The following is a 57671-nucleotide window of genomic DNA, read 5'->3' on the forward strand; positions in this document are numbered from 1 at the left end:
CGCGGGGCCTACTGGTACCGACCCGTACCCACTACGGTACGGAGCAGGAAGCGAAGAAAGGCGTTCCGTTGTACGAAGGCGTTGTTCAGGACCTCATCGACGAACTGGGCAGGCTGCCCGGCGTCGGTCCCAAGAGCGCGCAGCGGATCGCCTTCCACGTCCTGCAGGCCGAGCCCACCGACGTACGCCGTCTCGCCCATGCCCTCCTGGAGGTCAAGGACAAGGTCCGGTTCTGCGCCGTGTGCGGCAATGTCGCCCAGCAGGAGGAGTGCGGGATCTGCCGCGATCCGCGCCGCGACCGGAGCGTCATCTGCGTGGTCGAGGAGCCCAAGGATGTCGTGGCGATCGAGCGGACGCGTGAGTTCCGGGGCCGGTACCACGTCCTGGGCGGGGCGATCAGCCCCATCGAGGGCGTCGGCCCGGACGATCTGCGCATCCGTGAGCTGCTGGCCCGGCTCGCGGACGGCTCCATCACGGAGCTGATCCTCGCGACCGATCCCAACCTGGAGGGCGAGGCCACCGCGACGTACCTGGCGCGGATGGTCAAGCCGATGGGCCTCAGGGTGACCCGGCTGGCCAGCGGCCTGCCGGTCGGCGGCGACCTGGAGTACGCCGACGAGGTCACGCTGGGCCGCGCGTTCGAGGGGAGGCGGCTGCTGGATGTCTGAGACCGAGGCCGCCGCTCGCCCCCGGCCCTTCCCCGTACCGCCGTCCGCTTCACCGTCTGTGACCGTGCCCACGGGAGGTCCCCTCGATGTCTGACGCCACGCTGAACTCCGTCACGCAGGACCCGGGCGACTTCGCCGTCCAGATCGCGGACCAGATCAAGACGTTCATCGTCGCGGTCACCGAGGTCTCCAAGGTCGAGGAGCCGGAAGAGGCCGTCCCGGTGCTGCTGCTCCAGGTCTCGCAGCTCCTCCTCGCGGGCGGCCGCCTCGGCGCGTACGAGGACGTCCTCCCCGACGAGCGGTACGAGCCGGACCTCGGCGCCGAGCCGGACGCGGACGGGCTGCGGGAGCGGTTCGCGGCCCTCCTGGAGCCGATCGACGTCTACTCCGAGGTCTTCGACCCGTACGAGCCCCGCAAGGCCCCGGTCCCGCACCGCATCTCCGACGATCTCGCCGACCTGGTCACCGACCTCGGCCACGGGCTCGCGCACTACGAGGCGGACCGCACGGCCGAGGCGCTGTGGTGGTGGCAGTTCTCGTACTTCTCCAACTGGGGCTCCACCGCCTCCGCCACCCTGCGCGCCCTCCAGTCCCTGGTCGCCCATATCCGCCTCGGCCAGCCCCTGGAGGAGCTGGACGGGCTGGACACCGACCAGGACCCTGGTGAGGACGACCTCGCCGAGGAGGCGGGGCGCGTGATGCTCCAGGAGATCGCGGGGCCGCTGGGGCTGCGGCCGGTGAAGTAGCCGCCCCCGAGCCGGCGGGGCAGCCGCCCGGAACCAAAGCCTCCGTTCGCTTTCTCAGCCGGTCCCACGGTGAGTGCAGCCGTGGGGCCGGCTGCGTCGTGCGGTGCGGCCGTGCACGGGCCCGGCGCCTGGCCGAGAAGGGGTGGCTCGTGACACGTATCGGACACCGGCGCGTTCACCGCTCGGCGGCAGGCGTTGTCCCCGCGGCCGACAGGAGTTGGCCGGAATGCTTCATCGGCCGACGGGATCCCCGCGACGGGCCGCTGTTCACCGCTGTCACTCCGGATCGGCCGAGGTGACCGATGTCCGGCCGCACGTGCACGGCGGCTGAAACATACTGGTTAACAATGCGCTGGCAAGCATGCGTTTTTGGCCGTGATGCTGGTCAATACCGGCCATTGGCTCGGCCTGAACCCTTTCCTGGTTGCGTTGGTCCGCGCGCCCACTCGACAGTGATGCGAGAGGTGCGCGGTTGCTTTCCAAGTCTGCATGCGGGGCATCGAAGCATGACGATTCGTCAGGGCGGTCCGAAAGTGGCAAGTAGCGAACGGAATCTCTGGTTCCGGAAATTCGGCACCGATACACGGGAGGCCGCGCGCGCCGGTGCGCCGTTCGAGCTGATCTGTTTTCCGCACGCCGGGGGCGCCGCCTCGTACTGGCGGGGGCTGGCCGTGGAGCTCGCCCATGACGCGGACGTCCTGGCCGTCCAGTACCCGGGCCGGCAGGACCGCTACCGGGAGCCCGCCGTGGCGGACCTGCACCGGCTGGCCGACCTGATCGCCGAGGTGCTGGGCGGCTCCGGCGGCCGGCCCCGGGTGCTGCTCGGGCACAGCATGGGCGCCTCCCTGGCGTACGAGGTGGCCGCACGGCTCTCCCGTACCCCGGGCGGCGGCCCCGACCTGCTCATCGTCTCCGCCCGGCGGGCCCCGAGCGCGCCCGAACCGGGCTGGGGCTGGGTCGGGGACGACACGGCCCTCCTCGGGAGGGTGCGGGCGCTCGGCGGAACCGACGCCGCCTTCCTCGACGACCCCGAGCTGCGGGAGCTGGTCCTGCCCGCGCTGCGCGGCGACTACGGGGCCCTGGCCTCCTACCGGGGCACGCCGGGAAGGCCGCTGTCCTGTCCGGTGCTGGCCCTCGCGGCCGACAGCGACCCGGAGGCACCCGTCCGGGAGGTCGAGGCGTGGCAGGGCCACACCTCGGGCGACTTCCGCCTGCGGGTGTTCGAAGGCGGCCACTTCTACCTGGGCAGCCGGGTGGAGGAACTCGCCGACCTGATCCGCGGCAGCGTCACGGCCACCAGCGGCTGACCACCGCGCCCGGCGTTCACCGTCGCGGTATCCGGGGGTAACGGAATACAAACACGACCCGGATGTCACGAATCCGCCGAGCGAACGTCTTGTGTTCGTAATACGGGCTTGTTCTCGGCGAGCCCGCTGGTCGAATTCTGCGGTTCCCGACGATCCGCAGAGCGACGTCGAATGCCGAATGTCGAATTACGGGGGATATACATGCTGTTCCGGATGCTGGGCCCGCTGGAAGTGGATGGAGGGGGCGTGCCCGTGGGACTGGGAGGGACGCGGCAGCGCGCCACCCTGGGGTTCCTGATGATGCACGCCAACCGGGTGGTCGCCAGCAGTCAGCTGATCGACGCGCTGTGGCCGGCCGGCCGGGCGCCGCAGTCGGCGCGCAAGATCCTCCAGAACTCCGTCTGGCGGCTGCGCAGAGCCCTGCCGCTGGGCGACGGGGAGTTCACGGGGGTGCGGCTCCAGAGCCAGGCGCCCGGCTACATGCTCTGTGCCGAGCCCGAGCAGATCGACCTCTACCACTTCCGGCGGCTGGCCCAGTGCGGTCACGCGGAGCTGGCGGCGGGGGCGCCCCGGGCCGCGGCCGTCCTGCTGCGTGAGGCGCTGGCCCTGTGGCGGGGGCCGGTCCTGGCCGACCTGGTCGAGACCGGTATCGACTGGCCCGAGCTGGCCTCCGTGCAGAACGCGCGGCTCGACGCCCTGGAGGACTTCTTCGAGGCGGAGCTGGCGTGCGGACACCACCACCGCGTCCTGGCCGAGCTGGAGAAGACCGTCGCCACCGAGGTGCTGCGGGAGCGGCTGCTGGGCCAGCTCATGCTCGCGCTCTACCGGTCCGGGCGGCAGACGGACGCGCTCGACGTCTACTCCGGTGCGCGCGCCGCGATGGCCGAGCGGCTCGGCCTCGAACCCGGGCACGCCCTTCAGGCGTTGCAGCAGGCGGTCCTGACGCACGATCCGGCGCTGATACCCGTCGGCATACGGGAGCAGATAGAGGTACGGATGACAGGCGCCCCTCGGGAACCCGCGCGGGCGGCTGCGGCTGCGGCTTCGGCCCGGCCCGTCGCGCCGCCGCCGCCCGCCGAGATTGCCGCCGGTCCGCCGCCGGAGGCGGAGCGCCGTGTGCGGTCGGAGACGCGGCCCGAGCGGGTGGCGGACGAGGCGGCCTCCCGGCCGGTGCCGCGGACCATGGTCGCCGAGCGCAAGGAGGTCAGCGTCCTGATCGCCCGGGTCCAGCTGATGCCCGACGCGGCGGGCGTCGACCCCCAGCGGATGGACGAGGCGGTGGAGCAGGTGGCCGCGACCATCCGGGGCGAGGTCGAATGCCTCGGCGGTACGGTCGCGGCGTCCATCGGGCCGATCTCCCTGGTGCTGTTCGGGGTCCCCGAGGCCGCCGACGACGACGCGGAGCGGGCCGTCCACGCGGCGCTGACCATCCGGGACCAGCTGACCCGGATCGCCGACCCCGGGGAGCCGGACGGCGGCTGCACCCGCGGGGTGTCGGTGCAGGTCGCGGTGGCCACGGGGGAGGCGCTCGTGCGCTACCAGCCGGACCGCAGCGGCGTACCGCCCACGGTCAACGGGGCGTTGCTGGACGAGTGCCACACCCTGCTCTCCGACACCCGGGCCGGTGAGATCCGGGTCTGCGACAACACGCGCCGGTCGACCGGGTTCGCCGTCACCTACCAGCACGGCTCCCCGTCCTCCGGGTGGACGGTCGGCGGGTTCCGCCAGGAGTACACCGCCCTGCACGCCGTACCGGTGATCGACCGCGAGTACGACCTCGATGTGCTGCGCGGGCTGCTCCAGCGCAGCCGGCACCAGGCGACGCCGCACCTGGTGACCGTGCTGGGTGAGCCGGGCGTCGGCAAGACGCGGTTCGTCATGGAGTTCGAGCGGCGGGTCGCGGCCAACGCGGACGCGGTACGGCTGGTGGTGGGGCGGGTCCGGCCCGGCGGCGGCGCGCATCCCCTGGAGGCCCTGCACGACCTCCTGCTGGCCTGCTGCGGAATCCTCCAGGGGGACAGGGTCGAGACGATGACGGCCAAACTCACCGCCACCGTAAGGCGGTTGAAAGCGTCGGAGGGGGACTGCCGCTGGATGCTGTCCTGCCTGGCCCCGCTCGTCGACCCGGCCGCGGCGCAGGCCCCGCCGGACGAAATGCTCACGGCCTCACGGGAGTTCCTGGGGGCGGTGGCGGCGAGCACACCGCTCGTGCTGGTCTTCGAGGACCTGCACTGGGCCGATCAGGCGCTGGTGGACTTCGTCGAGAACCTGACGGCCTCCCAGGCGGGGCTGCCGATCTTCGTGATCGTCACCGCCGGGCCGGAACTGCTCAAGAGACGGCCGGAGTGGGGGGAGGGCAGTCTGAACCGGCTCACCATCACCCTGGAGCCGATCTCCGACGCCGCCATCGACCGGCTGCTGGAGTTCCTGATGTCCACGACCGAGGGCGGGGCGAAGAACTCCGTCGGCGGGCTCCTGGAGGCCCTGCTGGAGAGCGGCGGCCGGGAACCGGACGCCCGGCGCCACCAGTTACGCCGGATCCTGGCGTCCGGGTCGGCGTCCCTGCGCTACGAGCGGTGCTCCGGCGGCGGCGGCCTGTCGGCCGCCGCCCCGGAGTGCACCCCGCGGCTGTCAGGACACGCGTACGGGTAGCCGCTTCGGGGTGATCAGCTGCCACGGGTTCTCGAACTCCACCGGCTCGCTCGCGTCCACCGCGATGTCCGCGTAGCGGTCCATCAGGATGTCCAGCGCGATCCGGCCCTCCAGGCGGGCCAACGGGGCACCGAGGCAGAAGTGGATGCCCTGGCCGAAGACCAGGCTGCTGCCGGTGTGCCGGTGAATGTCGAACCGGTCGGGGTCGGGGAAGCGGGAGGCGTCCCGGTTCCCCGCGCCGATCCACGGCGTCACCAGCTCGCCGGCGGCGATCTTGTGGCCGCCGATCTCGGTCTCGGCCGTGACGACCCGGGCCAGCCGCGGGAACGGCGGGCGCAGGCGCAGCACCTCCTCGGCGGCGTTGCGCAGCAGGGAGCGGTCGGCGCGAACGGCCTCGCCCGACTCCGGGTGGCGGTCGAAGAGCAGCACCGCGTTGGCGATCAGCGCCATGGTGGTGGCGTGGCCGGCGAACATGGTCAGGCCGGTGATGCCGACGATCTCGCCGTCCTCCAGCTGCTTGCCGTCGACCTCGGCGTTGGCGAGCTTGCTGATCACGTCGTCGGTGGGCTGCTTGCGCCGGCGCCGTACCTGGTCCATCAGGTAGGCGTTCATGTCCCGTACGGCGGGGGCCACTTCGTCGCGCAGCTGGTCCGGCGGCACGGTGGCGGCGTCCACCGTGCCCAGCGCCTCGCCCCAGACCCGGAAGAGCGGTTCGTCCTCCATCGGCAGCCCGAGCAGCTCGCAGATGACGGTGATCGGCAGCGCGTACGCGACCGAGTCGATCAGGTCGAACCGGTCCTTGCCGTCGACGGCGTCGAGCAGGGTGTGGGTGATCCGCTCGATCATCGGGGTCAGCCCGGCGACGGCGCGGGGCGTGAACCCGGAGTTGATCAGCGAGCGCAGCTGGCGGTGGCGGGGCGGGTCGGTGGTGACCAGGTTGCCCATGTCGAAGAAGTCGAGGTCGGGCTGCGGGGGGTTGAAGGCGCGGGCGGTGTCGGAGGAGAAGGTGGTGGTGTCGGCCAGGATCCGGGCGATGTCGTCGTAGCCGAAGACCTGCCAGCCCTTCTCCTCGTCCCGGTACACCGGGGTGGTGTCGAGCTTCGTGCGGAACCAGGAGAACAGCTCCTCGGTCGGGTCCTGCGCTGTGGCGTCCGAGATGATGGTCATGATCCTGCGTCTTCACCTTCGTCGTACGGAATGGGCGGACGGGGCCGCGAGGGATGACCGGGCACCCTCTGGCACCCGGGGCCGCCCTCGCGGACGGCCCCGGGGCCGGGTCGGTCAGAGCCCCCGGAGAGGGCGGTAGGCCCGGCGGTCGACCGGGGGTGCGCCGAGGGAGTTGCGGACCGCTGCGGGCAGCGGGCCGGTCAGGGTGGGGGAGCCGGCGATGCGCAGGCCGGACTCGATCGCCCCGTCCATGTAGCCGCTCCAGCCGTCGGCGATGTCGGCGCCGGCGAACTTCACCTTGCCGTGCGGCTGCTGGATCTGGCGGTGGAGCCGCGTCAGCTGGAAGGGCTGGCGGAACGCCCCGACGCCGAGGGCGAACTCGTCGGCGTGCCAGTCGGTCGCGGTGTAGTTGAGCAGCTGGGCTTCGGGGATGATCTGGCGGACGGCGTTCTCGACCTGCCGGCGCTGGTTGACGTCGAAGGTGTCCTTCACGCTGAACGCGACGGCGTGGTCGCCCTCGTTGAGGCGGCCCATGATGCAGATCGGGTAGCCCTCGGGTGCCTCCGCGACGAAGGTGTCCGCGGGGCGCCTCAGCTCCAGCCAGAGCTTCTTCTCGTGCGGGACGCCGATGCCCGCCGTGGAGGCCGCCTTGTGGGCCTTCGGCAGCGGCGGGCTGAACTGGATCGTCTTCCACACGTTGACCGGGACGGCCATGATGACCTCGGGCGCGGAGAACTGCTCGCCGGAGCGGGTGGTGACCTGGACCCGGCCGTTGCTCTGGACGACCGACTTCACGGGGGAGTTGAGGCGCAGCGTGGGCGCCGCGTCCTTGAGGATGGCCCGGAGCAGCGCGATCGTGCCGTCCTTCGGGCGGTAGGTGTTCACCCCGTGGAAGCCGTCGAAGTTCCAGCCGGAGAGGGCCCACCACTGGGAGAGGTGGGTGAACGCCCCGCGGGTGGACGACCCGCCGTAGAGCGAGGTGGTGCTGGTGAGCCGGATCTCGTCCTCCGGCGCGTAGTCGAGCTGGTCGAGCCGGTCCCGCAGGGAGAAGCGGTCGAGCGGCTTCACCAGGTCCTCGCGGGCGAAGGGCTCGTACGGGCGGGGGAAGTGGTCCCGGGACCCGTCGAAGAAGGGGGTGAACAGCTCGTTCTGGCGCGTGTACGCCTCGACCGGGTCGTACTCCTGGAAGCCGGTGAGGGTGGGGAGGATGGCCCGCTCCACGCCGGAGTCGGCGACGATCGGTATTCGGTAGCGGACCAGTTCCCGCCAGATGTGCGGCTGGAGCTGGTCGACCCAGGTGCCGCCGCGCTCGATCTGGCTGCCGCGCCAGGTGTCGGTCCAGGTCCGGCCGCCGATGCGGTCGCGCGCCTCAAGGAGGAGGACGCGCTTGCCCTTCTTGCGCAGCTCCCGGGCGGCGGTGACGCCGGCCAGGCCTGCTCCCACGATGATGACGTCGAAATCGCGCCGGATGGCGCTCGGCGTCGCATGTGCCACGGAGACGCTCGCCGCGGAGGCGAGTGTGGCGGCTCCGGCCACCTTCAGCAGGGTGCGCCGGGTCGGGCGCGTGGTGCCACGACCGGTTTCGGCCGCGTTGACGGTGGTGGATATCGGACCGCGGTCCGTGGGTGTTCTCACGTTTCTCCTCGGTGTTTCGCCGGGCTCGCGCAAGGCAATGCCGTGTCCGGAAAGCGCGGGCTCAACGTAGCCGAGAGGCATCGATTTTCAGTCACATGTGGGTAATTCCCGTGGTCCAGGTTTGGTCACCGGAACGGTGATCGGGCGGAGCTCCTGTGGGGAGGGAAATGTGAGATTCCTGTTCCCGCCGATCCTGTTCCTGCCGTTTCAGCGGGAACGCAGAACGGGGCACGGCCGAGAATCGGCCGTGCCCCGGAGGGAAATCTCGCCAGAAGCGTCAGGCGGAGGGCTTGCGGAACTGCTCGATCAGTGCGGCGTAGCTGCTGCCGGCGTGGCCCTCGGCCGCCGCGCGGTCGGCCAGCGCCTTGAAGAAGCGGGGCAGCTCGGCGTTGACGCCGAGGGTCTCGCTCTCTTCGGCGAGGTGCTCCATGGCCTCCTGGTGGACGGTCACGGTGGCGTCGCCGGCCGGGTAGGAGCCGTCGTCGATCTGGGGCGCGTACGCGGTCACGTACTCGGTGACCACGTTGATCATCGTGTTGGCCAGCGGGGCGAAGGTGGTGGCCTTCACCTTGGCGGTGCCGAGCAGGGCGGCGCCGTGCAGGAAGCCGTTGAGGATGCCCCACATGATGCCGAGCAGCGACAGGTCGTACAGCGCCGACAGGCCGTGGTCCTCGTCGAGGTAGATGGTGCCCACCGGGCCCAGCTTCTTCAGCGCGTCCTCGTGCTGCTCGTAGAGCGCCTTCGGACCGCTGTAGAGGAGGACGGCCGCGTCGGTGGCGATGTCCGGCGGGATCGCCATGATCGCGCCGTCGAGGTACAGGCCGTCGCGTCGCGCCGCCCACTCGGCCGTCTCACGGGCCTGCGAGGAGGTGCCCGTGGTGAGGTTCACCAGGACCCGGCCCTTGAGGGACTCCTCCAGCGGGTCGAGCAGCTCGTGCACGGCGGCGTAGTCCGAGACGCAGACGATCACCAGCGGGCTGGCCTTGACGGCGCCCTCGACCGAGTCGGCGAGCGTGGCGCCGGAGGCGACCAGCTCATCGGCCTTGGAGGCCGTGCGGTTCCACACCGTGGTGGGGTGACCCCCCTTGATGAATGCGGCGGCCAATGCCTGGCCCATCAGGCCCAGTCCGATGACCGACACCGGTGATTGGGCTGCATTGGTGTTCGACATTGTGTGCTCCCGTCAATTTCCTGGTCTGCATCGCGACGATGTCCGACCTGTTGCTCCTGCACCATCGCATTGCCTCGGCGAGGCGGACAGTGGCAGAACTGACTGATGTCGCAAAATTCCTGCCGTACACTCGCGGCATGAATCCTGGCTCTGTTGCGCTGGCCTTGATCAACGACACGAATATGCAGGCATGCGAGGTCTATGAGACGGCCATCGCCTACGCGGTGTTCGGCGATGCCCACCTGGATCTCCACGACCCCTGGTACGACCTGCGGTTATGCGCGGTGAACGAGAAGCCCGGCGCCGATGCGAAGGGATTCTCCGTACGCACCCCCTACGGCCTGGACGAACTGGTCGCCGCCGACACGGTGATCGTGCCCTCGGTCCCGGACGCCGTGGTCTCCCACGGCGAGCCGCTCCCGGCCGCGTTCATCGAAGCCCTCCGCGAGGCGGCCGCCCGCGGGGCGCGGGTGGTCTCCCTGTGCACAGGGGCCTTCGCGCTTGCCGAGGCAGGACTCCTCGACGGCCGCCGGGCCACCGCGCACTGGACCAACACGGCTGATCTGGCCAAGCGTTACCCGAAGGCCGAGGTCGACGGCTCGGTGCTGTACGTCGACGAGGGCCAGGTGCTGACCAGCGCCGGCATGAGCGCCGGGCTCGACCTGTGCCTGCACCTCGTCCGCCGCGACCTGGGCGCCCATGTGGCCAACCAGCTGGCCCGCCGCCTGGTGGTCTCCGGTCACCGGCCGGGCGGCCAGGCGCAGTTCGTGGACCTGTCCGTGCCCGCCACCGAGGACGACAGCCTCGGGCCGGTGATGGACTGGGCCGCGCACCACCTCGACCAGGCCCTCACCGTGGACGGCATGGCGCAGCGGGCCGGGATGAGCACCCGGACGTTCTTCCGCCGGCTCCAGGCCGCCACCGGGATGACGCCGTTGAAGTGGCTCCTCAACCAGCGCCTCTCCCGGGCCCAGGCCCTGCTGGAGACCACCGACCTGCCGATCGAGCGGATCAGCGAGCACAGCGGTCTCGGCACCGCGGCCAACATGCGGCGGCACTTCACCCTCCACGTCGGGGTCACCCCCACCGACTACCGGCAGTCCTTCGGGGCGATCCCCCCGGCCCGCCGCGGCGCCTGAGACCGGGGCGGGACCCGGGCGCCCGAGGCCGGTGTCCGGGGTCCGCGACGGGCGCCGGACACCGGCCTCTAGGCCTGCGCGGCCGCCTCTTCGGCGGTGTGCGGGCCGCTGGCGCCGTACGGGTTGTCCACCACGTAGCGCCAGTGGCCGTTCTCGTCCCGCTGGAGCACGTCCACGGCGGTGCCCTCCAGGTGCTCGGGCTTGCCCTCCTTGGTGGTGGTCTCCATGGACCACTGGACGATCAGCATGGCGGTGTCGCCGGTCACCAGGGTCTGGAGCACCGTCGCCTCGACGGAGGGCTTCCGGGACATGAAGTCGGTGACGTAGTCGCGGCGGGCCTGCCCGGTCAGCGGGAAGCCCGGCTCCCACACGCCGACCGCGTGATCGGCGTACATGGAGTTGATGGCGTCCGCGTCACCGGCGTTGAAGGCCTGGCCGAACAACTCCTGGTGCTGCTCGATGTCGCCGGTCAGGAAGCTGGTGTTCTGGGATGCGCTGGCCATGGTGAACCGCTCCGTTTCTCTTCGTTCGGATTCGTTCGGATGGACTTCGCCGTGTGCCGCAGCCCGCAGAACGCGGCGGCCGGACTGACGCTACGGGCTGCCCGACACGGCCCGGCAACCGCCGGATCTCCGCCCCCGGCCACCCGTGTGACCTGCGGTGCAGAGCCGCCGGTTACCGCGCGGAGAGCGCACGGTGACCGGCGGCCCGGCCGCTGTCGGACGGTCAGCCGGTGGTGCCCGCCGCGGGGGTCCACTCGGTCTCGGCGGCGTACTGGGAGAAGTCGCGCGGCTCGCGGCCGAGCGCCCGCTGCACCCCGTCGGAGAGGTGGGCCGCACCGCCGTCCCGTACGACGTCGAGGAGCGTGTTGAGGAAGTCCGCGAAGCCGCGCGGGTAGCCCCGCTCGACGAGGTGGAGCGCGTACTCCTCGCGGGTCACCGCCACCCGGCGGATCTCGCGCCCGGCCGCCTTGGAGATCTCCTCGGCGCACTCCCCGAAGGTCATCAGCCGGGGGCCGGAGAGCGCGTAGATCTCCCCGTCGTGGCCCTCCTCGGTCAGGGCCGCCACCGCGACGGCCGCGATGTCCTCGGCGTCCACGAAGGGCTCAAGGCCCTTCCAGTCCGGCAGCAGCAGCTCGCCGCGCGCGACCTCGTCGCGGAAGAGGCCGTCCTCGCTGAAGTTCTGCGCGAACCACGTCGGGCGCAGGATGGTCCAGGCGACACCCGACTCGCGCACCACGCGCTCGGCGGTGAACACCGCGTCCTCCTGCGGAGACTCCTCCAGGGTCCGGGCGGAGAGCATGACCAGGCGCGTCACCCCAGCGCCCACCGCCAGGGCGACGAAGTCGGCGAGCAGCGCGGCCGCGTCCGCGCCCTGCTCGTCCACCACGTAGACCGCCTCGACGCCCGCGACGGCGTCCGCCCAGGTGGACCGGTCATGCCAGTCGAAGCGCTGGCCGCCGGAGCGGGAGGCGACCTTGACCGCCCGTCCCTTCTCGGTGAGTTGGCGGGCCACGCGGCGGCCCGTCTTGCCGGTGCCGCCCAGTACGAGAACGGGTGCTTCGCTCATCTCAGCTGTCCTTAACGTGAAGTGGTGCGACGTGAAGTGGTGCGGTCATCGGTCGGTCTGCGACGCCAGAGCGGCGCGTACGGCTTCCTGGATCTCCGGGGCCGCGAGCGCGGACGGCGGGTCGACGAGGAACACGACCCGTGCGTACGCCGTCAGGAGCGAGTGGTCCCGCGTCGCCGCCGTGAGGAGATCGGCCACGTAACCCTGCTCAGCCTGCCACTCCTCCGTACGTTCGCCCTCGACTCCGGGGAATGCCAGGTCGGCGCCGGTCGTCATCTCCCAGACGTCGTCCACCGCCCGGGCGGCGAGATCGGCGAAGTAGGCGCGCGGGTCCGGCGCCTGAGTGCCCGTCACATGATCGCGCAGGACGGTCGCCCCGAGCGCGGCCACGGTCATGCCCTGCCCGTAGACCGGGTTGAAGCTGCACACCGCGTCGCCGAGGACGAGCAGCCCGTCCGGCAGCGCGGGCAGCCGCTCGTAGCGCCGGCGCAGGTTGGCCGGGAAGCGGTAGGCGACGGGGTCGCCCAGCGGCTGGTGGTCGCGGACCGCGTCGTAGATGTCCGTCCCCGACAGCGACTTGAGGAAGTCCAGGAACCCGGCGGAGGTGCTGGGCGGGTAGTCCCCCAGATAGCCGTAGGCCGTCACCACCGTACGGTCCCCGTCGATCTTCGCGCAGATCGCGCCGCGCGGCAGCTCCGGGGAGGCCACCACGTCGATGGAGATCTCGTCCGGCATCACGGCGTCCGGCAGCCGGTAGTACTGCGTCGCGTAGCCGACGGAGATGGCCATCTGCTCCTCGGGCACCTCCGCGTAGCCCAGCTCCTTGAGCCAGGCCGGGGTGCGCGAGCGCCGGCCGCCGGCGTCGACCACCAGATCGGCGGAGAGGGTACGGTCCGTGCCATCCTCGGTGACGCTCACCCCGACGACCGCCTTGCTGTCCCCCTTCCCGCTCTCGGCCGTCAGCAGGCCGGTGACGTCGTGCCGCTCCAGGAAGCGCACGTTCGGCAGGCTCCGCACCCGGGCCCGGACCCGCTGCTCCAGGAAGGGCCGGCTCATCGACAGCAGCAGCATGTCCGAATGAAGTTTCGGCATCCGGTGGCCGTCCATGATCCAGCGGACGTTGCCGGTGACGTCACCGGTGATGGCGCCCGCGGTGACCAGCTCATCGGTGAAGCCGGGGAACAGCTCCTCCAGGATGTGCCGGCCCCGGGCCAGCAGGGCGTGCACATGGCGCCCCTGCGGTACGCCCCGCCTCGTCTCCGCCGATCCGTCCGGGCCGGTCAGGTCCTCCAGGCCGTCGCGCTCCACCACCAGGACTTCGGTGTAGGAGTCGGCCAGGACACGGGCGGCCAGCAGACCGGCCATGCTCGCCCCCAGCACGACGGCGCGGTTGTGGTCAGCTATGCCCACGGTGGTCACTGCTCCTCGGGTAGGTCGGGCCGACGGATTCGGCCGCGTACGGCTCAGGCACCGGACGCCGGGAAGTAGCCGGCGTCCACGAAGAAGTCGACGTACTTCGCGAACAGTTCGCGGTCGACCGGCGGGCAGGAGACCCCGCTGCCCGCGAGGGCCGCCTCCGTCGCGGAGACGTCCATCGGCGGGTACGTCTCGCTCCCGTCACCGGCCATCGCGCCGTCGAAGGCGTGCAGCAGCGGGGTGAGCGCGTTCCCGGGATCGGAGCGCACCAGCTCCCGCCACGCGTCCCAGCTCACCTCGGGCAGCTCGTACCCGGCCGCCCTCAGGTGGCCGACGAACTCCGCGAAGGGCTGGGTCTGTTCGTTGTAGAGGTGGTACGTCCCGCCCGCGGCGGCCGGGTCGGCGGCGAGGGTCGTGATCGTCCCGCTGACGTAGTCCACCGGCACCATGTGGAACGACCCGGCGAGCCGGTCGGGCACCGCGCCCGCCTGGAGCAGCCCCTTCAGGCTCAGCCAGACGAAGTCCCGGGTCTGGCAGGCGCCGCTGTGCCGGTCGCCGCAGACCACGTCCACCCGGTACACCGACACCGGCATCCCCCGGTCCCGGGCCACCTCGATGACCTGCTCGGCCACCCACTTGCTCTGGAGGTAGCCGTTCCACAGGGAGGCGGCGGGGCCGGTCGGGTCGCCGGGCTTGGCGGGCACCGGCCGGGTGCCGGGCTCCGGTGCGGGGAACACCCCGGTCGTGGAGACGTAGTGCACCGGTACGGTCCGGTGCCGGGCGGCCAGCCGCAGCACCTCCCGCAGGCCGTCCACGTTGGCCTGCCGCAGCTCGGTGTACGGCCGCAGCCAGCTCACCGTCGCCCCGGCGTGGTGGACGACGTCGACCCGGCGGGCCAGGTCGTCGAAGACGTCCTCGGCCAGCCCCAGGCCCGGGGCGGTGAGGTCACCGACGACGACCGAGATCCGGTCCTCGTCGATCTCGTCCGCCACCCGGTACCAGGCGAGGCTGTCGCGCAGCCGGCGCTCGGCGTCGGCCCGGTCCTCCCCGCGTACCAGGCAGTGCACCCGGGCCGTGGTCGACCGCATCACGTCGCGCAGCAGGAACGCGCCGAGGAACCCGGTGGCCCCGGTCAGCAGCACCTCGCGCGGGTCGGCCGCCACCCGGACCACCTCGTAGGCCGGCCGTACGTCCTCCGGCAGGTGCACCTCGGCCGCGAAGTCGACTGCCGTACGGCCCCGGGAGGCCTCTTCCCGCTCCCCGGCGAACAGTTCGGAGTGCAGGTGCTTGGTCAGCAGGGCGGGTGTGGCGTGCTCGAAGACCACCGACGGCGAGAGGCGCAGGCCGGTCGCGGCGTTCAGCCGGTTGCGCAGCTCCACCGAGACGAGGGAGTCGAAGCCCAGCTCGGAGAAGAGCCGGTCCACATCGACGGTCTCCGGGTCGGCGTGGCCCAGCACCAGGGCGACCTGGCCCCGGACGAACGAGGCCACGGCCTCCTGCCGCCGCCCCTCCGGCAGGCTGCCGAGGCGCTCCACCAGCGAACCGGGCCCGTCGCCGTCCTCCCGTACGGAGGCGCGGGCGGCGGCCGGGGCGAGGGAGCCGAAGACGGCCGGGGTCTCGCCGGGCCGGGCGCGCAGGGCGGCCACGTCCAGGGGCGAGGCCACCAGCGCCGGGCGGGGCAGGTTGAGGGCGGTGTCCAGCAGGCGCGGGCCGTCCTCCTCGGTGACCGGCAGCAGACCGGTGCGGGCGATCCGCTTGAGGTCGGCGGCGCTCAGGTGCCCGCCCATGCCCTGCGCGGAGTCCCACAGCCCCCAGGCGAGCGAGGTCGCGGCGAGGCCCTGGTCGGCGCGGTGGGCGGCCAGGGCGTCCAGGAAGACGTTGGCCGCCGCGTACGAGGACTGGCCGGGGCCGCCCACGACCCCGGCGATGGAGGAGAACAGGACGAAGGCCGACAGGTCATGACCGGCCGTCAGCTCATGGAGGTGCCAGGCCGCGTCCACCTTGGGCCGCAGCACGCCCTCCAGTTGCCCGGGGGAGAGCACCGGGATCAGGGCGTCGTCGAGGACCCCGGCGGTGTGCACCACCCCGGTCAGCGGGTGCTCGTCCGGGATGGCGGCCAGCAGCGCGGCGAGCGCCTCCCGGTCGGCGGTGTCGCAGGCGGTGATGGTCACCTTCGCGCCGAGCCGGGCCAGGTCGTCGGCGAGCGCGCCCGCGCCCGGGGCCGCCGGGCCGCTGCGGCTGACGAGGAGCAGGTGGGAGACGCCGTGCACCCGGGTGAGGTGGCGGGCGAACAGCGCCCCGAGCGCGCCGGTGCCGCCGGTGATCAGGACCGTACCGCCGGCTCTCCACGGTCCGGCCGCCGCTCCCGCGTGACCTTCCCTGGGCAGCGTGGTCCGCTCCAGGCGCGGCACGAACGCCGCCCCGCCCCGGACCGCGACCTGCGGCTCCCCGGAGGCGATCACCGTCGCCAGCGCCGCCACCGAGGCCGGGTCGTCGTCGAGGTCGACCAGGACGATCCGGCCCGGCATCTCCGACTGCGCCGAGCGCAGCAGACCCCACAGGGGCGCCGCGACGAGATCACTCACGCCGGAGCCGCCCGTGGACACCGCGCCCCGGGTCACCACCACCAGCGGGGTGTCGGCGGCCCGGTCGTCGGTCGGCCACCGCTGCGCGAGCGCCAGCGCCCGCCCGGTGGCCTCCCGTACCCCTGCCGGTACGTCACCATCGTGCGGGAACACGAACGGGGCGAGCAGCGCCCCGAACGCGCCCGGCGAGTCCAGGGCCGCGTCCACGTCGTCGAACCGCTGGCCCCGGGAGAGCCCCAGGTCGCCGCTGCCGGTGTCCAGCACCGCCCAGGCGGCGTCGCCGCCGAGCGGGGGCAGCGCGAGCGGCTTCCAGCCCAGCTCGAACAGGGAGTCCTGGGGGCGCGTCCGCGCGGTGGCGACCGCGTCCTCGGTGACCGGACGGACGCGGACCGCATCGGCGGAGGCGACGGGCCGGCCCGACCCGTCCGCGACGAGCAGCGCCACCGCGCCGTCGTCGCCCGGCGTGATCCGTACCCGGACCGTGGAGGCGCCCACCGCGTGCAGCCGTACGCCCCGCCACTCGGCCACGGCGACCGGCTGCCCGGAGGCGAGCCCGGCGGCCCGCAGCGCGGCGTCCAGCAGCGCGGGGTGCAGCCCGAAGCCGTCGGCGGAGGTACCCGGCTCCAGCCGGGCCTCGGCGAACAGCTCGTCGTCCCGGCGCCAGAGCGCGACCGGACCGGCCCCGCCCTCTTCCGCCACCGAGAGCGCCTCGGCGTCGGCGGGCGGCCACGGGCCGAGCGTGAAGGGCAGGGCGCGGCCGCCCGTGCCGAGCACCCCCGAGGCGCAGGCCGTCCACGCGGGGCGCACCCCCTCGCCCGCCGTGTGCACGGTGAAGGGCCGCGCACCGGCCCCGTCCGGCGGGCCGACCGTGATCTGCACCCGCAGCGGGTCGCGCTCGGGCAGGGCGAGCGGCCGGTCCACCACCAGCGCGTCGACGACCGGGCAGCCCACCTCGTCGCCCGCCCGCACCACCATGTCCAGCAGCGCCGACGAGGGCACCACCGGGGAGCCGAACAGCCGGTGCCCCCCGAACCAGGGCTCGGCCCGCGCCGACAGCCGGCCGGTGAACACCAGCTCGTCCCGGCCGGCCACCTCCACCACCGCGTCCAGCAGCGGATGGTCCGCCACCGGCCCGCCGGAGCGCGGGCCCTCGGCGGGGGCCGCCGCCTCCACCCAGTACCGCTCCCGCTGGAACGCGTAGGTCGGCAGCTCCACCCGGCGCGGGCCCGCCGGGGCGAAGAGCGCCGCCCAGTCCACCGGCACCCCCGCACTCCACAGCCGGCCCAGCGCGTGGACCACGGCGTCCGGCTCGGGCCGGCCCGACCGCACGGCGGCCACCGGCAGGACCGCCGCACCACCGGGCAGGCAGTCGTCGACCATCGCCGACAGGACGCCGGACGGGCCCACCTCCAGCAGCGTGTTCACCTGCTGGGCCGCGAGGGTCCGTACCGTCTCCAGGAACATCACCGGCCGGCGGACCTGGTCGATCCAGTACTCCGGGGAGCGCAGCTCCTCCTCGGTGGCGATCCGGCCGGTCACCGAGGACACCAGCGGAACGGCCGGGGCGCCGAAGGTCACCCCGCGCACGACCTTGCCGAACTCCTCCAGCATCGGTTCCATCCGGGGCGAGTGGAACGCGTGGCTGACCGTCAGCCGCTTGGTGGCCCGCCCCCAGGCCCGTACGGTCGCGGCGATGTCGGCGACCACGTCCTCGTCACCCGAAACCACCGTCGAGGAGGGCCCGTTGACCGCCGCGATGCCCACGCGCCCCGCACGGGCGGCGAGCAGCGGCTCCACCTCCTCGACCGTCGCCTGGAGCGCCACCATCGCCCCGCCGGCCGGCAGCGCCTGCATCAGCCGGCCCCGGGCGGTGACCACGGCGGTCGCGTCGGCAAGGCTCAGAACGCCCGCGATATGGGCGGCGGCCAGCTCCCCCACCGAATGCCCGGCGACGAAGTCGGGCCGCACGCCCCACGATTCGGCCAGCCGGGCCAGCGCCACCTCGAACGCGAACAGGGCCGGCTGCGCGTACCCGGTCTCGTCCAGCCGGTCGCCGGTCTCGATCACCTCGCGCAGCGGGCGGTCCAGATACGGGTCGGCCTCGGCGCACACCGCGTCGAACGCATCGGCGAACACCGGGTAGGCGGCGTGGAGTTCGAGCCCCATGCCGGGCCGCTGGCTGCCCTGGCCGGTGAAGAGGAAGCCCAGCCGGCCCGGCCGCGCCACGTCCGACGGCGAGGTGGAGCCCGCCTCGTCCAGGGCGAACGAGCGCAGCCCGTCCAGCAGCGCGTCGCGGTCCGTGCCCACCACCACGGCCCGGTGCTCCAGTGCGGCCCGGGTGGTGACCAGCGCATGGGCGACATCCGGTACGGAGAGGCCGGGGTGCCGCTCGACATGGGCGAGCAGCCGGCGGGCCTGGGCCCGCAGTCCGTCCGCCGCCTTCGCCGACAACGCCCAGGCGGCGACGGGCAGTTGGCTCTCATCCTCCGTACGGACGGCGGTCGGCTCCTCCGCCCGTGGCGCCTGCTCCAGGATCACGTGCGCGTTGGTGCCGCTCACGCCGAACGCGGATACGGCCGCCCGCCGGGGCCTGCCGGTCTCCGGCCAGGCCCGTTCCTCGGTGAGCAGCTCCACCGCCCCCGCCGACCAGTCGACCAGCGGGGTCGGCTCGTCGACGTGGAGCGTGCGGGGCAGGACGCCGTGCCGGATGGCCTGCACCATCTTGATCACACCGCCCACCCCGGCCGCCGCGACGGAGTGCCCGATGTTCGACTTCAGGGAGCCCAGCCACAGCGGCTCCGCCGGACGCGCCGCCCCGTAGGTCGCCAGCAGCGCCTGCGCCTCGATGGGGTCGCCGAGCCGGGTACCGGTGCCGTGCGCCTCCACCGCGTCCACGTCCGAGGCGTCGAGCCGGGCCTCCGCGAGCGCCCGCCGGATCACCCGCTCCTGGGACGGACCGCTGGGCGCGGTCAGCCCGTTGGACGCGCCGTCCTGGTTGACCGCCGTCGACCGGAGCACCGCCAGCACCTGGTGGCCGCGCCGCACCGCGTCGGACAGCCGCTCCACCAGGAGCAACCCCACCCCCTCCGACCAGCTCGTCCCGTCGGCGGCGCCCGCGAAGGACTTGCACCGGCCGTCCTCCGCCAGGCCGCGCTGCCGGGAGAAGTCGACGAACCCGCCCGGCGTCCCGCTGATCGTCACCCCGCCGGCCAGGGCCAGCGACGACTCACCGCTGCGCACCGACTGGGCTGCGAGGTGCAGCGCCACCAGCGACGAGGAGCAGGCGGTGTCCACGGTCACCGCCGGGCCCTCGAAGCCGAGCGAGTAGGAGACCCGCCCCGACACCACGCTGCTGAGCTTGCCCGTCATCAGGTAGCCCTCCAGGTCCGAGGGCCCCTCCAGACCGAGGTACGTCTGGTCCACCGAACCCACGAACACCCCGACCTTGGAGGTCTCCAGCGAGGTCGGGTCGATCCCGGCCTGCTCGAAGGTCTCCCAGGCCGTCTCCAGCAGCACCCGCTGCTGCGGGTCCATCGCGACCGCCTCACGCGGCGAGATACCGAAGAAGCCGGCGTCGAAGTCGGCCGCCCCGTCCAGGAAGCCGCCTTCCCGGGTGTACGAGGTGCCGGGGGTGTCCGGGTCGGCGTCGTACAGGCCGTCCAGGTCCCACCCCCGGTCGGTGGGGAACTCCGAGATGCCGTCACGGCCGTCCCGGACCAGCTGCCACAGGTCGTCGGCCGACGCCACACCACCGGGGTAGCGGCACGCCATGCCCACGATGGCGATGGGCTCGCTCCGCCCGGACTCCAGCTCCGTGATGCGGTGGCGGGCCTTCTGCAGGTCGGCGGTGACCCACTTCAGGTATTCGGCGAGCTTCTTCTCATCGGGCATGGGACGGCTCACATCTCCTCGTGAGGTCGGGACGGGCGGTGCGGGCGGGGCGGAACGGGCGCATGGCTCGGCGGTCGGCGGAGGGTCAGCCGCCGGCCCGGCCCAGCTCGTTGTCGATGAAGTCGAGGAGCTCGTCGGTCGACGCCTCCTCCAGGGAGGCCACCGGCTCGGACCCGGCGGGCGTTCCCCACGCCTCCATCCAGCGCGCCAGGATCGTCTGGAGACGGACCGTGACCGTGGCGCGCCCCTCGTCGTCCGCCACGGTCGCGAGGATCTCCTCCAGCCGGTCCAGCTCGGCCAGGGCGGGTGCCCGCCGTTCGGTGGCGCTGTCGGGCGCGGCCTTCGCCAGCAGGAACCCGGCGAGCGCCGTCGGTGTCGGATGGTCGAAGACCACCGTCGCCGGCAGCCGGACGCCCGCCGCCGCGCCCAGCCGGTTGCGCAGCTCGACCGCGGTGAGCGAGTCGAAGCCGAGCTCCTGGAAGGCCCGGCCCGCGTCGACCGCGTCCGCGTCGCGGAAGCCGAGGACCCCGGCCACCTCGCCGCGCACCAGGTCGAGCACGTACGTGCGCCGGTCGGTGTCGGACAGCTCCGCGAGCCGCTGGGCGAAGGAGGCGCCGTCGGGGCTCGCCGCGCGGCGGCCCGACGGGGGTACGAGGGCCCGCAGCAGCGGCGGGACGCGCGTACCGGCCCGTACCGCCGCCAGGTCGAACGGGGTCGCGGTCACGGCGGGCGTCCCCAGCGGGAGCGCCGCGTCGAGGAGGGCCAGCCCCTCCTCCGTACCGACCGGGAGGAACCCCTCACGGACGAACCGGGTGCGGTCGGCGGCGGTCAGGCCGGAGTTGATGCCGCCCGCCACCTCCCACAGGCCCCACGCCAGCGAGGTGGCGGGCAGGCCGAGCGCTCGGCGGTGGTGCGCGAGGCCGTCCAGGAACGCTCCAGCCGCCGCGTAGTTGGCCTGTCCGGGGCCGCCGAACACGCCGACGACCGAGGAGAACAGCACGAAGGCGGAGAGGTCCGCGTCCTGGGTCAGCTCGTGCAGGTGCCAGGCCGCGTCCGCCTTGGGCCGCAGGACGGTGTCCAGCCCGTCGGCGGTCAGGGCGGGCACCAGGTCGTTGTCCAGGACCCCGGCCGTGTGCACCACCCCGGTCAGCGGATGCCCGTCGGGGATCTCGGCGAGCAGCGCCGCGAGGGCGTCCCGGTCGGCGACGTCGCAGGCGGCGATCCGCACCGAGGCGCCGAGCGCGGTCAGTTCGGCCCGGAGCGCGTTGGCGCCGGGAGCCTCCTCGCCGCGCCGTCCGGCCAGCAGGAGGTGTCCGACCCCGTGTTCGGCGACGAGGTGGCGGGCGACCGCCGAACCGAGGGCGCCGGTGCCGCCGGTGACCAGGACGGTGCCGTCCGGCCGCCAGGACGGGGCCGCCTCGGTGTCTGCGGAGGGGGCGGGCACGCGGGCCAGCCGGGGCAGCAGGAGCCGGCCGTCCCGGACGGCGGCCTGCGGTTCGTCGGAGGCGAGGAGGGCGGACAGCAGCTCGGGTGCGATCTCCTCGGTGTCGGTGTCCACGAAGACGATCCGGCCCGGGTTCTCCGACTGCGCCGAGTGGACCAGCCCCCGGACGGCCGCCGCGCCGGGCCGGACCCGGTCCCCTTCGGCCGCGTGCACCGACCCCTGGGCGACGATCACCAGGCGGGTCTCCGCGAGGCGTTCGTCGGCCAGCCAGCCCTGGAGCAGCGCCAGGGCGGCGGCGGTCTCCTCGTGGAGACCGGCGAGGGTGCCGGTGTCCTTGGCGTCCTCGGTGGGGTGCAGACGGGTGAGCAGGAGCGGTACGGACGTCCCGTCACCGACGGCCCGCCCGACGGCGGCCAGGTCCTCGTACCGAGCCCCCTCCCCACCGGTCCCCAGCACCGCCCAGGCCACCGGCCGGGCGGGAGCGCGCAGCCCGGACGGCGTCCAGGTGACGTGGTGGAGGGCGCGCAACGGGCCCGGTCCACCAACGAGTTCGGCGGGCCGGGGGGCGCGCCGCAGCACCGACTCCACGGACGCGACGGGCCGCCCGTCCTGGTCGGTCAGCAGCAGGGCGAGGGCCCCGTCGTCCGCCGTCCGGAAGCGGGCCCGCACCGCCGTGGCGCCGGGGGCGTACAGGCGTACCCCACGCCACTCGGCGGCGACGAGCGTCGCGCCGGCTGCGGAGGCCGCGGAGTCCGGCGCGGCGGCGTCCGAGGCGGTGGCCAGGGCGGCCCGGAGCAGCTCCGGATGCAGGCCGAAGGCGCCGGCCTCCGGCGCGTACTCCTCCGGAAGCGTCACGTCCACGGCCTCGGCTGCCTCGTCGGCGGCCGCCGGGACCGCCGGGTCCTCCGCGCCGCCCAGGGCCCCGGTGGCCAGCTCCGTCCAGACGGCGGAGCCTGCCTCGGCCCGGGCGTGCACGGTCACCGGCCGGTGGCCCTCGCCGTCCGGCGCCCCGACCCGCACCTGGAGGGGCAGCTCGCCGGTCTCCGGAACGGCGAGGTGGGCCCGTACGGTCAGCTCCCGCAGGACCGGGGCGTCGGCCACGGAGCCCGCCGCGAGCACGGTCTCGACCAGCGCGGGCGCCGAGAGGACCGGGCTGCCCGCGAGGGTGTGTCCGGCCAGCCACGGGTGGGTCGCCAGGGATATCGCGGTGGCGAACAGGAACTCGTCGCTGCCCGCCACGGCCAGCGCGGTGCCGAGCAGCGGATGGAGCGGGGCGGCGGAGCCGGTGCCGGCGGCGCGGAGGGCGCTCGCCGAGGGCTCCAGCCAGTACCGCTCCCGCTGGAAGGCGTACGTGGGCAGCTCGGCCTGGCGTACGCCCGTCCCGGCGAACCGGGGCGTCCAGTCGACCGGGACGCCCGCGACGAACGCCTCGCTCAGGGAGGTCAGGACGCGCTCGGGCCCGCCGTCGTCGCGGCGCAGCGAACCGAGGCCGGTGACCGTGACCCCGGCGGCGTCGGCGGTCTCCTCGATGCTGTGCAGCAGCACGGGGTGCGGGCTGCACTCGACGAACACCCCGTGGCCGTCTCCGAGCAGGGTGCGGGTGGTCGGCTCGAAGAGCACGCTCTGGCGCAGGTTGGTGTACCAGTACGTGGCGTCGAGCCCGGTCGTGTCGAACAGGCCGCCGGTCACGGTGGAGTAGAACGGCACCTCGGCGGGCCGGGCCTCGATCCCCGCCAGGTCGGTGAGCAGCCGCTCGCGGAGCACCTCCACATGGGCGCCGTGCGAGGCATAGTCCACCGGGAGCCGCTTCGCCCGGCCGCCGGAGGCCCGGACCGTCTCCCGTACCTCGTCCAGCGCGTCGCCGTCGCCCGAAAGCACCACGGAGGCGGCCCCGTTGATGGCGGCCACCGACACCCGGGAGCCGTACCCGGCGATGAGCTCGCGCACCTGCTCCTCCGCCAGGGCCACCGACATCATGCCGCCGCCGCGCCCCGAGAGGTCCTCGGCGATGGCCCGGCTCCGCAGCGCCACGATCCTGGCGCCGTCCGCCAGGGAGAGCGCCCCGGCCACGCAGGCGGCGGCGATCTCGCCCTGGGAGTGCCCGATGACGGCGGCGGGCCGCACCCCGTGGGAGCGCCACACCTCGGCCAGCGACACCATGACCGCCCAGAGCGCGGGCTGGACGACCTCCACCCGCTCCAGCGGCGCGCCCGTCCGCAGGGTCTCGACGAGGTCCCAGTCGGTGAAGGGCTTCAGAGCCGCCGCGCACTCGGCCAGCTTGGCGGCGAACACTGTTGAGGTGTCGAGCAGTTCGGCGGCCATGCCCTCCCACTGGGAGCCCTGGCCCGGGAAGACGAAGGCGCTGCGGGACTCGGTCCGCCGGACGCCGCGCACCAGGTTCGGGGCCGTCGCCCCCTCGGCGAGGGCGGTCAGGGCCTCCCTCAGCTCGGTCGGGCCGGTGCCCGTCACCACGGCCCGGTGGTCCAGCATCGACCGGGTGGTGACCAGGGAGTACGCGAGGTCGGCCACCGGGTCGGTGTTCTCCGCCAGCCGGTCGAGCAGCAGCCGGGCCTGGTCGGCGAGCGCCTGTCCGTCCCGGCCGGAGAGCACCAGCGGCACGGGCTGCGGCGGCCCGTCGGGGGCGCTTGCGGCCGCCTCCTCCTCGACGGCGGGTGCCTGTTCGAGGATGACGTGGGCGTTGGTGCCGCTGAAGCCGAAGGAGGAGACGGCGGCCCGGCGGGGGTGGTCGGTCTCGGGCCAGTCGCGTGCCTCGGTGAGGAGTTCGAGGGTGCCGGTGTCCCAGTCGATGTGCGAGGTTGGGTTCTCGGCGTGCAGCGTACGGGGGAGACGGGCGTGGTTGAGGGCGTGGACCATCTTGATGATCCCGCCAACCCCGGCCGCCGCCTGGGCGTGGCCGATGTTGGACTTCAACGAGCCGAGCAGCAGCGGTCGCCCTTCGGGCCGCTCCTTGCCGTACGTCGCGAGCAGGGCGCGGGCTTCGATGGGGTCGCCGAGGGTGGTGCCGGTGCCGTGGGCCTCGACGGCGTCGACGTCGGCGGGGGTGAGCCCGGCGTCGGCGAGGGCCTGGCGGATCACCCGTTCCTGGGCGGGGCCGTTGGGTGCGGTGAGGCCGTTGCTCGCCCCGTCCTGGTTGATCGCCGACCCCTTGACCACGGCGAGGATCTGCCGGCCGTCGCGCAGCGCGTCGGAGAGCCGGGCCACCAGGAGCAGCCCGACACCCTCGGCCCAGCCGGTGCCGTCGGCCTCCTCCGCGAAGGACTTGCACCGGCCGTCGGGCGACAGCCCGCGCAGCCGGGAGAACTCGACGAACGGCATCGGCGTGGCCAGCACCGTCACCCCGCCGGCCAGAGCCAGGTCGCACTCGCCGCGCCGCAGGGCCTGGGCGGCCAGATGGAGGGCGACCAGGGAGGAGGAGCAGGCGGTGTCGACGGTGACCGCCGGACCTTCGAGACCGAAGGTGTACGCCAGCCGGCCCGAGGCGACACTGCCCGCGCTGCCGCTGTAGAGGTAGCCCTCGAACTCCTGCGGCGGCAGATGCGGCCGGGAGCCGTAGTCGTTGTACATCGCCCCGACGAACACGCCCGTCCGGCTGCCCCGTACCGCGTCCGGGACGATCCGGGCCCGCTCGAAGGCCTCCCACGCGGTCTCCAGCAACAGCCGCTGCTGCGGGTCGGTGGCCAGTGCCTCCCTCGGCGACATCCCGAAGAACTCGGGGTCGAACAGGTCGGCGTCGTGCAGGAATCCGCCCTGGCGGGTGTACGAGCGCCCCACCGCCTCGGGGTCGGGGTCGTAGAGGTCCTCCGCCCAGCCGCGGTGCTCGGGGAAGGGGGAGACCGCGTCGACGCCGTCGGCGACGATCCGCCACAGGTCCTCGGGGCTGCGCACACCGCCGGGGTAGCGGCAGGCCATACCGACGATCGCGATCGGCTCCTGCTGTCTCTCCTCGATCTCCCGCAGTCGCTTGCGTGATGCGCGCGCGTCGGCCGTGGCGCGCTTGAGGTAGTCGCGGAGTTGGTTCTCGGCGGCGGTCACGTCTCTCAGCTCCAGGTTCGTGTGCGGAAGGGGACGGTGCGTGCGGCGAGGCGGGCGGGGCGAGCGGGCCGTGCGGGGGACCTGGTGGGCCGGGCGAGCGGTGCCCGGCCCACCCCCACTCAGTCGTCGAGTTCGTCGATGAGGTCGAAGAGTTCCTGGTCGGTCGCGCCGTCCAGGTCCTCGTCGCTGCCGGCCACCGGGTCCGCCAGGTCGAGCAGTTCCCTGAGCCGGGTGGCGATACGGCCCTGGGCATCGGCGTCGGACAGCGCGCCCGGCAGGGCGCCGAGCAGCCGGTCGAGATCGGCGAGGACCGCCGTGGCCGCCGACGGGGTCGCGGGGCCGGCCGCCGGGGCGAGCTCCGCCAGGATGTAGGCGGCCAGGGCGGTGGGGTTGGGGTGGTCGAAGACCACGGTGGAGGGCAGCCGCAGTCCGGTGGCGGTGCCGAGCTGGTTGCGCAGCTCGATCGCGGTGAGCGAGTCGAACCCCAGCTCGTTGAAGGCCCGGGTGGCGGCGACCGCCGACTGGTCGGCATGGCCCAGCACGGCCGCCGTCTTGGCCCGGACCAGATCGGCGACGAGCGCTTCCTGTTCGGCGGGCGGCAGTTGGGCCAGCCGCTCGGTGAGCGGTGCCTGGCTCCGGACCGGCGCGGCGGCTGCCGGGGCGAGGCCTCGCAGGACGGCGGGGAGCTGCTGCGTGGTGCGCAGCGCCGCCCGGTCGATCCGGGTGAGGGCGTGGACGGGACGGTCCAGGCGCAGCGCCGCGTCCAGCAGCGCGGTGCCCTCCGCCGCGCTGATCGGCTTCAGCCCGAGCCGGGCCAGGCGCTGGACGTCGGCGTCCGACAGGTGGGAGCTCAGGGCGCTGGTGTCGGACCACAGGCCCCAGGCGAGGGAGTGGGCGGGGAGGTGGTGGGCGTGGCGGTGGTGGGCGAGGGCGTCGAGGAAGGTGTTGGCGGCGGCGTAGTTGGCCTGTCCGGGGGTGCCGAGGGTGCCGGCGATGGAGGAGTAGAGGACGAAGGCGGTGAGGTCGTGGTCGTGGGTGAGTTCGTGGAGGTTCCAGGCGCCGTCGATCTTGGGCCGGAGTACGCCGTCCAGTTGTTCCGGGGTGAGCGACATGACGGTGGCGTCATCCGTCGTCCCGGCCGTGTGGACGACGGCGGTGAGCGGGTGCTCCTCCGGGATGGTGGCGAGGGCGCGGGCCAGTGCCTCGCGGTCGGCGGCGTCGGCGGCCACGAGGTCGACGTGGGCGCCGAGTTCGGTGAGTTCGGTGCGCAGGGTGTCGGCGCCGGGGCTGTCGGGGCCCCGGCGGCTGAGCAGGAGCAGGCGTCGTGCGCCGTGCTCGGTGATCAGGTGCCGGGCCAGGATCGCCCCGAGCGCGCCGGTGCCGCCGGTGATCAGGACCGTACCGCGTCCCCAGTCGGGTCCGGCCACGCTCCGGGCGGGGGGTTCGGCGGGGGTGAGGCGCGGGACGAACGCCTCGCCGGCCCGCAGCAGCAGTTGGGTCTCGTCGGTGCGCAGGGCCGCCGCCAGGACGTCCCGGCTGAGCGAGTTGTCGTCGGTGTCGACCAGCACGATCCGCCCCGGCTGCTCGGCCTGGGCCGACCGGAGCAGGCCCCAGACACCGGCGAGCACCAGGTCGGTGGCGTCCTCGCCGTCCGGGGCGACGGCGCCCCGGGTCACCACGGCCAGCCGGGTGTCGGCGAACCGTTCGTCGGCCAGCCACTCCCGTACGGTGGCGAGGACCCCGGCCAGCGCTCCCCGGGCCCGTTCCGCGAGACCACCGGTCCCGGCGGGCGCCTCCAGCGGCAGCAGTACGGCCGAGGGCGCGGCCTCCCCGTCGTCCACGGCCCGGCGCAGCGCCGCCAGATCGGTGTGCGTACGGGCTCCGGGCAGGTCGAGCGCCCCGCCGAGCAGGACCAAGGCCTCGCCCGGCGCCGCCGTCCGGTCGAGCGTTACGGGTTCCCAGCTCAGCCCGAACAGTCCCTCGGCCCGGTCGCCCGCCACCGGCAGGTCATCGGGCGACAGCGGACGCAGGAGCAGCTCCTCGACCGTGGCCACGGGCAGCCCGGAACCGTCGGTCAGGGTGAGGCCGACCGCGACGGCCGTGTCGTCGGACTTGCGCAGGGTCAGCCGGGCCCGGAGCGCGTCGATGGGACCCGCCGGCACGCTGACCCCGGACCAGGAGAAGGGCACCATGGGCCGGTCCGCCACGCCCGCGACGCCGGGGAGCAGCGCGTGCAGCACCGCGTCCAGGAGCGCCGGGTGGAGGGTGAAGCCCGCCCCGCCCGCCGGGTGTTCGGCGCCCGGGGCGACCTCGGCGTACAGGTCGTCCCCGAGGCGGGAGAGCCGCCGGAGGTTCTGGAAGGCGGGGCCGTACCGGTAGTCCTGCCCGGCGAGCCGGTCGTAGACGCCGGTGAGGTCGATCTCCAGCACCCCGGCCGGCGCGCGGGTGTCCCTGTCGGCCGGGGAGGCGGGCCCGCCCGGGGCGAGCACGCCCTCGGCGTGCTGGGTCCAGGGCTCGTCGGCCTCGGCCCCGGAGCCGGAACCCGAGCCCGAGCCGGTCCGTCGCGAGTGGACGGAGACCGGGCGGCGGCCGCTGTCGTCCGGGGCGCCGACGGTGAGCTGGAGCTGCACCTCGTCGTCCGTGCCGAGCACCAGCGGGGCGGTGAGGGTGAGTTCGTCGAGCAGAGGGAGGCCGACCCGCCGGGCGGCCGTCAGCGCCAGGTCCACGAAGGCCGTGCCGGGCAGCAGGACCCGGTCCATGACGGCGTGGTCAGCGAGGTACGGGTGGGTGCGCAGCGAGACCCGGCCGGTGAGGACGACGAGCTCGCCGCCCGCCACCTCGACCGCCGCGCCGAGCAGCGGGTGCCCGGCGGAGTCGAGGCCGAAGTCGGCGGCCTCGCCCTTCGTGTCCCCGGCGGTGAGCCAGTACCGCTGCCGCTGGAAGGCGTACGAGGGCAACGGGGTGCGGCGGGCGCCGGGGAGGACGGCGCTCCAGTCGGTGCGGGCTCCCCGCAGTGCGGACAGGGCCAGCGCCGATACGACGGTCCGGGGCTCGGGCCGGCCGGACCGCAGCAGGGCGGCCACCGAACCGGCCGGAGCCGTCAGGCACCGCTCCACCAGGGCGGAGAGGACACCGTCGGGGCCCAACTCCAGGTATTCGGTGACCCCTTCGGCCTCCAGCCCGCGCACGCCGTCGGCGAAGCGGACGGCCTGCCGGATCTGGGCCACCCAGTAGTCGGGGGTGCACAGGTCCGCGTCGCCGATCAGGGAACCGGTGACGGTGGAGACGATGGGCACCTTCGGCGGGTGGAAGGTCACCCCTTCCGCCACCTGCGCGAACGCGTCGAGCATCCCGTCCATGAGGTGGGAGTGGAAGGCGTGCGAGACGGTGAGCCGCTTGACCTTGCGGCCCTCGGAGCGCCACCGCGCCTCCAGCGCGGCCACGGCCTCCTCGTCGCCGGAGACCACCACCGACCGGGGGCCGTTGACGGCGGCCAGGCTCACCCCGTCCGGCAGGTCGGTCTCCTCCTCGGTGGCCTCCACCGCCAGCATCGCCCCGCCCGCCGGCAGCGCGTCCATCAGCCGGCCGCGAGCGGCCACCAGGGCGCAGGCGTCGGCCAGCGACAGCACGCCCGCGACATGGGCGGCGGCGAACTCACCGATGGAGTGGCCCATCAGCAGGTCGGGGGTGATGCCCCAGGACTCCACGAGCCGGAACAGGGCCACTTCCAGTGCGAACAGGGCGGGTTGGGCGAGCGCGGTCCGGTTCAGTTCGTCCCCGCCGCCGAACACCACCTCCTTCAAAGGCAGTTCGAGGTGTGCGTCCACCTCGTCGAAGGCGGCCGCGAAGACCGGGAACGCGGCGTACAACTCGCTTCCCATACCGGACCGTTGGCTGCCCTGCCCGGTGAAGAGGAAGGCGGTCCTGCCGCGCCGCCCGCCCTCGTCGCGTACGACGCCTGCGGCGTCCTCGCCCGCCGCCAGCGCGGCCAGGCCGCGCAGCAGCTCCTCGCGGTCCGCTCCGACGACGGCGGCCCGGTGCTCGTGCCGGATCCGGCCGGTGGCGAGGGAGAAACCGAGGTCGGCGGACGGGAGTTCGGGGTTCGCGGTCACGAACTGCCGCAGCCGGTCCGCTTGGGCGCGCAGTGCGTCCGGGGACTTCGCCGAGAGCAGCCACGGAACCGTCGTACCGGCCTCGGTCTCCGGGCGGGGCCCGTCGGCGTCCTTCCCGGCCGTCTCCTTGACGGCGGGGGCCTGTTCGAGGATGACGTGGGCGTTGGTGCCGCTGATCCCGAAGGAGGAGACGGCGGCCCGGCGGGGGCGGTCGGTCGCGGGCCACTCACGGCCCTGGGTGAGGAGTTCGAGGGTGCCGGTGTCCCAGTCGATGTGCGAGGTGGGGTTCTCGGCGTGGAGGGTCGGGGGCAGGTGGGCGTGGTTGAGGGCGTGGACCATCTTGATGATCCCGCCGACCCCGGCCGCCGCCTGGGCGTGGCCGATGTTGGACTTCAACGAGCCGAGCAGCAGCGGGTGTCCGGGCTCCCGTTCGGCGCCGTACGTGGCCAGCAACGCCTGCGCCTCGATGGGGTCGCCGAGGGTGGTGCCGGTGCCGTGGGCCTCGACGGCGTCGACGTCGGCGGGGGTGAGCCCGGCGTCGGCGAGGGCCTGGCGGATGACGCGTTCCTGGGCCGGGCCGTTGGGTGCGGTCAGGCCGTTGCTCGCCCCGTCCTGGTTGACGGCCGAGCCGCGCAGCACCGCGAGGACCTGGTGGCCGTTGCGGCGGGCGTCGGAGAGCCGTTCCACCAGCAGCAGCCCGACCCCCTCGCTCCACGCGGTGCCGGAGGCGTCGGCGGCGAAGGACCGGCAGCGGCCGTCGGTGGACAGAGCGCGCTGGCGGCTGAACTCGACGAACGAGCCCGGGCCCGCCATCACGGTGACCCCGCCCGCCAGCGCCAGATCGGTCTCCCCCGAGCGAAGGGCCTGGGCGGCGAGGTGGAGGGCGACCAAGGAGGAGGAGCAGGCGGTGTCGACGGTGACCGCCGGGCCTTCGAGCCCGAAGGTGTACGCCAGCCGGCCCGAGATGACGCTGGAGGTGTTGCCGACGAGCAGGAAGCCCTCGAACTCGGCGGGTACGGAGGCCAGTCGGGCGGCGTAGTCGTCGTACATGGAACCGACGAAGACGCTGGTGTTGCTGCCGCGCAGCGCGGTCGCGTCGATCGCCGCGCTCTCGAAGGTCTCCCAGGCGGTCTCCAGCAGCAGCCGCTGCTGGGGGTCCATGGCGGTCGCCTCGCGCGGCGATATGCCGAAGAAGTCCCGGTCGAAGAGGTCGGCGTCGTGCAGGAACCCGCCCTCGCGCACGTACGAGGTTCCGGTGTGCTCCGGGTCCTGGTCGTAGAGCCGCTCCAGGTCCCAGCCCCGGTTGGTCGGGAAGCCGCTGATCGCGTCGGTGCCCGAGGTGACCAGGTCCCACAGCTCCTCCGGGGAGCGGACCCCGCCCGGGTAGCGGCAGGCCATGCCCACGATGGCCAGCGGCTCGTCGGCCGTGCCGGAGCGCTTGCCTCGGCGGGCCTTGGCCGTCTTGCCCGGGGCCGCGCCCGCCTGGTCCTGGCCCGGGACCAGGCCCAGGAGGTAGGCGGTCAGGGCGGTGGGGTTGGGGTGGTCGAAGACGACGGTGGAGGGCAGCCGCAGTCCGGTGGCGGTGCCGAGCTGGTTGCGCAGCTCGACGGCGGTGAGCGAGTCGAAGCCCTGCTCCTTGAACGCCTTGGTGGTGTCGACCTGTTCACCGGAGGTGTGGCCGAGCGCCGCGGCGACGCAGTCGCGGACGAGCTGGAGCACGGCGGGGCCGCGCTCGTCCTCGGGCAGCGCGGCCGTCCGGGCCGCCCACCCCGTAGCGTCCGCCGCCGCTGCCGTACGAGCGGTGCGGCGGGTGCGGACCAGGCCGCGCCACACGGCGGGCGGCAGGCCGGAGCCCGCGATCCGCGCCGGGTCGAGCGCGGCGGCGACGGTGAGCGGGGCGTCCGCGCCCAGCGCCGTATCGAACATGCGCAGGCCCTGCTCCTCGGCGAGCGGGAGCACACCGGTACGGGTCCAGCGGGCCACGTCCGCCCCGGAGAGGGTGGCGCCCATGCCCGTGGAGGCGTCCCACAGGCCCCAGGCGAGGGAGTCGGCGGGGAGGTGGTGGGCGTGGCGGTGGTGGGCGAGGGCGTCGAGGAAGGTGTTGCCTGCGGCGTAGTTGGCCTGTCCTGGGGTGCCGAGGGTGCCGGCGATGGAGGAGTAGAGGACGAAGGCGGTGAGGTCGTGGTCTTGGGTGAGTTCGTGGAGGTTCCAGGCGCCGTCGATCTTGGGCCGGAGCACGCTGTCGAGCTGTTCCGGGGTGAGGGAGGCGACCGTCGCGTCGTCGATGACGCCCGCGGTGTGGACGACGGCGGTGAGCGGGTGCTCCTCCGGGATGGTGGCGAGGGCGCGGGCCAGTGCCTCGCGGTCGGCGGCGTCGGCGGCCACGAGGTCGACGTGGGCGCCGAGTTCGGTGAGTTCGGTGCGCAGGGTGTCGGCGCCGGGGCTGTCGGGGCCCCGGCGGCTGAGCAGGAGCAGGCGTCGTACGCCGTGCTCGGTGATCAGGTGCCGGGCCAGGACCGCGCCGAGTCCGCCGGTGCCGCCGGAGATCAGGACAGTACCCTCAGCGGTGAAGTGGACCGGCGGTGCGGTCCGGGCGGCGGCCCGGGCCAGTCTCGGGGCCCGGAACTGCCCTTCGCGGACGGCGATCTGCGGTTCCCCGGTGGCCACGGCCCCGGCCACCAGGGCCTCCGCGTCACCGTTCCCGTCGAGGTCGACCAGGACGATCCGGCCCGGGTGCTCGGTCTGGGCCGAGCGCACGAGCCCCCACAGCGGGGCGTGGACCAGGTCGGTCACGTCCTCGTCGGGGGCGGCCGCCACGGCGCCGCTGGTCACCAGGACCAGCCGGGACCGCTCGAACCGCTCCGCCTCCAGCCACTCCCGCAGGAAGGCCGCCGCGTGCGCGGTCGTGGTCCGGGCGGTGCCGGGCACGGCGCTCGGGGTCTCGGTCGCGGTCTCGGTCGGGACGTCGGTCGGGTCCTCGGTGAGGGTCAGGACGACGAGGTCGGCCGGTTCGACGGCAGCCGCGTCGTGGCCGGTGAGGCCGGTCAGTTCCGTACGGGTCCACTCGGGGACCTCGCCCGCCGCGACCACCGGCCAGTCGAGTACGTAGAGGGGCTCGCGGACCACGGCGGCCTCGGCGAACGCCGCCCGGGCCACCGGGCGCAGGGTGAGCGAGGCGACGGTCACCACGGGCTCACCGGCCCGGTCGGTGACGGCCAGCGAGACGGTGTCCGGGCCCGCCGGGGTGATCCGCACCCGGGCCGAGGCGGCTCCGGCGGCGTGCAGCCGGACCCCGTCCCAGGCGAACGGCAGCCGGATCTCCGCCGGACTGCCGCCCTCCGCCGCACCGGGCAGCAGCGGGTGCAGCGCGGCGTCGAACAGCGCGGGGTGCACGCCGTACCGGCCGGCGTGCTCCTGCTGGCCCTCGGGCAGCGCGATCTCGGCGAGCAGCTCGTCCCCGAGGCGCCACACCGCCCGCACGCCCTGGAAGGCCGCGCCGTAGGCGTACCCGAGGCCGTCCAGCTCCCGGTACACGTCCTCGGTCGGCAGCGCGACGGCCCCGGTGGGCGGCCAGGTGCCCTGATCGGCGTCCGGCGAAGGGGCCTGCGCGGCGGAGAGGAACCCGGTCGCGTGCCGCGTCCACGGCTGACCGCTGGCGCTCACCGGGCGGGAGTGGATGGTGAAGGGGCGTGCGCCGTCGGCGTCCGGGGCGGCGACCTTGATCTGGACGCGTACGGAGTCCCGCCCGGTGAGCGCCAGCGGCGCCTCCAGGGTCAGGTCGTCGACGGTGTCGGCCCCCGTCGGCTCCCCGGCGGCGAAGGCCAGCTCCAGGAAGGCGGTGGCGGGCAGGAGCGTGCTGCCCGCCACGACGTGGTCGGCCAGCCAGGGGTGGGTGCGCAGCGAGAGCAGGCCCGTCAGGACGGTCTCCCCGTCGCCGCCCGCCACCTCGACCGATGCGCCGAGCAGCGGGTGTCCGGAGGCGTCGAGGCCCAGCCCGGGGACGTCGGTACGGGCGCCCGGGGCCAGCCAGTAGTGGGCTCCTCGGAAGGCGTACGTCGGCAGGCCGATCCGCTCTGCGCCGGGGTAGCGGGCGGCCAGGTCGAAGGCGGCCCCGGAGGCCTGGATGGAGGCGAGGGCGGCGGTGTACGTGTCGGCCTCCGGCCGGCCGGCGCGGGCCAGGGCGACACAGGTGGTGGCGGCCTCGGCGCCCGCGTCGGCGAGCGACTCCCGCGCCATGGCGGTGAGGACGGCGTCCGGCCCCAGCTCCACGAAGAGGGTCGCGCCCTCTTCGTACAGCGACCGTACGGTGTCGTGGAACCGCACCGTGGCACGGATCTGGTCCACCCAGTAGTCCGGCGAGCGCAGCAGCTCCGGACCTGCGGGCGCTCCGGTCACCGTGGACACCACGGGGACGGTCGGCGCGTGGAAGGTCAGGGACCGCGCGACCGTACGGAACTCCTCCAGGATGCCGTCCATATGCGGCGAGTGGAACGCGTGGCTCACCCGGAGCCTGCGGACGCGGTGACCGCGCTCGCGCCACTCCGTCTCGATCCGCTCCACCACGGCCTCGTCCCCGGCGACGACCACGGACCGGGGCCCGTTGACCGCCGCCAGGGAGACCGCGTCGGCGTCGGCGCCGAACGTGGCGACCACCTCGTCGGGCCCGGCCTGGATCGCGAGCATGGCCCCGTCCGAGCGTGCCTCCTCCATGAGCCGCCCCCGGGCCGCCACCAGCGCGGCGGCGTCGTCGAGGGAGAGCACTCCGGCCACATGGGCGGCGGCCAGCTCACCGATGGAGTGCCCGGCCAGCAGGTCCGGTGCCAGGCCCTGGTGCTCGGCCAGCCGGAACAGCGCCACCTCCACGGCGAACAGGGCGGGCTGGGTGTAGCGCGTCCGGTGCAGCAGCGCCGCGTCCGGGTCGTCCTCGTCGGCGAACACCAACTCGCGCAGCGAGCGGTCCAGGTGCGGGTCGACCGCCGCGCACACGGCGTCGAAGGCATCGGCGAACACCGGGAACTCGGCGTGGAGTTCGCGTCCCATCCCGGCCCGCTGGGCGCCCTGGCCGGTGAAGAGGAAGGCGGTACGGCCGGGTTCGGCGGCCGAGCCGCGTACCACCTGCGGCGAGGCGGTGCCGTCGGCGAGCGCGTCGAGCGCGGCGAGACGGCCCTCGGAGCCGGAGCCGGTGTTACCGGCCGTGCCCAGGACCACCGCCCGGTGGGCGAAGAGGGTACGGGTGGCGGCGAGGGAGAGCCCCACGTCCTCCGGGCGCAGCTCCGGACGGGCCGTCACGAACTCCCGCAGCCGCGCGGCCTGGGCCTTGAGGCCGTCGGCGTCGGGGGCGGAGAGCAGCCAGGGGGTGCGAGCCGCGTCCACGGTGGCGGGCTGCTCGGCGGCGGGCGCCTCCACCGGGTCCGCCGTCACGGGCGGCGGTCCGTCCGCCGGGTCCGGCTGCTCGACCACGACATGCGCGTTGGTCCCGCTGATGCCGAAGGAGGAGATACCGGCCCGGCGGGGCGCCCCGGTGCGGGGCCACGGCCGGTGCTCGCGTACCAGCGCGACCGTGCCGGAGGACCAGTCCACGTGCGGGGTCGGCTCGTCCACGTGCAGGGTGGCCGGGACGACGCCGTGCCGCATGGCCTCGACCATCTTGATGAGCCCGCCGACCCCGGCCGCGGCCTGCGCGTGCCCGATGTTCGACTTCAGCGAGCCGAGCAGCACCGGTTCCCGGCCCTCCCGGTCGCTCCCGTACGTGGCGAGGATCGCCTCGGCCTCGATCGGGTCGCCCAGCGACGTACCGGTGCCGTGCGCCTCCACCACGTCCACGTCGGCGACGGTCAGACCGGCGTCGGCCACCGCCTGCCGGATCACCCGCTGCTGGGAGAGGCCGTTGGGGGCGCTGAGCCCGTTGGAGGCGCCGTCCTGGTTGACGGCGGACCCGCGGACCAGGCCCAGGACCCGGTGCCCGTTGCGGCGGGCCTCGGAGAGCCGCTCCAGGACCAGCAGGCCGACGCCTTCCGACCAGACGGTGCCGTCGGCGCCGGCGGCGAAGGACTTGCACCGCCCGTCGGGCGACAGCCCCTGCTGCCGGGAGAACTCCACGAACATCCCGGGGGAGGACATGACGGTCGCCCCGCCCGCCAGCGCGAGGCCGGACTCGCCGCGCCGGAGCGACTGCACCGCCATGTGCACGGCGACCAGGGAGGAGGAGCAGGCCGTGTCCACGGTGACCGCGGGGCCGGTGAAGCCGAACTGGTAGGCGATGCGGCCGGACATCACGCTGGGGGTGGTCCCGGTGAGCAGGTGCCCCTCGGCGCTCTGGGGGGCGTCCTGCATCCGGGGCCCGTAATCGCCGGTCGTCGCGCCGACGAAGACACCCGTACGGGTCCCGCGCAGCGTGCGCGGCACCAGCCCGGCGTGTTCCAGGGACTCCCACGCGGTCTCCAGCAGCAGCCGTTGCTGGGGGTCCATGGCCTGCGCCTCACGCGGCGATATGCCGAAGAAGCCGGGCTCGAAGCGGCCCGCGTCGTGCAGGAAGCCGCCCTCGCCCAGATAGGACTTGCCGGAGCGCTCGTGGTCCGGGTCGTAGAGGTCCTCGTCCCAGCCCCGGTCGGTCGGGAAGGGGGTGATCGCGTCACCGTGCTCGTCCACGAGCCGCCACAGGTCCTCCGGCGAGGCGACGCCGCCGGGGTAGCGGCAGGCCATGCCGACGATGGCGATCGGCTCGTCGGAGCCGGTGGCCAGGAGCGGTTCCTCCTCCTGGGCGCCGCCGGAGCCCTGGAGTTCGGCGCCGATGAACTCCGCCAGCGCCGCCGGCGTCGGGTGGTCGAAGAGCAGCCCGGACGGCAGCCGCAGCCCGGTGGCCTCGGCGAGGCCGGTGCGCAGCTCCACGGTCATCAGGGAGCTGAAGCCGAGGTCCCGGAAGGGGAGGTCCGACTCCACGGACCGGTCGGGGCCGTATCCGAGGACGGCCGCCACATGCGCCGTCACCAGGTCTGCCGCCGAGCGGTCACCGGCCGTGGGACGCGCCGACCGGTTGCCCGCTGTGCTGCTCGCGGTCGTGGGCCGGGAGGTCACGGCCCCGGCCCCCGGCGAGGAGCCGGCGGCCGGGGCCGGCAGGTCCGTCACCCAGTAGCGCTCGCGCTGGAAGGCGTACGTCGGCAGCTCCACCCGGTGCGTCCCGGTGCCCGCGAACACCGCGTCCCAGTCCACCTCCGCACCCCGGACGAAGGCCCGGGCGAGCGCCGCGCCCGCCGTACGGTCCTCCGGTCGGCCCGCGCGCAGGGCGGGCTCGGCGTGCACGGCGTCCCGGTCGAGCACGCTCTCGGCCACCATCGCCGAGCACACCCCGTCGGGGCCCAGTTCGACGACCGTGCGCACGCCCTCGGCCTCCAGGGTGCGCACGGCCTCCAGGAACCGTACGGGCCTCCGCACCTGCTCGACCCAGTACTCCGGGGACTCCAGCAGCCCGTCCGCCGCCACCTCGCCGGTCACGGTGGAGACGACGGGGATGCGCGGCGGGTGGAAGGACAGCGGGGCCAGCGCCCGGCGGAACGCGTCGAGCATCCCGTCCATGTGGGCCGAGTGGAACGCGTGGCTCACCGTGAGCCGTTTCGTCTTGTGCCCCCGCTCGCGCAGCCCGCCCGCGACCTCCAGCACCGCGGCCTCGTCCCCGGAGAGGACGACGGCGGCGGGCCCGTTCACCGCGGCCAGCGACACCGCCGCCTGGGACCCCGAGGCCGGCGACACCGCCGCCTCGTGCCCTGACAGGGCCTCCAGCACCTCCGCCTCCGACGCCTGGACCGCGACCATGGCACCGCCCTCGGGAAGCGCCTGCATCAGCCGGCCCCGGGCCGCCACCAGGACGCACGCGTCGGCCAGCGAGAGCACCCCGGCCACATGGGCGGCCGAGACCTCGCCGATGGAGTGCCCGGCGAGGAAGTCGGGGCACACACCCCAGGACTCGTACAGCCGGAACAGCGCCACCTCGACGGCGAACAGCGCGGGCTGGGTGGAGCCGGTCAGGTCCAGGCCCTCGCCCGAGGCGATGACCTCCCGGAGCGGGCGTTCCAGCAGCGGGTCGAGGTGCTCGCACACCGCGTCGAAGGCGGCGGCGAAGGCCGGAAAGGCGGCGTACAGCTCGCTTCCCATCCCCACCCGCTGGGCGCCCTGGCCGGTGAACACCATCCCCAGCCGGCCGCCCACCTCGCTGCCGGAGACCACGTTGGCGGCGGGCAGCCGTCCGCCCAACGACTGGAGCCCGGCGAGGAGTTCCTCGCGGTCGGCGGCGAGAACCACCCCTCGGTGAGCGAACAGTGACCGGGTGGTGACCGACGACCGGCCGACGGCGGCGGGCGTCACGTCCACGTCGGCCGCGACCTGGGCCGCCAGCCGGGCGGCCTGGGCGTCCAGCGCCTTCGGGGTCCGCCCGGAGACCACCACCGGCAGGGCGACGGAGGGGCGCGCCGGGGAGGCGGCGGGGTCGGCGGGGTCGGCCGGTCGCGCGGGCGCCTCGGTGAGGATGACGTGGCAGTTGCTGCCGCCCATGCCGAAGGAGCTCACCCCCGCGGTGAGCGGGCGGTCGGGACGCGGCCAGGGGCTCAGCCGCTCGTTGACCGCGAGGTTCAGCTCGCCGAGGGGGATGTTGGGGTTGGGCGTCTCGAAGTTGAGGCTCGGCGGGAGCATCCGGTGGCGGATGGACAGGACCGTCTTGATGAGGCCGACGATGCCGGCGGCGCCTTCCAGGTGCCCGATGTTCGTCTTGACGGACCCGACCCGCAGCGGATCGCCGTCCGCCTTGAGGGTGCCGAGCGCGGCCCCGAGCGCGGCGGCCTCGATCGGGTCGCCCAACGGGGTCCCGGTGCCGTGGAGTTCGACGTACTGGATCGCGTCCGGCGCCACCCCGGCGCGCTCCCGGGCCAGGCGGATCACGCGCTCCTGCGCGGCGGCGCTGGGCACGGTGAGGCCGGGGGTCGCGCCGTCGTTGTTCACGGCGCTGCCGAGGATCAGGCTGAGGACCCGGTCGCCGTCGGCGAGGGCCCGCGAGAGCGGTTTGAGGACCAGCACGCCCGCGCCCTCCCCGCGTACGTAGCCGTTGGCGCGGGCGTCGAAGGTGAAGGAGCGGCCGTCGGGGGAGAGGCCGCCGAACTGCTCGGCGCCGCCGATCCCTTCGCCGAGGATGTTGAGGTTCACGCCCGCCGCGAGGGCCATGTCGGACTCGCCGGTCCGCAGGCTCTCGCACGCGAGGTGGACGGCGACCAGGGAGGAGGACTGGGAGGTGTCCACGGTGAGGCTGGGGCCGTTCAGCCCGAGCGCGTAGGAAACCCGGTTGGCGATGATGCCGCGGTGCGTGCCGGTCACGGTGTGCTGGGTGATGGCCGAGGCGCCCTGCCGGTAGACCAGGCTGGTGTAGTCCTCGCGGGCAGTGCCGACGTACACGGAGGTCGCGCTGGACTCCAGGGACGAGGCGACGATGCCCGCGTCCTCCAGCGCTTCCCAGGTGAGCTCCAGCAGGAGGCGCTGCTGCGGGTCCATGACGACGGCCTCGCGGGGCGAGATGCCGAAGAAGGAGGCGTCGAAGTCGGCGATGCCGTCGATGAATCCGCCCCGGCGGATTCCGTCGACCGGGTCGCCCGAGATCGACTCCCAGCGGTCGGCCGGCATGTCGGTGAGGGCGTCCCGGCCTTCGCTCAGCAGCTCCCAGAAGGCCGCCGGGCCGGAGGCTTCGGGCAGTCGGCAGGACAGGCCGACCACGGCGATGGGCTCGGACCGTCCCCGGTGCGGGCCGTTGACCTCGGAACGTGGCTCACTCGTCATTTCGCTCGACTGCCTTTCCCGCGACGGAAATCGCCTCTGGCTGACGATCACATGTTCGCCCCGAACCGTATCCGTATTCGATACATGAATTCCAGGAAGTCGGTCACGGCCCGGCAACGCGTGAATCTCCGTCCGCTTTCCCCGGATGATTACCGCAGAGCGCACGTTCCAGGGAAAGGAAACCTATGGATCACACCGGGAACCGGGAAGGAATTGCCTGGTCGGGGCGGCGATCAGGACGCGGAGGACGGACAGTTACCGATCCATTACAGACGCTTCGAATAAAGGGGCTATTGTTCGCCGCCAGTACGGAGTCACAGTACGGAGTCATGCGGCACTGTCGGTCAGAGGGTGGAGATGAACCCCGTGGTAGAGAAGCTCGAACTTGCTGAACCGCACCTGGCGAATTGGCTGTCCACGCTGGGCCTGGACGTCGAGTACGTCCGTTCCGGTGGAAACACCCTTTTCTACCGCCGGGCCGATGGGGCGGAAATACCGGTGCTCGACCTGGTCGGCGGCTACGGGTCGGTCGTCCTCGGGCACAACAACCCCGAGATCGTGGCGTACGCGAAGTCGCTGCTGGACGGAGGGACGCCGGTCCACGCCCAGTTCTCGCGTCACCCGTACGCCAATGACCTGGCCTGGAAGATCAACGGCATCATCCACCGGGAGTTCGGCGACCCCGAGCCCTATTCGGCGATCTTCGCCAACAGCGGTGCCGAGGCCAACGAAGTGGCCGTCAAGCACGCGGAACTCGACCGGGTGCTGAAGCTCGCCGAACTCCTCGAAGGGGTCGCGGCCCACGCCGAGGAGGCCAGGGCCGCCGCCGGGACGGGCGCGCGGCTGGAGGTCTCCGCCGAGGCGCTCGCCGCACTCGGTGTGGAGGGCGACCCCGCGCGGGAGGGCGGGGAGGGGATCGAGCGCGTGCTCGCCGCCGTCGACCGGGTCAACGCCGAACGGGCCGGCACGGCCCCGGTGTTCCTAGCGCCGGAGGGCTCCTTCCACGGGAAGCTGATCGGCAGCGTCCAGTTCACCCACAACCCCGGCTACCGCACCCCGTTCACCGCGCTCGCCGCCCGGTGCCGCTTCGTGGACGTCAGCCGTCCCGAGGCGCTGACGGAGGCCATCGACGAGGAGCGCCGCTCTCTGTTCGACCTCCAGGCGGAGGACGGGACGGTCCGCGTCGTCGAGCGCGAACTGCCGGTCATCGGCGCGTTCCTGCTGGAGCCCATCCAGGGCGAGGCCGGCATCCGGGTCTTCGACCGGGAGACCGCCCGGCGGATCCAGGACGCCTGCGCCACGGCCGACATCCCGATCGTCGTCGACGAGGTGCAGAGCGGCATGGGCCGCTCCGGAGCCTTCTTCGCCGCCTCCCACATCGGCCTGCGGGGCGACTACATCACCCTCGCCAAGAGCCTCGGCGGCGGCATCGCCAAGGCGGGGCTGACCCTGGTGCGCGGCTCCCGCTACCGTACGGACTTCGAGCTCGTCCACAGCTCCACGTACGCCAAGGACAGCTTCTCCACGCTCGTCGCGGCCAAGACCGTCGAGCTGCTGGAGGCCGACGAGGGGAAGGCGTACCGGCTCGCCGAGACGCGGGGCAACCAGCTGCTGGCGGTGCTGGAGGGGCTGCGCAAGGAGTTCGGCGACATCGTCGCGGACGTCCGGGGCCGGGGCCTGATGCTCGGCCTGGAGTTCCACGACCAGTCCGGCTCCACCTCGGAGATCATCCGGGAGCAGGCGGGCGCCGGACTCCTCGGCTACCTGTTCTCCGGCTACCTCCTGCGGGTCCACTCGCTGCGGATCTTCCCGACCGCGAGCGCGACCAACACCCTGCGCTTCGAGCCGTCGGTGTATCTGACCGACGAGGAGATCGCCCGTACGGAGGCGGGACTGCGCGGACTCATCGCCGTACTCCGGGAGCAGGACGGCGAGACGCTCCTGCACGGCGGAGCCGCATCGGCCGAGTGACGCCGTCAGGTCACCCGGCCGGGTGACACCGAACCCTCCTGCCCTCGCGGCCCGTCGGTCGGACCGCGAGGGCAGGAGGCTGTGCGGCGGCGTGCCGTCAGGAGACCCGGGCGCCGTACACGTGGTCCACGGTCATCGTGATGAGCACCCGGCGGCCCGACACCATCGCCTCGCGGTACTCGTCCCAGTCCGGGTGCTCACCGGCCGCCTTGCGGTAGTAGTCCACCAGCGCCTCGACCTCCGGGCCGTTCGGGTCCTCGCCCGGCCCGGTGAGCGTGGCGACGCCCTCGGCGGTGGCCCACTCCCACCCGTCGGAGCTCAGCACCATCAGCGTGGCGCGCGCGTCCCGGCGCAGGTTCGCCGTCTTGGCCGTTCCGTGACTGGTCGATACATAGATGACGCCGGCCTCCTGGTCGAAGAAGGGCTGGACGGGGGAGAGCTGGGGCCGGCCGTCCGACTTGACCGTCGCGAGCGTGCCGAGGCTGCTCTTCGCGAGGAGGGCGTGCGGGTTGAAGGGTGTCGTGGTCATGGGGGCATCATCAACCTTCACACCGGTATGAAGGTCAAGGCGGGCCGGTACGAAGGTCAAGGAGGAGCAGGCATGTTGATCGGGGAACTGAGCCGGCGGACCGGGGTCCACGCGCACCTTCTGCGGTACTACGAATCCCAGGGACTGTTACGGCCCACCCGGAGCCCCGGCGGATACCGCGAGTACACCGACGACGTCGTCCTCACCGTCACCCAGATCCGCAACCTCCTCGCGGCCGGTCTGTCCACCCAGGAGATCGCGTACACCCTCCCCTGCGCGACGGGTCCGTCCCCCGAGCTCGAACCGTGCGCCGAGGTGCTGGACGTCCTGCGGGCCCGGCTCCGGGGGATCGACGCGCGCATCGACGCGCTGCTCGACACCCGCCGCTCCCTCGGCGACTACATCGAGGCCACCGAGCGGCGCCGCCGCGCGACCGACGCCTCGGACGGCCCCCCGGCCTGCGAGCCCCGGCCGGCTCCTCCCGGCTCGCGCATTCCGTCCTGAGGGTGTGGGCTGGAACGTGTGGGCTGGGACACAAAAGGGAGTGCGCTCCTCCGGGATGGGCAGCAGCCCCGTACGAGCGGTTCGGGTCGACACGCCGTACCGGGTTGTGGGCGGGACATCTCACCATCTGGTATGGACGGGTCGATTCCGGGCTGCTCGTTAAACTGAGCCGACCGCAGTAATGACTGAGCGAGGAGCGCACGTGGGCCTTGTCGTGCAGAAGTACGGAGGCTCCTCCGTAGCCGATGCCGAGGGCATCAAGCGGGTCGCCAAGCGAGTCGTCGACGCCAAGAGGAACGGCAACCAGGTGGTTGTCGTGGTGTCCGCGATGGGCGACACGACGGACGAGTTGATAGATCTCGCCGAGCAGGTCTCACCTATCCCTGCCGGCCGTGAGTTCGACATGCTGCTGACCGCCGGCGAGCGGATCTCCATGGCCCTGCTGGCGATGGCGATCAAGAACCTGGGCCACGAGGCCCAGTCGTTCACGGGCAGCCAGGCCGGTGTCATCACCGACTCGGTCCACAACAAAGCGCGCATCATCGACGTCACGCCGGGCCGCATCCGGACCTCGATCGACGAGGGCAACATCGCCATCGTCGCCGGGTTCCAGGGCGTGAGCCAGGAGGGCAAGAACATCACCACCCTCGGCCGCGGCGGGTCGGACACGACCGCCGTCGCGCTGGCCGCCGCGCTGGACGCCGAGGTCTGTGAGATCTACACCGACGTCGACGGCGTCTTCACCGCGGACCCCCGGGTCGTGAAGAAGGCGAAGAAGATCGACTGGATCTCCTTCGAGGACATGCTGGAGCTGGCCGCGTCCGGCTCCAAGGTGCTGCTGCACCGCTGCGTCGAGTACGCACGCCGTTACAACATCCCGATCCACGTCCGCTCGTCCTTCTCCGGACTGCGCGGCACCTGGGTCAGCAACGAGCCGCAAGGGGACCAGAAGGTGGAGCACGCGATCATCTCCGGAGTCGCCCACGACGTCTCGGAGGCCAAGGTCACCGTCGTCGGCGTCCCGGACAAGCCGGGCGAGGCGGCCGCGATCTTCCGCGCCATCGCCAACGCCGAGGTCAACATCGACATGGTGGTGCAGAACGTCTCCGCCGCGTCGACCGGCCTGACGGACATCTCCTTCACCCTCCCCAAGGCCGAGGGCCGCAAGGCCATCGACGCCCTGGAGCGGGCCAAGGGCTCCATCGGCTTCGAGTCGCTGCGCTACGACGACCAGATCGCCAAGATCTCCCTGGTCGGCGCGGGTATGAAGACCAACCCGGGCGTCACCGCCGGCTTCTTCGAGGCGCTCTCCGACGCGGGCGTGAACATCGAGCTGATCTCGACCTCCGAGATCCGCATCTCGGTGGTCACGCGGGCCGACGACGTCAACGAGGCCGTGCGCGCCGTGCACACCGCCTTCGGTCTCGACAGCGACTCCGACGAGGCCGTCGTCTACGGAGGCACCGGCCGATGACCGCACGCCGCCCTTCGCTCGCGGTCGTCGGTGCGACCGGGGCGATCGGCGGCGTCATGCTCCGGATCCTCTCGCAGCACGCGGACGTCTGGGGCGAGGTCAGACTCGTCGCCTCACCGCGCTCGGCCGGCCGGAAGCTGGTCGTGCGCGGTGAGGAGAGCGAGGTCCTCGCGCTCGCCGAGGACGTGTTCGACGGCGTGGACGTGGCCCTCTTCCTGGTGCCGGACGACGTGTCCGCCCGCTGGGCCCCGATCGCCGCGGCCAAGGGTGCCGTCGTCATCGACGACTCGGCGGCCTTCCGCCTGGAGGACGACGTTCCGCTGGTCGTCCCCGAGATCAACGCGCACGCCGCCCGGCTCAGACCGCGCGGCATCGTCGCGTCCCCGAACTGCACCACGCTGTCGCTGATCGTCGCGGTCGGCGCGCTGCACGCGGAATTCGGGCTGCGCGAACTGATCGTCTCCTCCTACCAGGCGGTCAGCGGCGCGGGCCGCGACGGCGTCACGGCCCTGCGCGAACAGCTGTCGCTGGTGGCCGGTACGGAGCTGGGCACCCACCCCGGAGACGTACGCCGGGCCCTGGGCGACGGCGCGCCCACGGCAACCAGCCCCTTCAGCCCCTTCGCGGCACCCGTGGCCCTGAACGTCGTGCCCTGGGCCGGTACGGACGCCGGGAACGGCTGGTCCTCCGAGGAGCTCGCCATCCGCGAGGAGTGCCGCAAGGTACTGGGCCTGCCGGACCTCAAGACCACCGCGACCTGCGTGTACGTCCCCGTCGTCGCGACGCACTCCATGTCCGTCCACGCGCGCTTCGAGAACGAGGTCGCCGTCGACCGGGCCCACGAGATCCTGGCGACCGCGCCCGGCGTCGTGCTCTTCGACAGCCCGGCGTCCGGGGACTTCCCCACCCCGTCCGACGTCGTGGGCACCGACCCCACCTGGGTCGGCCGGGTACGGCGCTCGATGGATGACCCCCGTGCCCTGGAAATGTTCATTTGCGGCGATAATCTCCGTAAAGGTGCGGCTTTGAACGTGGCGCAGATCGCGGAATCGGTGGCCGCCGAAATTACCCTCGCCTGAGCGAGCCCCTTTGACCGAACATCGCGGTCGAACCTGGCGGTCGAACCTGTTTTGTAGGATCTGTGAACGCCCTATGAGTAATTACCTGGTCTGAACCTCTTGAGCTGGGGCGTTGTCATATCCGACGATGATCTCCCGGCCTTCTGCAACCGCACGTCGGCCGGGCAGCGTCTATGCCGTCACTTCTTGCGTGACGGGGACGCGTTTACGGGGCATTTGGGGAAGAGCAGGTACGTATGAGGGCATGTCGCACAGCGCCGAACGTGGCGCCGTACGCGTACAACCCTGACGGGGGGCAGCGTGTCCAACAGGCGTGGCAGAGGTTCTCGACATCACAGTGGTGGGCCCGTTGCGAGGCGCGACCATGCGTCCGCCCCGGCGGCCCCGCGCGCCCGGCGGCATGCCGGTGATCGCGCCCATGCCCGCCGCACGCCCGGCCCAGCTGCCCTCGCAGCGCGGGGGTGCTGACGAGTCGGTGGCAGCAGGAACCACGGTCGACCATCTCACCGAGACCTACCGCGCCCACTACCGTTCGCTGCTCGGCCTCGCGGCCCTGCTGCTGGACGACACCGCGTCCTGCGAGGACGTGGTGCAGGAGGCGTTCATCCGGGTGCACTCCGCGCGCAACCGCGTCCGGGAGCCGGAGAAGACGCTCGCGTATCTGCGCCAGACCGTCGTCAACCTGTCGCGCTCCGCGCTCCGCCGCCGCATCCTCGGGCTCAAGCTGCTCTCCAAGCCCATGCCGGACATGGCGAGCGCGGAGGAGGGCGCCTACGACCAGCTGGAGCGGGACGCCCTGATCAAGGCCATGAAAGGCCTCCAGCGGCGCCAGCGCGAGGTGCTGGTCCTGCGCTACTTCGCGGACATGACGGAGGCCCAGGTCGCGGAGACGCTCGGAGTTTCGCTGGGCTCCGTCAAGGCGTACGGTTCCCGCGGTATCGCGGCGCTGCGCGTCGTGATGGAGGCCCAGACATGAGCGGGCCCGGCCACCGGCACGAGCACAGGCACGAGAATGACCCGACGGGAAACGGAATTGTGAACCACGGGCCGGAGAAGACTCCGCACACCGATCCGGAGCAGCCGGACCGACCGGACGGTCCGCGCGGCCCGGGCGCTCCGGGCGGGAAGAGCGCACCCCGAGAGCCGGCCGAGAGCGACTCCGCCGACTCCGCCGACTCCTCCACCAGCCCCGCGGACTCTTCCGAACCCGCCGGTACGCTCACCGACCTCTTCGCGGGCGTCCGGAGCGGGCTCGGAACCGGTGACGGGCTCGGAACCGGTGACCGCGAGCTGGACGAGGTCGTCCTGCGCCGGATGCTGCACGGTGCCGTGGGGGACCTCGAACCCTCCGACCGGACCCTGGAGCACCTCCAGCGCGCGGTGCCCGCCCGGCGGGCCCGCCGGCGGCAGGCCGCCGTCGGCGCGGCCGCGGCGGCGCTGCTGATCGGCACCGCCGTCCCCGCCTTCGTGCACGTGGCCAACTCCGACGGCCCGGCCACCGCGTCCCCCGCCATCGCCGGACACGGCGAGCAGGCCCAGGGCGGCAAGGGGGCGGAGCCGGGGCCCCAGGCGCCGGGCGACCGGACCGTGGAGCCCACCTACCAGGAGAGCCGGGGCAGCGTTGGCGCACCGGAGCCTTCCGAGGAGAACCCCTCGGCGGACCGCACCGAGGACCCGGTGGACGGCGCCACGACGGGCGGCCCCTCCGCGCCCCCGCCGGCGGATCTCGCCGCCCTGCCGGTCTGCGACCCGGGCCAGCTCGGCGTCGCCTCCGCGGGAGCGGGCACCCCGGGCGCCGACGGCACGGTCTACGGCAGCTTCAAGATCGCGAACGTCTCCGGCGCGGACTGTACGGTCAGCAGCAACGGCACCGTCGGCTTCACCGCCCTCGGCGCCGCCGACCCGCTCAAGATCAACGTCATCCAGCACACCGCGGGCGACGCGGCCCCCGGCCTGCCCGACCCCTCGCAAGAGCCGGGCACGGTGCTGCTGAAGCCCTCCATGGCCTACGAGGTGCAGTTCGCCTGGGTCCCCGACGACACCTGCCCGACCGTGGCCCCCTCACCGACCCCCACCCCGTCGCCGGACACGGGCACGAGCACCGGGGGATCGACGGGCGAGAGCTCCGGCCAGTCCGGCACCGACACCCAGTCGCTGCGGGAGGACGGCTCCTCGGCGGACGGCAGCATCGCCGTCACGCACACCCCGGAGACAGGCGCGCCCACGGCCGAGACGAAGATCGACAACGCCTGCGCGGGCACGATCTACCGGACGGGCGTACTGCCCACGTCGTAGCCGGACCACCGCCGCGCCCGAGAACGCGACAGACGCACCGGACCCCTGAGAGCCCCACGAGCTCACCGGACCCCTGAGAGCCCGACGAGCCCTACCAGAGCTACGGGCCTTACGACCCCTGCGCGGCCTTCGTCGTCTCAGACGCCGGTACGGCCTCGGCTCGCTCGGCTCCCTCGGCTCCCGCAACGTCGGCGTCGGCTTTCTCGCCCTCCGGCGCCTCCTCGCCCGCCGGGACGAGGCCGAGGGCGACATCGCGGACGGCCTCGGCCTCGCGGCGGACCAGCCGGAACCACATGAAGAGCACGAAGCCCGCGAAGACGAACCACTCGCCCGTGTACCCCAGGTTCTGGAACGCCTTGAGGTCGAGCCCGCTGCCCTGCGGGGCGGCGGCGGGCACCGGCTTCAACGCGCCGCCCGCACCGCCCGCCTCCGCCTCGGGAAGCGTCACCCAGGCGTCGTACACGTCGTAGTCGACCAGGTTCACCAGGGATGCGGCACTGATCATGCCGAGCTGGCCCTCGGGGAGCCCGCCCCTGGTGTCGACGCCGTCACTGTGGATGTTCTCGGAGGCCTGGAGGTCCCCGGTGACGGTGACCTCGCCCTGCGGCGCGGCCGGCACGGGGACGCTGCCCGCAGTGCCGGGCAGCCACCCGCGTACCACCGGCAGGGCCTTGCCCCCCTCGGTCCGCAGCAGGCTCAGGACGTAGAAGCCGCGCCGTTCGTCCAGCTCACGGCCGGGGACCAGGAACTGGTCGGCGTACGTCCCGGTCGCGACGGCCGGGCGGCCGGACGTCACCTTGTCGACGGGCAGCAGCTCGTCCAGCGGCTTGGCGGCCCGGGTGCTCGGATCGGGCTGCTGCGTCGCCTGCTCGTGCGACTGCACACGGTCCTCGAAGCGGCCGAGCTGCCAGGTGCCCATGAACACGCAGAACGGGATGGCCAGCACGACGAAGAGGTTGATCCCCCACCATCGCGGGGTCAGCAGGAACCGGTACACCCCACCAAGGTACGGTTCCCCGCTCCGGCCCTCCGGAGCGGGGTCGCCCCTTTATCCGCCTCTTACGCCCCCGTGGGGGACCGCCCGACCCTCAGACCCCCAGGACGTCACCACCCCCCAGGTGCTTCAGGGCGAACTCCAGCTCCAGCCGCACCTGCTTGATGCGCTCCTCCACCACCAGCGAGCCGTGCCCGGCGTCGTACCGGTAGACCTCGTGCACCGCGCCGCGCGCCGCCAGACGGTCCACGTAATTCTCCACCTGACGGATGGGGCAGCGCGGATCGTTGACGCCCGCCGAGATGTAGACGGGAGCGCGCACCGCGTCGACGTACGTCAGCGGGGACGAGGCCTCGAAGCGCTCGGGCACATCCTCCGGCGTACCGCCCAACAGCGTGCGGTCCATCGCCTTCAGGGCCTCCATCTCGTCGTGGTACGCCGTGACGTAGTCCGCGACCGGCACCGCCGCGAGACCCAGCGCCCAGGCGTCGGGCTGGGTGCCGAGGCCGAGCAGGGTGAGATAGCCGCCCCAGGAGCCGCCGGCCAGCACCAGGCGCTCCGGGTCCGCGAGCCCGGACTTCACCGACCAGTCCCGCACGGCCGCGATGTCCTCCAGCTCGATCAGCCCGACCCGGTGCTTGAGGGCGTCCGTCCAGGCGCGGCCGTACCCGGTCGAGCCCCGGTAGTTGACCCGCACGACGGCGAAGCCGTGGTCCACCCAGGCGGCGGGCCCGGAGGCGAAGGCGTCACTGTCGTGCCAGGTCGGCCCACCGTGGATCTCGAAAACGGTGGGAAACGGGCCATCCCCCGCAGGCTTCTGCACGAGGGCATGGATCCGTCCCCCCGGCCCCTCCACCCACGCGTCCTCGACGGCCACCGAGGCCGGAGCCTTTGCGCCCGGCGGATCCAGGACCACCGCACCGCTCGTCGACCGCACCACGGGCGGCTGCGCGGCCGAGGACCAGAGGTACTCCACCGTCCCGTCCGGCCGGGCCGTCGCCCCCGACACCGTCCCGGCGGGGGTCTCCACCCGCACAGGCTCCGCGGCCCCCGGCTCGTACCGCCACAGCTCGCTGCGGGCCTCGAAGCTGTGCTCGATGAGCAGGGCGGACCCGTCCGGATACCACTCGGCACCCACATCCCCGGGCAGGTCGACCGGGAGCGCGGTCTCCGTGCCCGCGACCGGGTCCCAGATCATCGGCTCCCACCGGCCCCGGCGCTGGTGCCCCACGAGGAGCCGGGGGTCACCGGCCACCGGCGCGAAGCCCAGCACGGCGAGCCCGAGCTCCTTGGTGCCGCCCTCGGTGTCGTCCAGCTCGGCCACCGTGGAGCCGTCGGGGCGCACCACGCGCAGGGCGGAGTGCATGGCGTCGCCGTGCTCCGTGTGCTCCAGCGCGATGAGCGTCCCGTCGTGGGAGAGGTCCCCTACCCCGGCGGACTCGCGATGCCGATAGATCTCGACGGCCTCGCCGCTGCCCGGGGCCGGCACCAGGTGGATGGTCGTCCCGTCCTCATCCGTGGAACGGCCGATCACCGCGGACCCGTCGCGCCCGATGGCGAGGCCCGCCGGATACGAGGGCGCGAGGCCCGGGGCGGCGGGCTCGTCCTCCCCGCCGCCGAAGGGCTGGCGCATCCACACACCGAACTCGTCGCCGTCGGTGTCGCTGAACCACCAGATAGCCTCACCGTCCGGCGTCAGCACGCCGTCGGTGGTCCCGTTGGGTCGGTCGGTCACCTGGCGCTGCTGCCCGCCGGCCCGGTCCCACGCGTACAGCTCATAGGTCCCGGTGGCGTTGGAGACGAAGAGCGAGCGGTCAGGCGCGTCCTCGGCCCAGTCGGGCAGGGTCACCCTGGGCGCGCGGAACCGCTGCTCCCACTCCGGCATGGTCGAAACGTTCTCTGATTCGCTCATGCCCTCCATCCAACCCGATCCCCCGCCCGACCGGAGCAGCCCATCCACAACCCCCCTAGGAAGATATGACCGCCCCCTCCGCGATATGACCGGCCTCCTCCGCCTGTGGATAACCGCTCGCGCCGTTCCCGCCCCCTGGGTAACTTTTCGGATATGTACTCCCCGACGCCGGACGACTGGCAGGACGCCAACCGCGCACGCTGGGACGAGCGCGTGCCGATACATGCGGCGAGCGACTTCTACGACCTGGAGGCGTTCCGGGCGGGCAAGGACGCGCTGCGCCCGTTCGAGCTGGCGGAGGTCGGCGACGTCACGGGAAAGACCCTGCTGCACCTCCAGTGCCACATCGGCCTGGACACCCTGTCCTGGGCGCGCCACGGCGCCGCGCAGGTGGTGGGCCTGGACTTCTCCGAGCCCGCCGTGGAGACCGCCCGGGGCCTGGCGGAATCGCTGGGCCTGGGCCCGGACCGCGCGGCGTTCGTGGCGGCCGATGTGTACGACGCCGCGGCGGTCGTCCCCGACTCCTCGTACGACATCGTCTACACGGGCATCGGCGCGCTGAACTGGCTGCCCGACATGGAGCGCTGGGCCGAGACGGCGGCCTCGCTGGTCGCCCCCGGCGGCTTCCTCTACCTGGCGGAGTTCCATCCCCTCACCGACACGCTGGACGACGGGACCGGCTCGGTCGTCACCCACGACTACTTCAGCCGTGAGGCCTGGGTGGACGAGACCCCCGGGACATACGCCGACTTCGACGCGCCGACCGTGCACAACCGCAGCGTCGAGTGGCAGCACCCGGTGGGCGAGGTGGTGACGGCGCTCGCGGCGGCCGGCCTGCGGATCGAGTTCCTCCACGAGCACGACGTCTCGCTCTTCCCGCGCTTCGGCACGCTGGAGCGCCACGCGGACGGCCACTACCGCTTCCCGGCGGACCGTCCCCGGATCCCGCTGATGTACTCGCTGAAGGCGACACGCCCCAAGCCGACCGAGGCGTAACAGCAGCGCTCCGGGCCATTGTCAGTGCCACACGCCACACTCACTCCCATGACCGACGAGACGAGTAGAGGCATCACCACGGGCGCCCTGCGCACGGCGGTGGAGACGTACTGGGCGACGGCCGATGCCCGCGACTGGGCCGCGTTCGCGGCGACGCTGGCGGACGACGTGGTGTACGAGCTCCCGCAGACCAGGGAGCGCATCCACGGCAAGGAGCGCTACGTGCGTTTCAACCAGGAGTACCCGGGCGACTGGCACATCCGGATCGAGCGGATCGTCGCCGACGCCGAGGGCCTCCAAGCGGCGGCGCGGACCGAGGTCACGGTCGGCCCGGAGGAGACACACGCGATCCACTTCTTCACCTTCGACGACCGGGGCCTGATCACCGGAGTGACGGACTTCTGGCCGGAGTCGTACAAACCCCCGGCGGGCCGCGAACACTTGGTGGAGCGCTACTGAGGAAGGCGGCCCCCGGATCACCGGTGAACCGCCTCCACACAGAAACAGAAACAGGAACAGCCCTCCGCTAAACCACAGACCGGAAGGCGGGCAGATAGCCACCCGACTGCCCGGCGGCGGTGGGGTGGTACGAGTTCTGGACGGGCACGGTCACGCTGTGGAGCCAGGCGTCGCCGGAGCACAGCTCATGCCCGGTGAACTCGTCGACCACGCTGGAAAAGGTGAAGCCGGCATCGGCGGCCCGCTTGGCGAGGACCCCGTTCAGCACGTCCGACGCATCGTTGATCGCGGCCCGCTCGGCCTCGGTGAGCCCCGCGATGCAGCTGCCGGAGAGCTGGTAGAAGCGCGGATACCCGAGGACGACGACCTGGGCGGAGGGCGCCCCGGAGCGGATACCGGCGTACAGCGAGTCGAGGCTGCCGGGAAGGGAGTTGTTCATCTCGGCGACAGCGGCGTTCACGCTGCTGATACAGGTGGCCTCGCTCCCCAGCACGCAGTCCTGCATGACATCGGCGAACCCGACGTCGTTGCCTCCGGCCGTAACGCTGACCAGTGCGGTGGACGCGTCGAGCGCGCCCAGCTGACCACTGGCGACGGAAGAGGTGGTCGCCCCCGAGCAGGCGACGAAGGTGAACGAGGTGGGGGAGTTCGCCGCCGCCCACAGCTGCGGGTAGGCGTTGGCGCTGCGACGGCAGTCGCCGCTGTCGGGGAGGTAGTCCCCGGCGCCGACACCGGAGGAGTAGGAGTCGCCGAGCGCGACATAACCGCCCGCGGCGGCGGAGTCCGCCGCGACGGCGGTCCCGGCAACACCGAGAGCGGCCACGGCGGCGAGTGCGAGAGTGGATAGGGATGCCCAGAACCGACGTACGGACATGGCTGCCGACCTTCGAAGTGTGGGGGTGGGTGGGGGGTTGAAGGTGCGATGCAGTGTCTAGCAGCTCGTGGTACCCACCGGTAATGCCCACGCAAGAAGTCGTCTGATATGACCGGATGGTCGTCGGGCGGGTGATGCTCCGCGCGTAGATGAACCCTTAACTCCGTGGAGAAACAGGCGAGTTGAAGGAAAGGTTGTGCGTCCACGCGCACATGGCCGGCGGCGGTTCAAACCCATTCGCAGCGGCGAGGGGCAGCTATGGCCGACGGCGTTTTCATCCGGACGGCCCAAAGCGACGACCGCCCCGCTCCTGCTGCGGCACTCCTTCTGCGGTTCTGCGACAGAAAGTACCTGCCGTGGTGGGCGGTGGTTCGTTTTACTTTCCAATATGGAAAGTGACTTGCCCTCGCCGACCTCTTCAGGGCTGCCCGACGCCGAGGCGGCTCGTCGCGCGCTGGGTGAAGTGGCCACCTCCATGGCGCGCGTCGCTGACAGTGTGTCGAGCCCCTGGTGGTTCCACAGCGGCCTCGGGCTCGCCTTCGCGCTCGCCTGCGCGGCCATCAGCCTGCGGTGGACCGACTGGGCCATGGGGGCCATTCGTCCTGGCGGTCCTGGGGCTCGGCTGGGGTATCAGGCGGACCAGCGGCGTCACCTTCGACCGCTATACGAGCACCTCCGACGCGGCCAGGCACTTCGGGGCGTACCTGCTGGCCTGCCTGGTGCTCGCGTCCTCCGGCATGACGCTGGAGTGGGGCTTCGACGTCCGCTGGGCCATCGCCGGCGCGGGCTTGGTCGCCGGTGTGGCACCGTGGTGATGGGGCACCGCGTCGACGCGACCGTACGCCGGGAACGGCGGGCGGGCCGGTGACCGAACCCCGCTACGACGCGGTGATCCACGCGCCGAACCGGCTGCAGATCTGCGCCATGCTGGCGGCCGTCGACAGCATGGTGTTCTCCCGGGTGCGCGAGAGCCTCGGGGTGAGCGATTCCGTCCTCAGCAAGCACCTCAAAGTGCTGGAGGGGGCGGGATACGTGGAGGTGACCAGGGCGCGGGGGGCGTCGTACCCGCGTACCTGGATCGCGCTCACCCGTGACGGCCGACGGGCCCTGGCGGGGCACATCTCGGAGCTCCGCCGCATCATCGACCTCGCGGACGCCCCTTCGGGAGGTGAGAGGAAGACTCCACCGCCCGACTGACCGTTTCCGACCGGCAGAGTTATCGGCTCCCAAACGGTTCCCAAGAGGCCCCCGGAAACCACTCAGGGGCCTGATCCACTAAGTGGATCAGGCCCCTGACCTGGTGTTTCAGCTGTCGGGGTGGCGGGATTTGAACCCACGACCTCTTCGTCCCGAACGAAGCGCGCTGCCAAGCTGCGCTACACCCCGATGTCCACCGGTCTCCCGGCGACATCGATTACTTTAGCCCACCTGCGGCCGGAGGCGAAATCCGCTTTCTCCGGCCCCCAGCCCGCCCCCCCCAGCCCGGCCCCCAGCCCCGGCTGTGCCCCTCATTCCCGCCCCACCAGCGTCAGCAGCGTGACCTCGGGCGGGCAGGCGAAGCGGACCGGGGTGTAGCGGTTGGTGCCGCAGCCTGCGGAGACGTGGAGGTAGGCGCGGTGGTCGCCTGCCGTGTGGGTGGACAGGCCCTTGACCCGGTCGGTGTCCAGGTCGCAGTTGGTGACCAGGGCCCCGTAGAAGGGGATGCACAGCTGGCCGCCGTGTGTGTGGCCCGCCAGGATCAGGGGGTAGCCGTCGGCCGTGAAGGCGTCCAGGGAGCGCAGGTACGGGGCGTGGACCACGCCGATGGAGAGGTCGGCGCCGGTTTCCGGGCCGCCCTGGACCTCGGCGTAGCGGTCGCGCTTGATGTGCGGGTCGTCCAGGCCCGTGAACGCGATCTCCGTGCCGTCCAGCTTGAGCCGGCCCCGGGTGTTCGTCAGGTTCAGCCAGCCCGCCTCGTCGAAGGCGTCGCGCATCGGCTCCCACGGGTTGTGCACGACGCCGACCGCGGGCTCGTTGCCGTTGAGGCCGTGCTTGCCCTGGATCTTCTCCAGGAGGTAGCGGCCCGGGTTGCGCAGCTTGGGCCCGTAGTAGTCGTTGGAGCCGAAGACGTACACCCCCGGGAACTCCATCAGCGGCCCGAGCGCGTCCAGCACCTCGGGCACCGCCTCCGGGTCGGAGAGGTTGTCGCCCGTGTTCACCACGAAGTCCGGGCGCAGGCCTGCCAGCGACTGGAGCCAGGCGCGCTTCTTGCGCTGGCCGCTCACCATGTGGATGTCGGACACCTGGAGGACGCGCAACGGACGTGCGCCGTGCGGGAGTACGGGAACGGTGACCCGCCGCAGGCGGAACGAGCGGGCCTCGAATCCGGCGGCGTAGGCGAGGCCGGCGGCGCCGACCGCCGCACCGACTGCCGTGACTTTCAGGGGTACTCCGTAGCGTGCGCGCATGTGTCCATCGTCGCAGACACGGTGCCTGGAGCGGAAAACCGGAGGGCGGCGGGCACCCCGCACCTGTCACAATCACGGCATGACCACGCTCAAGTCCAAGCTCAAGGAAGACCTCCACACGGCCATGAAGGCGCGTGACGAGCTGACCTCGTCCACCCTTCGGCTCACCCTCACCGCGATCACCAAGGAAGAGGTCAGCGGCAAGTCGGCGCGCGAGCTCTCCGACGACGAGGTGCAGAAGGTGATCGCCAAGGAGGCGAAGAAGCGCCGCGAGGCGGCCGAGGCGTTCGCCCAGGGCGGCCGGACCGAGCAGGCGGAGCGGGAGAAGGCGGAGGGCGAGCTGCTGGACGGCTACCTCCCCAAGCAGCTCTCCGACGACGAGCTGAACGCGATCGTGGCGTCCGCCGTCGAGGAGGCGAAGGCCGGCGGGGCCGAGGGTCCGCGCGCCATGGGCGCCGTCATGAAGATCGTCAACCCCAAGGTGGCGGGCCTCGCCGAGGGCGGCCGGGTCGCCGCCGCGGTGAAGAAGCTCCTCGCGGGCTGAGCCCCGTACAGGCGTGAAAAAGGGGGGCGCCCCGGCCGATCATCGGCCGGGGCGCCCCCCTTCGTGCGAGTCGTACGAGCAGGTCAGGGGCCGGACCTGCCGCCGCCCTGCTGGTCGCCGCCACCGCCGCCGATCAGGCCGCCCGGGAGCTGGATGCCGGGCCGGTCGCGGCCGGGCTTGCCGTCCTCGCGGTCCTCGTCGCCGTCGCGGTCGCCGTCCTCCTTCTCCTTGTCCTCCTTGACCTTCGCCCGGGGGACGGAGACGGGGTTGAACGTCGGAGTCTCGGCGGCGTTGAGCGCGCCGGTCATGGCGATCCGCCAGATCGGTCCGGGCAGGCAGCCGCCGCAGACCTTGTCGTAGTACTGGCCGCCGATGGTGACGTTGAACATCGAGCTCTTCTCGCCGACGTCGTCACCGACCCACACCGCGGTGGAGAGGTTCGGCGTGTACCCGACGAACCAGGCGTCCTTGCGGTCGTTCGTCGTACCGGTCTTGCCCGCGTTGTCCCGGTCGCTCAGACCGGCCTGCGTACCGGTGCCGTCCTCGACGACGCCCTTGAGCATCTGGTTGATGGTGTCCGCGGTGTTCTCGCTCATCGCCCGCGAGCACTTCGTCTGCGGGACCTTGAGCTTCTTGCCGTTCGGGTCGGTGATCGACTCGATGGCGATCGGCGTGCAGTACGTGCCCCGGTTGGCGAACCCGGCGTACGCGGCGGCCATGGAGAGCGGGGTGCTCACCTCACTGCCGAGGGTGATCGAGGGGGCCTCCACGATCTTCTTGCCGTCCCCGCGCTCGTAGCCGAGCTTCTTCGCCATCTCCACGGTCTCGCAGAGGCCGGCCTTCTGCTCCAGCAGCGCGAAGTAGGTGTTGATGGACTTGCCGAGCGCGCTGGTCATGTCCCAGGAGCCCTTCTCGGACTCCAGCTCGTTCTGCAGGGGCCAGTCCGCGTAGCCCGCCGGGGAGCCGGTGCAGTTGCGGAAGTCCTGCTCCTTGAGGGTCATCTTCCAGTCCGTCGAGAACGACGTCGCCGGGGTGATGCCCTTCTCCAGCGCCGCCGCCGCGGTGAACGGCTTGAACGTCGAGCCGACCTGGAATCCGTACGTGCTGCCGCCCATCTTGTTGCTGACGGCGAGGTTGAGCATGGTCTCGTTCTGCTTCTGGTCCAGGCCGTACGGGCGGGACTGGCCCATGGAGAGGATCTTGCCGCTGCCCGGCTGCACCTGCACCACGGAGGCCGCGAACTTGTCGTCCTTGTTGACCCTTGCGGTCGCGGCCTCGTTGGCGGCCTGCTGGGCGCGCGGGTCGAGCGTGGTCCGGACGGTGAGCCCGCCGAGGTTCCAGAGCTTGGAGCGCTCCTCCTCGGTCTTGCCGAACGCCGGGTCGGTCAGGATCGTCTTGCGTACGTAGTCGCAGAAGAACCCGGAGCCGCTGACGGCCGTGATGCAGCCGTTCTTCGGCTTGCTGACCTTCAGCTTGATCGGCGTCTCCATGGCCTTGTCGGCCTCGGCCTGGGTGATGGCGCGGGTGGCGGCCATCCGGGTCAGCACGGTGTTACGGCGCTTGGTGGCCTCTTCCGTGTCGTTGACCGGGTCGTAGCGGGTCGGCGACTGGACGATGCCGGCGAGCAGCGCGGCCTCCTCCACCTTCAGGTCCTTGGCGTGCTTGGAGAAGTACCGCTGGGAGGCGGCCTCGACGCCGTACGCCTGCTGGCCGAAGAACGTGATGTTGAGGTAGTTCTCCAGGATCTTCTTCTTGCCGAGCTCTTCCTCGACCTGGATCGCGTACTTCAGCTCACGGACCTTGCGGCCGAGCGTCTGCTGGGTGGCCTGCGCGACCTTCTCCTGGTCGTCGCCGGCCTCCTCGACGAAAACGTTCTTCACGTACTGCTGGGTGAGGGTCGACGCGCCCTGCGCGGTCCCGCCCGTCTGTACGTTGCGGTTCATCGCGCGCAGGATGCCCTTGAGGTCGACCGCCCCGTGCTCGTAGAAGCGGGAGTCCTCGATCGCGATGATCGCGTCCTGCATGTACGGGGAGATGTCCTTGAGCGGGACCACGGTGCGGTCGCGCGAGTACACCGTCGCGATCGCGCCGCCGTCGCGGTCCAGGATCGTGGTCCGCTGGCTGAGCGGCGGAGTCTTCAGGTTGGAGGGGATCTCGTCGAACCCTTCGACCGTCCCCTTGGCGGCGAGCCCCAACGCTCCGGCTGCGGGCAGCGCGATGCCTGC

Annotated in this window: 29 protein-coding genes, 1 tRNA gene and 1 pseudogene (1 of these 31 only partly in view); 15 read left to right on the forward strand and 16 right to left on the reverse strand. The window is 72.8% G+C overall.

Annotation, left to right across the window (positions count from 1 at the left end; genetic code table 11):
• The first annotated feature begins 68 nt into the window (after window positions 1-68).
• From recR to R2B67_RS19480, 4 genes are all read left to right on the forward strand, one after another.
• On the forward strand, window positions 69-668 hold the full coding sequence (gene recR, locus R2B67_RS19465) for a recombination mediator RecR (RefSeq protein WP_109164890.1): 600 nt from the start codon (window positions 69-71) through the stop codon (window positions 666-668).
• A gap of 86 nt (window positions 669-754) precedes the next feature.
• Window positions 755-1414, forward strand: coding sequence for a DUF5063 domain-containing protein (locus R2B67_RS19470; protein ID WP_317819819.1), 660 nt, complete (start codon window positions 755-757; stop codon window positions 1412-1414).
• A 533-nt stretch (window positions 1415-1947) separates the two neighbouring features.
• Window positions 1948-2721: a thioesterase II family protein gene (locus tag R2B67_RS19475; protein WP_317819820.1), complete on the forward strand. Its 774-nt coding sequence runs from the start codon at window positions 1948-1950 to the stop codon at window positions 2719-2721.
• A gap of 246 nt (window positions 2722-2967) precedes the next feature.
• Window positions 2968-5373 carry an ATP-binding protein gene (locus tag R2B67_RS19480; RefSeq protein ID WP_317819822.1) on the forward strand — a complete coding sequence of 802 codons (2406 nt, stop codon included), beginning with the start codon at window positions 2968-2970 and terminating at the stop codon, window positions 5371-5373.
• On the opposite strand, the gene R2B67_RS19485 is transcribed toward R2B67_RS19480, so the two are convergent.
• The 3 genes from R2B67_RS19485 to R2B67_RS19495 form a co-directional block, all read right to left on the reverse strand.
• A complete protein-coding gene (locus R2B67_RS19485; RefSeq protein ID WP_317819823.1) occupies window positions 5353-6540 on the reverse strand; it encodes a cytochrome P450 in 1188 nt (395 codons plus the stop codon). The two genes, R2B67_RS19480 and R2B67_RS19485, sit on opposite strands and share 21 nt — an antisense overlap.
• Window positions 6541-6654: 114 nt before the next feature.
• Window positions 6655-8175, reverse strand: a complete 1521-nt coding sequence (locus R2B67_RS19490; protein WP_317819825.1) for a flavin monoamine oxidase family protein — start codon at window positions 8173-8175, stop codon at window positions 6655-6657.
• A 277-nt stretch (window positions 8176-8452) separates the two neighbouring features.
• Complete coding sequence (locus R2B67_RS19495; protein WP_018514177.1) at window positions 8453-9346, reverse strand: NAD(P)-dependent oxidoreductase; 894 nt, start codon at window positions 9344-9346, stop codon at window positions 8453-8455.
• 137 nt (window positions 9347-9483) lie between these two features.
• On the opposite strand from R2B67_RS19495, the gene R2B67_RS19500 reads away from it, so the two are divergent.
• Complete coding sequence (locus tag R2B67_RS19500; RefSeq protein WP_317819827.1) at window positions 9484-10485, forward strand: helix-turn-helix domain-containing protein; 1002 nt, start codon at window positions 9484-9486, stop codon at window positions 10483-10485.
• A gap of 68 nt (window positions 10486-10553) precedes the next feature.
• Here the strand turns inward: R2B67_RS19500 and R2B67_RS19505 are convergent, their stop codons facing one another.
• The 6 genes and pseudogenes from R2B67_RS19505 to R2B67_RS19530 form a co-directional block, all read right to left on the reverse strand.
• Window positions 10554-10988 carry a YybH family protein gene (locus tag R2B67_RS19505; protein ID WP_109978401.1) on the reverse strand — a complete coding sequence of 145 codons (435 nt, stop codon included), beginning with the start codon at window positions 10986-10988 and terminating at the stop codon, window positions 10554-10556.
• Between the two features lie 223 nt (window positions 10989-11211).
• The gene (locus R2B67_RS19510; RefSeq protein ID WP_317819828.1) at window positions 11212-12054 is read right to left on the reverse strand and encodes an NAD(P)H-binding protein; all 843 of its coding nucleotides are present in this window, start codon (window positions 12052-12054) and stop codon (window positions 11212-11214) included.
• A 45-nt stretch (window positions 12055-12099) separates the two neighbouring features.
• Entirely contained in the window at window positions 12100-13464 is a 1365-nt protein-coding gene (locus R2B67_RS19515) for an FAD-dependent oxidoreductase (protein ID WP_317819830.1), read from the reverse strand.
• 53 nt (window positions 13465-13517) lie between these two features.
• The gene (locus R2B67_RS19520) at window positions 13518-19958 is read right to left on the reverse strand and encodes a thioester reductase domain-containing protein (protein ID WP_381075051.1); all 6441 of its coding nucleotides are present in this window, start codon (window positions 19956-19958) and stop codon (window positions 13518-13520) included.
• Between the two features lie 73 nt (window positions 19959-20031).
• A pseudogene (locus R2B67_RS19525) lies at window positions 20032-25395 on the reverse strand (SDR family NAD(P)-dependent oxidoreductase); the annotation flags it as partial.
• Window positions 25396-25562: 167 nt separating this feature from the next.
• Complete coding sequence (locus R2B67_RS19530; RefSeq protein WP_317819837.1) at window positions 25563-39368, reverse strand: type I polyketide synthase; 13806 nt, start codon at window positions 39366-39368, stop codon at window positions 25563-25565.
• A gap of 357 nt (window positions 39369-39725) precedes the next feature.
• On the opposite strand from R2B67_RS19530, the gene R2B67_RS19535 reads away from it, so the two are divergent.
• Entirely contained in the window at window positions 39726-41339 is a 1614-nt protein-coding gene (locus R2B67_RS19535) for an aspartate aminotransferase family protein (protein ID WP_317819839.1), read from the forward strand.
• A gap of 97 nt (window positions 41340-41436) precedes the next feature.
• Here the strand turns inward: R2B67_RS19535 and R2B67_RS19540 are convergent, their stop codons facing one another.
• Window positions 41437-41868, reverse strand: a complete 432-nt coding sequence (locus R2B67_RS19540; RefSeq protein WP_317819840.1) for a PPOX class F420-dependent oxidoreductase — start codon at window positions 41866-41868, stop codon at window positions 41437-41439.
• Between the two features lie 72 nt (window positions 41869-41940).
• Here R2B67_RS19540 and R2B67_RS19545 point away from each other — a divergent pair, with 72 nt between their 5' ends.
• The 5 genes from R2B67_RS19545 (at window position 41941) to R2B67_RS19565 (ending at window position 47220) form a co-directional block, all read left to right on the forward strand.
• Complete coding sequence (locus tag R2B67_RS19545) at window positions 41941-42372, forward strand: MerR family transcriptional regulator (protein ID WP_317819841.1); 432 nt, start codon at window positions 41941-41943, stop codon at window positions 42370-42372.
• 202 nt (window positions 42373-42574) lie between these two features.
• A complete protein-coding gene (locus tag R2B67_RS19550; RefSeq protein WP_018514188.1) occupies window positions 42575-43846 on the forward strand; it encodes an aspartate kinase in 1272 nt (423 codons plus the stop codon).
• A complete protein-coding gene (locus R2B67_RS19555) occupies window positions 43843-44925 on the forward strand; it encodes an aspartate-semialdehyde dehydrogenase (protein WP_317819843.1) in 1083 nt (360 codons plus the stop codon). Before R2B67_RS19550 ends, R2B67_RS19555 begins: the two co-directional genes overlap by 4 nt.
• 313 nt (window positions 44926-45238) lie before the next feature.
• On the forward strand, window positions 45239-45901 hold the full coding sequence (locus R2B67_RS19560) for a SigE family RNA polymerase sigma factor (protein ID WP_204164152.1): 663 nt from the start codon (window positions 45239-45241) through the stop codon (window positions 45899-45901).
• Between the two features lie 59 nt (window positions 45902-45960).
• Window positions 45961-47220, forward strand: a complete 1260-nt coding sequence (locus tag R2B67_RS19565) for a hypothetical protein (protein WP_317819844.1) — start codon at window positions 45961-45963, stop codon at window positions 47218-47220.
• Window positions 47221-47329: 109 nt separating this feature from the next.
• On the opposite strand, the gene R2B67_RS19570 is transcribed toward R2B67_RS19565, so the two are convergent.
• Window positions 47330-48217 carry an SURF1 family protein gene (locus R2B67_RS19570; protein ID WP_317819845.1) on the reverse strand — a complete coding sequence of 296 codons (888 nt, stop codon included), beginning with the start codon at window positions 48215-48217 and terminating at the stop codon, window positions 47330-47332.
• A 91-nt stretch (window positions 48218-48308) separates the two neighbouring features.
• Window positions 48309-50135, reverse strand: coding sequence for a S9 family peptidase (locus tag R2B67_RS19575; protein WP_317819846.1), 1827 nt, complete (start codon window positions 50133-50135; stop codon window positions 48309-48311).
• Between the two features lie 144 nt (window positions 50136-50279).
• Here R2B67_RS19575 and R2B67_RS19580 point away from each other — a divergent pair, with 144 nt between their 5' ends.
• Window positions 50280-51122 (forward strand): class I SAM-dependent methyltransferase, encoded by an 843-nt coding sequence (locus tag R2B67_RS19580; protein WP_317819847.1) that lies wholly within the window; start codon window positions 50280-50282, stop codon window positions 51120-51122.
• A 48-nt stretch (window positions 51123-51170) separates the two neighbouring features.
• Window positions 51171-51581, forward strand: coding sequence for a nuclear transport factor 2 family protein (locus R2B67_RS19585; RefSeq protein WP_317819849.1), 411 nt, complete (start codon window positions 51171-51173; stop codon window positions 51579-51581).
• Window positions 51582-51648: 67 nt separating this feature from the next.
• Here the strand turns inward: R2B67_RS19585 and R2B67_RS19590 are convergent, their stop codons facing one another.
• Window positions 51649-52455, reverse strand: coding sequence for an SGNH/GDSL hydrolase family protein (locus tag R2B67_RS19590; RefSeq protein ID WP_317819851.1), 807 nt, complete (start codon window positions 52453-52455; stop codon window positions 51649-51651).
• Window positions 52456-53319: 864 nt separating this feature from the next.
• Here R2B67_RS19590 and R2B67_RS19595 point away from each other — a divergent pair.
• The gene (locus R2B67_RS19595) at window positions 53320-53652 is read left to right on the forward strand and encodes a transcriptional regulator (protein WP_317819852.1); all 333 of its coding nucleotides are present in this window, start codon (window positions 53320-53322) and stop codon (window positions 53650-53652) included.
• A gap of 115 nt (window positions 53653-53767) precedes the next feature.
• Here R2B67_RS19595 and R2B67_RS19600 read toward each other — a convergent pair.
• Both R2B67_RS19600 and R2B67_RS19605 read right to left on the reverse strand, forming a co-directional pair.
• Window positions 53768-53841, reverse strand: a tRNA-Pro gene (locus tag R2B67_RS19600).
• Window positions 53842-53963: 122 nt separating this feature from the next.
• Window positions 53964-54902 (reverse strand): metallophosphoesterase, encoded by a 939-nt coding sequence (locus R2B67_RS19605; protein WP_317819854.1) that lies wholly within the window; start codon window positions 54900-54902, stop codon window positions 53964-53966.
• 79 nt (window positions 54903-54981) lie between these two features.
• Here R2B67_RS19605 and R2B67_RS19610 point away from each other — a divergent pair, with 79 nt between their 5' ends.
• The gene (locus tag R2B67_RS19610; protein ID WP_317819855.1) at window positions 54982-55446 is read left to right on the forward strand and encodes a GatB/YqeY domain-containing protein; all 465 of its coding nucleotides are present in this window, start codon (window positions 54982-54984) and stop codon (window positions 55444-55446) included.
• 83 nt (window positions 55447-55529) lie between these two features.
• On the opposite strand, the gene R2B67_RS19615 is transcribed toward R2B67_RS19610, so the two are convergent.
• Window positions 55530-57671, reverse strand: partial view of a transglycosylase domain-containing protein gene (locus tag R2B67_RS19615; protein ID WP_317819857.1) — the 3' portion only. Its footprint extends 90 nt past the window's final position; the window shows 2142 of its 2232 coding nt (coding positions 91-2232); the start codon falls outside the window, past its right edge — the gene reads right to left on this strand; its stop codon occupies window positions 55530-55532.

The organism is Streptomyces cyaneofuscatus (genome assembly GCF_033109485.1).
GTDB lineage: Bacteria > Actinomycetota > Actinomycetes > Streptomycetales > Streptomycetaceae > Streptomyces > Streptomyces cyaneofuscatus.

Coding starts and splice junctions, on each gene's coding strand:
- R2B67_RS19500 (WP_317819827.1), top strand. CDS start 9,484: ATGAATCCTGGCTCTGTTGCGCTGGCCTTGATCAACGACACGAATATG.
- R2B67_RS19555 (WP_317819843.1), top strand. CDS start 43,843: ATGACCGCACGCCGCCCTTCGCTCGCGGTCGTCGGTGCGACCGGGGCG.
- R2B67_RS19495 (WP_018514177.1), bottom strand. CDS start 9,346: ATGTCGAACACCAATGCAGCCCAATCACCGGTGTCGGTCATCGGACTG.
- R2B67_RS19485 (WP_317819823.1), bottom strand. CDS start 6,540: ATGACCATCATCTCGGACGCCACAGCGCAGGACCCGACCGAGGAGCTG.
- R2B67_RS19505 (WP_109978401.1), bottom strand. CDS start 10,988: ATGGCCAGCGCATCCCAGAACACCAGCTTCCTGACCGGCGACATCGAG.
- R2B67_RS19540 (WP_317819840.1), bottom strand. CDS start 41,868: ATGACCACGACACCCTTCAACCCGCACGCCCTCCTCGCGAAGAGCAGC.
- R2B67_RS19585 (WP_317819849.1), top strand. CDS start 51,171: ATGACCGACGAGACGAGTAGAGGCATCACCACGGGCGCCCTGCGCACG.
- R2B67_RS19530 (WP_317819837.1), bottom strand. CDS start 39,368: ATGACGAGTGAGCCACGTTCCGAGGTCAACGGCCCGCACCGGGGACGG.
- R2B67_RS19580 (WP_317819847.1), top strand. CDS start 50,280: ATGTACTCCCCGACGCCGGACGACTGGCAGGACGCCAACCGCGCACGC.
- R2B67_RS19605 (WP_317819854.1), bottom strand. CDS start 54,902: ATGCGCGCACGCTACGGAGTACCCCTGAAAGTCACGGCAGTCGGTGCG.
- R2B67_RS19575 (WP_317819846.1), bottom strand. CDS start 50,135: ATGGAGGGCATGAGCGAATCAGAGAACGTTTCGACCATGCCGGAGTGG.
- R2B67_RS19590 (WP_317819851.1), bottom strand. CDS start 52,455: ATGTCCGTACGTCGGTTCTGGGCATCCCTATCCACTCTCGCACTCGCC.
- R2B67_RS19470 (WP_317819819.1), top strand. CDS start 755: ATGTCTGACGCCACGCTGAACTCCGTCACGCAGGACCCGGGCGACTTC.
- R2B67_RS19545 (WP_317819841.1), top strand. CDS start 41,941: ATGTTGATCGGGGAACTGAGCCGGCGGACCGGGGTCCACGCGCACCTT.
- R2B67_RS19535 (WP_317819839.1), top strand. CDS start 39,726: ATGAACCCCGTGGTAGAGAAGCTCGAACTTGCTGAACCGCACCTGGCG.
- R2B67_RS19510 (WP_317819828.1), bottom strand. CDS start 12,054: ATGAGCGAAGCACCCGTTCTCGTACTGGGCGGCACCGGCAAGACGGGC.
- R2B67_RS19610 (WP_317819855.1), top strand. CDS start 54,982: ATGACCACGCTCAAGTCCAAGCTCAAGGAAGACCTCCACACGGCCATG.